This is a genomic window from Sphingopyxis sp. H073 (assembly GCF_001468395.1).
GTDB lineage: Bacteria > Pseudomonadota > Alphaproteobacteria > Sphingomonadales > Sphingomonadaceae > Sphingopyxis.
Map to the genome: position 1 here is coordinate 57539 of NZ_LNSG01000003.1, position 57671 is coordinate 115209.

Below are 57671 nucleotides of genomic sequence, written 5' to 3' on the forward strand. Positions count from 1 at the left end.
TAGGGACCGAAGCGCCCCGCCATCAGCTTCATCTCGCCGCCGCTGGTCGGATGCGGCCCGAAGGTCTTCAGCGGTTCGGCTTTGGCCCGCGCGCCGCGTCCTCCGCCATTCGCCGCGTCAGCGATGCGCGCCACGGCGGCGTTCATGCCGATATCGAAGATCTCGGCGGTGCCCGTCAGCTTCGCATATTTGCCGTCGTGGAGCAGATAGGGGCCATAGCGACCCAGCCCGGCCATAATGACCTTGCCGCTCTCCGGATGCGTCCCGACTTCGCGCGGCAGGCTGAGCAGCCGCAGCGCATAGTCGAGGTCGAAATCCTCGGCCGGAATATCTTTCGGGATCGACGAGCGTTTCGCCTCCTTCCCGTCGCCGAGCTGGATGTACGGGCCGAAGCGCCCGCTGCGCTTCGACACTTCCAGCCCGCTTTCGGGGTCGGTACCCATCACCTCGGGGCCACTGTCGCCAGCATCGGAACCGCCCGGCTGCGCAAATTTCCGCGTGAACTTGCAGTCGGGATAGTTGCTGCACGCGATGAACGGCCCGAACTTGCCGCCGCGCAGCGCGAGCCGCCCTGTGCCGCAATTGGGGCAGAGCCTGGGATCGCTGCCGTCGCCCTTGTCGGGGAACAGGTACGGGCCGAGAAACTCGTCGAGCGCCGCTGTGATCTCCGACGGTTTCTGCTCCATCACCTCGCCGGTGCGCGGCTTGAAATCGCGCCAGAAACGCTCGAGCACCGCTTGCCACTGCGCGCGGCCACCCGATACGTCGTCGAGCTCTTCCTCAAGGCCCGCGGTAAAATCGTATTCAACGTAACGATTGAAGAAGCGTTCGAGGAACGCCGTCAGCAATCGCCCGCTCTCCTCGGGAATGAAGCGGTTCTTCTCGACGCGGACATAAGCGCGGTCCTTCAATACCTGCAGAATCGCGGCATAGGTCGACGGGCGCCCGATGCCGAGCTCTTCCATCTTCTTGACGAGGCTCGCTTCCGAATAGCGCGGCGGCGGCTGGGTCTCGTGCTTCTCGACTTCCACACCGGTCTTCGCAGGCGCATCGCCCTTGCTCATTGCCGGGAGCAGGCGCGCGTCCTCGTCCTCGGCGTCGTCGCGGCCCTCGTCGTATAGCGCGAGGAAGCCAGGGAACTTCACAACCTGCCCCGTCGCGCGCAGCACGGTCTTCCCCGTGCCGTCGGAGAGATCGATGCTGGTGCGTTCGAGCCGCGCCGAGGCCATCTGGCTCGCAAGCGCGCGCTTCCAGATCAGTTCGTAGAGGCGCGCGTGATCGCCGCCGCCGACCTTGTCCTTCGAGAAATCGGTGGGACGGATCGCCTCGTGCGCTTCCTGCGCGTTCTTCGCCTTGGTCTGATATTGCCGCGGCTGGTCGGGAACATAGCCGCCGTCATAGCGATCGGCGATCGCCTTGCGCGCGGCGCTGATCGCGCTGCCGTCCATCTGGACGCCGTCGGTACGCATGTAGGTGATCGCGCCGTCCTCATAGAGATCCTGCGCGACGCGCATGGTATGGCTGGCGGAGAAGCCGAGCTTGCGTGCCGCTTCCTGCTGCAAGGTTGACGTCGTGAAGGGCGGCGGCGGGTTGCGCGTGAGCGGCTTGGTCTCGACCGTGTCGACGGTGAAATGCCCCGCCTTCACATCGGCTTCGGCGGCGCGCGCATCGGCCTCGGTGCCGATCGAAAGCCGCTCGATCTTGTTGCCCCGCCAGCGCGACAGGCGCGCCTTGAACGGCGTGCCCGCCATTTCGAACAGGCCGGTGACCGACCAATATTGCTGCGCAACAAAGGCCTCGATCTCGCGCTCGCGCTCGACGATCATGCGCAGCGTGACCGACTGGACGCGGCCCGCCGATTTTGCACCGGGGAGCTTGCGCCACAGCACCGGCGACAGGGTGAAGCCGACCAGATAGTCGAGGGCGCGGCGCGCGCGATACGCATCGATCAGGTCGGTATCGAGTTCGCGCGGATGCGCCATCGCATCGGTCACCGCCTGCTTGGTGATCGCGTTGAAGGTCACGCGGTCGACCGCCTGCGGCAGCGCCTTTTTCTGGCGCAACAGTTCCTGCACATGCCAGCTGATCGCCTCGCCCTCGCGATCGGGGTCGGTCGCGAGGATCAGGCGGTCGGCGCTCTTCGCGGCGTCCTGGATGTCCTTCATCCGCTTCGCCTTGTCGGGATACATCTGCCACTGCATCGCGAAGCTGTCGTCCGGATCAACCGAGCCGTCTTTGGGCGGCAGGTCGCGGACATGGCCATAGCTGGCCAGAACCTTGAAATCGCGACCGAGATATTTCTCGATCGTCTTCGCCTTGGCGGGCGATTCCACAATCACCAATTGCATTGAAAAACCTGTTCCCCGATTACTCTCACGTACACGCGCGAGGGTGGCGGGCGCTCCGGCCCTCCGTCAAGCGGATTTAGGAAGCGCCCGCGCCGGGGTCAACGGAGAGCGCCCAGCCGTCCGATCAGGAGTTCGCTGGCAAGGCTCGCCGCCTTGGCTGCGCCCTCCTCATAGTTGCCGGGCTTGGCGGTGAACTCGAACTTTCGCGTCTTGCCGAAGCGCAGGCCACCGAAGCCCATCACGGCCGCCACGCCCCCCGCAACGTTGGCGCCCGATTGCAGCGCCTTGTCCGTTCCGCTCGACGCGTCGCTCTTCTCGACGAACTCGCCCTCGACAGCAACCGGCGCCTTGATCGTAATCACCGACTGCTTGCCGTTCGGCGCGATGAGCGTCATGCGCGAATAGTCGGCGCTGACCGACAGCGCGCTGTTCACCTGAATGCCGCCAAAGCTGAACGCGCCGGGGCGCTTCTGCTGCGAAAAGTCGATCAGATAGACGACATCGACGACGCCGACGCCGCTTTCGCGCGCATAATTGTTGAGCGCCATGCTCGCCTGCCCCGCAGACATGTTGATCCCCATGCTGCTCATCCCCGACCCGAGGAAGTCGCCCGGGATCATCAGCAGCGACGGAAAGGCGGTCGGCTTGAAATAGGTCGCCTTGCCCTTGCTGCCCTTTTCGAGGGCGATATTGATATCGAGCGGTACGTCCTGCGACTTGGTCTTGGCGAGCGCGCCGTGCCCGAACAGGTCAGCCGCGGGCTGAACCGTGTAACCGCCCGCAGCAAGCTGCTGCACGAAGTCGGCATAGGCGGCGTCGGTCACCGCTTGCATCATCTCGGGTGTCACGCCGACGAGCGCACTTTTGGCCTTTGTCGTCCCGCCGAACGCTCCCATCAGCCCGCCGCTTGCAGCGGTCTGGTCGATCGATTCAAAGATGAAGCCGACGTTGAAGGCGCCGATGGCGACCGTGGTAACGCCCTTCGCATTGGCCGGTCCCGAAATCTTGACCGGCTCGACATCCTTGGCGTTGGCGATGACAGGCTGAACCAGCAGCGCCGCGATCGCGGCAGCCGACAGCAATTTCCTCATGGGTCATATCCTCCGACCCCTCACTCCGCCAGCCGACCCCACCGACCGAAGAGAAAGGTTAATCGAAGCAACCCACGCCCCCGCATCGGTCAGATGTGGGGGCGTGTCAATGCCGGTATCGGAGCCTGCATCTCGACCGGCGTCGCTGCGTCAGCCGTTCTGCCATTTGAAGTCGGCCGGCAGGATGCATTTGCCAGCGTCATATTTGCCGACGCTGCGGATGATCTCCTTGTCGTCGGGCTCGATCCGGCGACCGCTGATCTGGCTGTCGACGACACGGCGGACCAGCGCATCGAGGCGCGTGACGAGATAGCAATCGATCGCAGGCGGCGCGTGCGGATTGCCCACACCGCTGTCGTCGGTCAGGAACAGATAGCGCGACTGGGTTGCCGCGGCCATCGCGCGCATCGCATATTCGGCCTTGTCGGCGACACCCGACGCCGCGACCGGGGTGATGTGGATCCGTTTGGCGCGCGCGACTTCGGCGGCTTGCCAGGTTCGCCCGAACAGTTCGTCGTGCGGCGGCGCGTCGGCGACGAGCAGCAGCGATTTCACTGCATCGGGGCGCCAGTCCTGCCCGACCGCACGGATCAGCGCCTGGTCCATCGCCTCGGGATAGTCGCCGCCACCGGTCGCATATTGCTGCGCCAGCGAGCCTTGCGCCGCGCCGACGTCGCGAGTGAAAGCGACCGTGCGCGTGACATAATCGTCGCCAAGATCGCGGTAGAAAACGAAACCGATCCGGATGTCGAGGTCGCGGTGCTTCTCCGTGATCGCCGCGATGATCGAGCGCATTTCGGACTGGAGATAGCGGATTTCGTCGCCCATGCTGCCGGTCGTGTCGACGACGAGCATCAGGTCGAGCTTCGTCGCCTTCGTTGCCGCCTGACTCGCGGTCAGTCCCACCGTCTGGCCACCCGGCGCGTTACTCACCAGCACGGCACGCGCGTCGGCAATCGTCCGTCCGGCTTTCCGCGCCGAAACGGTGACCCGTTCGCTGAGCCGGTCGAGGCCGGGGAAAAGGGCCACGCTGCCATCGGCCTGCGTCGCCATCGTGATGCTGTTGCCGTCGCTGCAGGTGACGACAACATCCGCGAACGGGATCGGCTGACCGCTGCGATCGTTGACCTTGACCGTCACGACCCGCGTCGTGTCGACCCGCGGCACCGTCCGGATCTCCTGCCCCAGGTTGCTGCGGTTCACATAAGCGGCGTAGAGTTCGGGATTGAGCAGGTCGTCATGTTCGCCCGCGGTCAAAATCCCCGACTGCGGCTGCGGATAGGGCCGCGGCGGAACCCTCGAAACGTCGCTCCGTGCCTCGAAATCGGCGGCCGATCCCGCGCTGATGCCTTCGGCCGGCGGCGTGGCGCTGACCGGTGCCGACGCCGACCCGACCGCACTGCCGGTCACGACCACCTCGCGCGCCGCACCGTCGGCCATCGGCGATGGCGGCGCCATCAACGGCGGCGGCGGCGGAGGTGGCGGGGGCGGCGGAGGCGGCGGTGCTTCAGGCATCGGCAGCGCTTCGGCCATATCGTCGGCGCGGTCGCGACCGCCGCGCGTCTTATACGGCCCGTCATTCTGCTGCGGTTGCGGCCTCACTTCGGGGTCGAGACGCGGTAGCGGGCCGGCATTGCGGCAGAAGCCCTGCTGCGGATCGACGGTCCGCGCATTGGCGTTCGCGAGAGGCAGCGGAGCAGGCCCCGAAGCCAGCACCGCAAACATCGTGACACCCGTCAGTAATCGACTTCGCATCATCCAACTCCCCGGCATGAGATGCAATATCATGAGCCTGTCGGTCGGCCGCTGAACCGTGGCTGAACCGCGATGAGTTGTTAGAATAGAGCACGTTAGGCCGCTGTGCGGCCGATCACATCAACGAAACCCGTGCGCCGGCGTGGCGCGCGACGCGGCCCGCCAGTTCGAGCTCGAGCAGCACGAGCTGCACCGCGGCGGCCGGTCGCCCCGATTGCCGCACAATCTCGTCCACCGCGACCGGCGTCGGGCCGAGAAGTCCGGCAACAGCATCGCGATCCCCGTCCCCCGTCTCGACCACCTGCGCCATCTCGAACGACGCGCGCCGCGGTTCGCGCGCCATGCGATCGTCGATCGGACCCAGAGCCTCGAGCACATCGTCGACGGTCTGCACCAGCGTTGCGCCCTCGCGGATCAATTGGTTGCACCCTTGCGCGCGCGGATCGAGCGGCGACCCCGGCACAGCCATGACCTCGCGCCCGAAATCGCCCGCGCGCCGCGCCGTGATCAACGACCCCGAACGCGGCGCCGCCTCGATCACCAGGGTTCCGTGCGCAAGGCCTGCGATGATGCGGTTGCGCGCGGGGAAGTGCCGCGCCAATGGTTCGGTGCTCGGCGGCTGCTCGGCGATTAGCAATTGGTCGCTCGCGATCTTTTCCTGCAGCGCGGCATTTTCGGGCGGAAAAGCGATATCGATCCCGCTCGCGATCACCGCCGCGGTCGATCCGCCCAACGCACCGACATGCGCAGCGGTATCGACCCCTCGCGCCAGCCCGCTGACCACGGTCACCCCGCGCGCGGCAAGATCGGCCGCCATCTGCCGCGCAAAGCGGCACGCGACGGCCGAAGCGTTGCGCGCGCCGACGATCGCGACACACGGCTGCTGGAGCATAGCCATGTCGCCGCGCACGATGATCACGGGCGGTGCGCCCTCGGCCTCGCGCAGCAGCGCGGAATAGTCAGCGTCGTCGCTGAACACGTGCCGCGCGCCCAATTTGGCGACGCGCTCGATTTCGCGCTCTGCGAGTTCGGCGGAGGCGATGCGCGGTTTCCCTGCGCCGCCCCGAAGCACAAGGTCCGGCAACGCCTCGAGCGCCGCCTCGCCCGAACCGAAGCGCTGCATCAAGTGGTGCCAGCTCACAGGACCGACATGCGGCGTGCGGATCAAGCGCAGCCGTGCCAGCCGTTCGGCAAGCGTCACGCGGCTGTGTCCTTCTTTGCGCCGATGCGCGGCTCGGTCCCGGCGCGCAGCCGCGAGATATTTTCGCGGTGTCGCCACAGCACAATGACCGCCAGTCCCGCGAGCCCGATCGCATAGACCGGATAGCCGAGCGCCAGCGCGGCGACCGGCGCCGATACTGCCCCAACTATGCCGCCCAGCGAGGATATGCGTGAAAGCAACGCCGCCGCAAGCCAGACGACTGCAAACACAACGCCGATCGGCCACGCGAGCGCGAGCGACAGGCCAAGCAGCGTCGCCACCCCTTTACCGCCGCGAAATTTGAGCCACACCGGATAACAATGGCCGATCATCGCTGCAGCGCCCGCGATCATCGCACCGTCCTGCCCCAACTCGGGTACGAAATGGCGCGCCAGGAACACCGCGACCGCGCCCTTTGCGCCGTCGAGGATCAGCGTTGCCGCCGCCAATTCCTTGCGCCCCGTCCGCAGCACATTGGTCGCGCCGATATTGCCCGACCCGATCTGGCGCAGGTCGCCCGCGCCGAACAGCCGCGTCAGGATAATCCCGAAGGGGATCGACCCCAGCAAATAGCCCATCACGGCCAAGGCGATGATCGTCACGCGGCGCTCCCCAGCTTGCCGGACTCGCCTCCGGCTACGAGCGCCTTTTGGCGGCACCTGGGGCCGTGGGTCAACGCCAAGCTTGCCGTGCGGCGGGCGTTTGGCGTATCGCCGCGTCCGATATGGATCATTCCCCCGACCCGGACTCCCCCCTCCTCTTCTTCGACAGCGGCCTCGGCGGGCTATCCGTGCTCGGCCCGACGCGCGCGCTGCTTCCGACCGCACCCTTCGTCTATGCCGCCGACTATGCGGGCCTGCCCTATGGCAAGAAGACGAACGAGGAACTGGCCGCGCGCGTTCCGGCGCTGCTCGGCCGCCTTGTCGAGCGGTATCAGCCGCGGCTCGCGGTGATCGCGTGCAACACCGCGTCGACGATTGCGCTGCCGCACGTTCGCGCGGCACTCGATCTGCCGATCGTAGGGACGGTCCCCGCAATCAAACCCGCTGCCGAGCTGACCGAAACCGGCGTGATAGGCGTCCTCGGCACCGAGGCGACGGTGCGCCAGCCCTATGTCGACGATCTCAGCGCCAAATTCGCGAGCGACAAGACGGTGTTGCGCCACGGCAGCCCAGGCCTCGTCACGGGGGCCGAAGCGAAGCTGCGGGGCGATCCTGTCGACCCTGCCGTGATCGAGCGAGCTGTGGCCGGTCTGCGCGACCAGCCTGGTGGCGATGCGCTCGACGTCATCGTCCTCGCCTGCACCCATTTCCCGCTGCTCGAACAGGAATTGCGCGCGGCATTCGGGCCCGATGTCGCATTGATCGACGGCGCTGCGGGCATCGCACGGCGCGTCGCCCACCTCACCAAGGGCCAGTCCTGGCCCGCCGCGCCATCGCCGGGTATCGCCGTGTTCACCCGCAGCGAAGACCGCCCACCGCCGCCGCTGGCGGCGCTGGCGCCCTATGGCATCGGGTCGATCGAGACAATTTGACCCAGCTGCTGCGAATCGTTCGCACTGGATTTCGCGCCGTTTCGCGGTTATTGCGGCGCCGAAAACCGTCGCCGGAGGGAGCGGCGCCGAAAGCCGAACTGGCACCTGACTGCGGGGCTGAGACGTGAACTATAACGATATTTTCGCACGCGCGATCGACCGGCTGCACGAAGAGGGACGCTACCGCGTCTTCATCGATATTCTTCGCAACAAGGGCGCGTTCCCGAACGCGCGCTGCTTCGCGGGGCACAACGGGCCAAAGCCGATCACCGTCTGGTGCTCGAACGACTATCTCGCAATGGGCCAGCATCCCAAGGTCATCGAGGCGATGGAAGAGGCGCTGCACGACGTCGGCGCCGGATCGGGCGGCACCCGCAACATCGGCGGCAACACGCACTACCACATCGACCTCGAGCATGAGCTTGCCGACCTGCACGGCAAGGACGGCGCGCTGCTCTTCACTTCGGGCTATATCTCGAACGAGGCGACGCTCGGCACGCTCGGCAAGCTGCTGCCGAACTGCATCATCTATTCGGACGAGCTCAACCACGCCTCGATGATCGCGGGCATCCGCAACTCGGGCTGCGAAAAGCGCGTGTGGCGTCACAACGACCTCGATCATCTCGAGGAACTGCTCGCCGCCGACGATCCCGAGGCGGCCAAGCTGATCGCGTTCGAGAGCGTCTATTCGATGGACGGCGATGTCGCGCCGATCCACGCAATCTGCGACCTCGCCGAGAAATATAATGCGCTCACCTATTGCGACGAAGTCCATGCCGTCGGCATGTACGGCCCGCGCGGCGGCGGCATCACCGACCGCGACGAAGCCGCGCACCGCGTGACGATCATCGAAGGCACGCTGGGCAAGGCATTCGGCGTGATGGGCGGCTATATCGCCGCCGAAAAGAATATCGTCGACGTCATCCGCTCTTACGCGCCGGGCTTCATCTTCACCACCAGCCTGTCGCCGGTGCTGGTGGCGGGAGTCCTCGCCAGCGTCCGTCACCTCAAGGCGTCGAGCGTCGAGCGCGACGCGCAACAGGCAGCCGCGGCCTATCTCAAGCAATGCTTCCGCGACGCAAGCCTGCCGGTGATGGATTCGACGACGCACATCGTGCCGCTGATGGTCGGCGACCCGGTGCGCGCGAAGAAGATCAGCGACATATTGCTCGCCGAATATGGCGTCTATGTGCAGCCGATCAATTTCCCGACCGTCCCGCGTGGCACCGAACGCTTGCGCTTTACGCCCGGCCCGGCGCATGACGAGGCGATGATGCGCGAACTGACCGACGCACTTGTCGAAATCTGGGATCGTCTCGAGCTGCGCAAGGCCGCGTGACGAGCGCCCCCGGTTATGACGCGGTCGTCCGGGGCCGGCGCTCGATCCGCGGCTTCCTCGACAAGCCCGTCCCGAAACAGCTGGTCGCCGAGATACTCGAAGTCGCGATGCGCGCGCCCTCGTCGTACAACAATCAGTGCTGGAATTTCTCGGTCGTAACGGGCGCGCCGCTCGATGCGATCCGGCGCGGCAATACCGAGGGTATCCTGGCTGGCAAGCCCGACAGCCGGGAATTTCGCCGGTTCGACGGCGGAGCGGACATGCACCGCGCGCGTCAGATCGAGGTTGCCAAGCAATTGTTCGGCGCGATGGGCATCGCGCGCGACGACAGGGACGGGCGGCAGGACTGGGTGCTGCGCGGCTTTCGCCAGTTCGACGCGCCGGTCAGCATCGTCGTGACCTATGACCGCGTCCTCCTCGGCAGCGACATCGCGCCCTTCGATTGCGGCGCCGTCACCAATGCGCTGGTCAACGCCGCCTGGTCGCGCGGGCTCGGCTGCGTGATCAACAGCCAGGGCATCATGCAAAGCCCCGTCGTGCGCGAACATGCGCGCATCCCCGACGACCAGGTGATCATGATTTGCGTCGCGATGGGCTGGCCCGACGAGAACTTCCCGGCCAACGCGGTCGTATCGAACCGCAAGAGCGTCGAAGAAGCCGTCCGCTTCGTCGGCTTCGACGACTGAACATCAGGTCGGCTGCCGCATCATGCCCCAGAAATACGGGCCGCCGGGTACGTCCCACTCGGCCTGCGTAACGAAGCCGAGCCGCTCGTAGAGCCCCACATTTTCCGGCGTCGCGGTTTCGAGCCAACAAGGCAGCCCTTCGCGGTCCGTCACCGCCGTCTGCGCGCGGATGATCCGCCCGCCATGGCCTTTGCCCTGATGGTCGGGCCGGACGCCGACATAGTGGAGATACCAGAAGCGCCCCTTGGGCCGGTGCGCGTCGATGCTGCCCTGCACTTTCAGCCCGCGCGGCAAAGCTGTGCCGAAGGTCGCGATCAGCGGAAGGACGCTGCGCAGGAATTCGAGTGTGCCGCTGTGAGCCTGTCCGGGCGCGCGCCAGAGAGCGGCGGCCTCGTCGCCGTCCGACCGCAGCGCCACGCCCGCACGGAAATCGGCAGGCACGAGCACATGGAACAGGCTTCGTAGCGCCCGCGCGCGGTGATCGGGGTCGGGCAATATCCACGACAGCGCCGGGTCGGTCTGGAATGCCTGCGCCAGCGTCTCCATCACAGCGGGAAGCTGCACCCGCTCCGCCTGTCCGATCGTCTCGCCCATTCGCCCCTCCTTTTCGGAGGACGATAGCAGCAAATCAGCCGCGCGCGAGGCCGCCGCGGATCGCATAGCCGCGATAGAGGCTGCGGCAGTGGCCGGCGCTGCCCGTTTCTTTCGCCAGCGCCGCGATGACGCGGCCGAGCTCGGCGCGCGGCGCGACATGGAATTGGGCGAGCCAGCCGAACAGCGCGCGCCGCCAGAGCCCGGGCAACCGGTCCTGCTGGCCGAAGTCGACGACCTCGAGCCGCCCGCCCGGCGCGACGCAGCTTGCGGCCTGTACCAGCGCCGCCTTCCAGTCGGGGATCATCGACAGCGCATAGCTGATGAACACGCGGTCGAAGGTCGCGCGGCCGAACAGCGCCTGCGCGTCGAAATCGCACGCGTCGCCCTGCGCCAGCGTCGCGCTCGCACCGGCCTTGGCGACGGACGCGCGCGCGGTCTCCAGCATCGCTTCCGAAATATCGATCCCGAACAGCTGCGCCTCCGGCCACGCTTTGCCCACCGCGATCAGGTTGCGCCCGGTGCCGCAACCGATTTCGAGCACGCTCCCGCCCGGCGGCGGCGCGAGATCGGCGATCAACCCGTCGCGGCCGAGCAGATAATATTTGCGGGTCAGGTCATAGATATGCCGCTGCGTGCGATAGACGCTGTCCATCAACTCGCCATGCGCCGCCACCCTCAGGCGTCTTTCAACACATAGAGATGAACCCCGCCGTAGATCGCCGAGCGATCGCGGCGCGTGTAATCGAGCGACGCGTCCTCGCGATAGTCCCAGCGGCGCAGCAGATCGTCGGGGAGACGGCCGGGCAGCAGCGTCGGCTCGGCGGCAGTGCGGAAGAGAACCCGCGCACCCGGACGCGCCGTACGCGTGACTTCGGTCCAGAGGGCTGCGAGTTGCGCGTCGCTCATCCAGTCCTGCGCGTCGAGGAAGATATAGCGATCGAAGCTCGCAGCATCGTTCGCGGCGAGCATGTCGGTCATGTTCGCGTGCAGCATCGTCACCCGCTCGGCGCGCGCGCGCACCGCGGCATAATGACCAGTCTGCAGATAGGGCGGCAGCGGCGCTGCCTTCCCCTTGCCATAGGCGCGCCCGAACGCCTGCCAGGCGAAATAATTCTCCTCGAGCGGAAAATCGCAGGCGAGCTTCTCGAGCCGACCGCGCAGCACATCGGCCATCGGCTTGCCGTCGGCAAGTGCATCATATTGGGCTGGCGGGATGCCGAGCCCGAAGAGCGACGAGCGCTGGTCGGTGATCCAGCGGATCAGCTTGCGGTCGAAGAAGGGCGCGAATTTCTCGTCGAAGATCGCGCGCTGCTCCCCGATCGTCTTCGCGTCGAGAAATTGCTTCAGATCGATCCGGTGCATCCGCGCTATCAGATGCGCGAGCCCGATGAAATTGCCGAGTAGTCCGCGCTTGTAGAGGCCACTGGCGAACCCGTTGATCCGGCGGCGCCCGACGAGATCGCGGCCCTCCCAATAGCGGCGGCTCGTCTCGTCGAGATGCGGGCGGATGAAGGTGCGGTAGTCGGCGATATTGGCCACGCTGTCGGCTTCGGCGAAGAAGCGGCGGAAGCTCTCGTAATCGGGCAGCCGCTGCGCCGCGACGCGCTTCAGATTGTTGAGCGCGACATGCGCGGTGTTGAGGTCGACCGCGACGATCTCCGCCGGGTCGGCGGTCAGATAGGACAGCGCATTGCAACCGCCGCTCGCGATCGTCGCGATCCGGTTGCCGGGCTCGATCGCCAGCGCCTCCATGTCGACGACCGGATCTTCCCAGATCTGCGCATAGACCAGCCCCTTGAAAGCGAGCGCAAAAGCGCGGTCGAGCAGGCGCTGCTTCTGTTCGGCATCTTCGCGAACGACGGCGGCGGCGATCTTGCGATTGGGCTGGCTGGCCATAGGTCATGGTCTCCCGGAGAGAGGTGGATCCGGGGCCGCGCATGGCAGCGTTTGTTGCGATTCCCGCGTCGTTTCGATGACAAAACGGCGACAGTGTCAAAAAAGCCCTGTCGCCGTTTCGAAGATCAGTCGCGGCAGTAGCCCTCGCCCTCTTTGACGATCAGGCACTCCTTCTTGCCGGCGAGATATTTGAGGCCGGTTTCGTCACCGCTACCACGGCGGAGAGACAGCTCTTCGCTGCCGCGCTTGAACTTGATGCCATGCTCGCTGTCCTCGCCGTCATAGGTGCCCTTGGTGTCGAGGTCCGACTGCATTTCCAGCTTGTACTTGCCGGGCTCGGTGGGAGTGATCGTCGCGTACATCCCCTCGACGCCGGTCCATTTCCCGGCCCAGTCGGCAAAGCGGTGGGGAGCAGTTGCGGGATCGGTCGCCTCGGCTCCCTCGGCCGGAACGGTTTCGACCGGCACTTCCTCGGTCGTCGTCGGGGTATCGGTCGGCGCCGGCGCTTCGGCCTTCTCACATCCCGTCAACAGGACCAGCGCCATCGCGCTCGTCAGGATCATGCTCTTCTGCATCATACGTCTCCTTCTCCGTCCCAACGCTTGCGCCGCGACAAGTTTCCTATTCGGTAATAATCTCCGCGAATTTCAGCGGATCGACATTGCCGCCCGACAGCGTGACCAGCGTCGCATCGGTCACCGCGACCTTGCCCGCCACCACGGCCGCCAGCGCGGCGGCGCCACCGGGCTCGACGGCGAGATGCAGTTTTTCGAACGCTAGGCGCACGGCGTCGCGAACCTCGCTTCGCGTCACGACCACGCCCCGAACCCCACGCGCCTCAAGCACAGCAAAGTTGATCGGCCAGGTCTGGGGCGTCTGGAGCGCGTCGCATTCGGTCGGATAGGCAAGGTCTTCGACCGACAGGATTTCCCCCGCGGCGAGGCTGCGTGTGACGTCGTCCCAGCCCTCGGGCTCGACCGCCACAATCTCGGCATCGGGCAGCGCCAGCGCCAAACCCGCCGACAGCCCGCCGCCGCCGCAGCAGGCGATCACCTTGTCGGGTCCGTCAATCCCGCGCGCCTGCATCTGTGCTTTCGCTTCGATCCCCACGCTACCCTGCCCCTCGATGATCCACGGATCGCCATAGGCATGGACGAGCGTTCCACCGCGCTCGCGGAGCAACTTGGCGGCGACGACATCGCGCGATTCGGTCACGCGGTCATACAGAACGACCTCGGCCCCGAGTCTGCGCGTCGCTGCAAGTTTCATCGCGGGAGCATTGCTCGGCATGACGATCGTTGCCCGTATCCCCAGCCGCTTGGCCGCCCAGGCAACACCTTGGGCGTGGTTGCCGCTCGATACGCCGACAACGCCGGCCGCCGCCTCCTCAGGCGTGAGATCGCTCATCCGGTGCCACCCCCCGCGAATCTTGAACGAGCCGATCGGCTGCAGGCATTCGGCCTTGCACCACACGGTTTGGCCGTCGACTTCGAGCGGCAGCAGCGGGGTTTGCGGCAGCAAGGCAGCGACTTTCGCCGCCGCGCGTTCGACCCCTGCGAGTGTCGGTGCGCGGTTCGGATCGATCAGGGCTTCGGGGCTTTGCTGTGTCATCGCTTCGTCCTATAGGCCGCGGCATACAACACAAGCCGCATAGCTAGGCGCAGGAGATTTTTCACATGAGCAAGGTTCTGGTGATCGGCGCAGGCGGCGTCGGTTCGGTCGCGGTGCACAAGATGGCGATGAACCCCGACATCTTTCCCGACATCACGCTCGCCAGCCGTCGCAAGTTCAAGTGCGATGCGATCGCCGATTCGGTGAAAAAACGCACCGGCGTCACGATCAAGACCGCCGAGGTCGACGCCGACCATATCGATGCGACCGCGGCGCTGATCCGTCAGGTCGGTGCGACGCATGTCGTCAACCTTGCGCTTCCTTATCAGGACCTCACGATCATGGAAGCGTGCCTGTCGACCGGCGCGCATTATCTCGATACCGCAAACTACGAGCCGCGCGACGAGGCGAAGTTCGAATATCACTGGCAGTGGGCCTACCACGACCGCTTTAAGGATGCGGGGCTGATGGCGCTGCTCGGTTCGGGCTTCGACCCCGGCGTCACCAGCGTTTTTACGACCTGGCTGAGGAAGCATCATTTCGACCGCATCGACACGCTCGACATTCTCGACTGCAACGGCGGCGATCATGGTCAGCATTTCGCGACCAACTTCAACCCCGAGATCAATATTCGCGAAGTGACCGCGGTCGCGCGTCACTGGGAAAATGGCGACTGGGTCGAAACCCCGCCGATGTCGGTCAAGCAGAGCTTCGACTTCGAAGCTGTGGGACCCAAGAATATGTACCTCATGTATCATGAGGAGATCGAAAGCCTGAAGACCCACCTGCCCGAGATCAGGCGTATCCGCTTCTGGATGACCTTCGGCGATGCTTATATCCAGCACCTGACCGTGCTGCAGAATGTCGGCATGACGCGGATCGACCCGGTGATCTACGAAGGTAAGGAAATCATCCCGCTGCAGTTCCTGAAGGCCGTTCTTCCCGAGCCTTCGAGCCTCGGCGAGACGACCAAGGGCAAGACCAACATCGGCGTCATCGCAACCGGCCTCGGCAAGGATGGCAAGGAAAAAACGCTCTACCTCTACAATATCTGCGACCATGAAGACGCCTATGCCGAAACCGGCAATCAGGCGGTCAGCTACACGACCGGCGTCCCCGCGATGATTGGTGCCGCGATGATGGTAACCGGCACATGGTCAGGCCAGGGCGTGTTCAACATGGAGCAGATGGACCCCGATCCCTTCATGGACATGCTGAACAAGCACGGCCTGCCGTGGCAGGTGAAGGAACTGGACGCACCGCTCGATTTCTGATTGCTGCTGCGAGGGCCGGCCAGTGTCGGCGCCCGCGTCTGCAAGGGAATCCCATGACGGCCTATATCCTGCCCATCGGGCTGCTGTTCGTCTCGAACATCTTCATGACCTTTGCCTGGTACGGGCATCTTGGCGACATGTCGCGGCCGGCATGGCTGGCGGTCCTGATCGCGTGGGGCATCGCCTTTTTCGAATATTGCCTTGCCGTCCCGGCGAACCGCGTCGGTCACGCAGTTTATACGACCGCGGAGCTCAAGACGATTCAGGAAGTCATTACCCTGATCGTCTTTGCCGGCTTCGCGACCTTCTGGCTCGGCGAGCGGCTGACGGTGAACCATCTGATCGGCTTCGCGCTGATCTGCGGCGGTGCCTTCTTCATTTTCAAGGGGCCGATTGCAGCCTGACGCCCCGCCCGCTAGCCTCGCCGCGAGGGGGAGGACTGGCGATGACGGATAAGGCGATTTCGAGACGGTTTTTCGGCGCGGCAGCAGCGGGGCTGGCCGCGCTCGGGATTACAGGCGCCGCGGCGAAACCCGCCGCGCCCAAGGCCATTCCGACCGGCAAGCCCTTCATCCTGACGACATGGGATTTCGGCCCTGGCGCCAATGCCGTCGGCTGGCCGATGCTCGCAAGCGGCGCATCGGCAATCGACGCGGTCGAGGCGGCGATCAACCATGTCGAGCTGCTCGGCGACTATTGGGTCGGCGCGGGCGGTGTCCCCAACGAGGTCGGTGAGACGACACTCGACGCGATGATCATGTGGGGACCGACGCATGATCTCGGCGCGGTCGGCTGCCTCAAGCGTGTCAAAAAGGCGATCTCGGTCGCGCGCGCGGTGATGGAGAAAACGCAGCACAGCCTGATCGTCGGCGACGATGCGACCCGCTTCGCCGCGCGCATGGGCTTCACTGAAACCTCGCTGACCAGCGTGGTATCGCAGCAGGCGTGGGACAAGTGGGCCGCGAAGGGCGAAAAGACGGACGCCTTCGATCCCGAACCGATCCGCAAGGGAGACCAACTCGTCGGCCACGACACCGTCGGCAGCATCGCGCTCGACGCCGCTGGCAATCTCTGTGTAGGCTGTTCGACCAACGGGCGCGAGTTCAAGATTCCGGGCCGCGTGGGCGACTCGCCGATCGCGGGAGCCGGCGCCTATGTCGATCAGGCGGTCGGCGGCGCGGTCGCGACCGGCAATGGCGACGTCATGATGCGCTTCCTGCCTACCTATCACGCCGTCGAACTGATGCGCGGCGGAATGGCGCCCCAGGCCGCCGCCGAAGCGGCGATCAAGCGGATCGAGGATGCAGGCTACAGCATCGGGGGCGGCATCGCGGTGATCCGCCGCGATGGCGTGCATGGCGGCGCCAAAACCGGATGGGAGGACACACCTTTCAGCTATTCGGTGCAGACCGCGGCGGGCAACGTGAAAACCCCGGTGTCTTGAAAGCGGCCCGTCGCGCCTTCACCTTGCGCTCCGCGGATCCGATCCGCTTTCATCATCCCGCGAAACACTCTAGAGGCGCGCCATGGAAACCAGAGCCGGCGATCCCGGGGCCTTTGCCCATTTCGACCTGACCCGCGTCCCCTCGCCCGCTTTTGTGGTCGATGCTGCGAAAGTGCGCGCGAACCTTACCGTGCTGCGTCATATCGGCGACCAGTCGGGCGCGCGCGTACTCGCGGCGCTCAAGGCCTTTTCGATGTGGTCGCTGGGATCGACCGTCACCGACTATCTCGACGGCGTCTGTGCGTCAGGGCTCTACGAGGCCAAGCTGGGACGTGAAGCATATGGCGGGGAGGTCGCGACCTATTGCGCCGGCTACAAGGAAGCCGACCTCCCCGAAATCGCCCGCCTGTCGGATCATCTGATCTTCAATTCGCCCGGCCAGATCGCGCGCTTTCGTCCGCTGCTCGACGAGCTGCGCGCGAAAGGCGAGCGCTTCGACATCGGCCTGCGCATCAACCCGATGCACAGCGAGGGAGAGGTCGCGAAATACGACCCGGCCGCGCCGTGCAGCCGCCTCGGCTTCCCGGTCACCCAATTGCTCCCGGAGCATATGGCGGGCGTCGACGGCATCCATATGCACAGCCTCTGCGAACAGGATTTCCCGCCGCTTCAGCGCACTTGGGCGGCGGTGCAGCCAATGCTGCGCCCCTTCTTCGGCCAGCTCAAATGGATCAATTTCGGCGGCGGCCACCATGTTACCCGCGCCGACTACCAGACGGACGAGCTGATTGCATTCCTGAAGCAGGTTCGCGCCGCGACGAATTGCGACGTGATGATCGAACCCGGCGAAGCGGTCGCACTCGACGCGGGCATCCTCGTCGGCGAAGTGCTCGACCTGTTCGATAACGGTATGCCGGTCGGCATTACCGACATCAGCGCGACCTGCCACATGCCCGACGTGATCGAAGCCCCCTATCGCCCCGCGATGCTGGGGGAGAGACCGGATGGAATGCCGACGCGCCTTGGCGGCCCGTCCTGCCTCGCCGGCGACGTCATCGGCGACTATCGTCTGCCCGGCGACGCGCATATCGGCCAGCGCTTCGCCTTCCTCGATCAGGCGCATTATTCGATGGTGAAGACCAACACCTTCAATGGCGTGCCGCTGCCATCGATCTGGCTGTGGGACAGCGAGAGTGACGACCTCAAGCTGGTCCGCGAGTTCGGCTACGAGGATTTCAAGACGCGCCTGAGCTGACGTCGGCAATCACCTCCGCAAGCGCCTGGTGGATATCGCTCACCACGACCGATCCTTCGCCGACCGACGAAGCAACGCGCTTCACCGATCCCTTGCGCACGTCGCCTACCGCATAAATGCGCGGCCAACTCGTCTCGAAGCGGCTCGGCATCCGGTCGAGCGACCAGCCTGCGCGTACGAGTTCGAGCGGAGCGATATCCGTGCCGGTCTTCACGAAGCCCTTTTCGTCGCAGACCATTTCCTTCGGCAACCACCCTGTGTTCGGGTTCGCGCCGAGGAAGAGGAACAGGAATTTGCAGTCGCAAAGATCCTCCGCGCCGGTCTCACGGCAGCGATAGGTCAGCCCGTCGAGCTGCCCCTCGCCGCGCAGTGCCACGACATCGGTCGATCCGATGATCTCGATATTCGGATGTTCCTCTAGTCGCTTGACCAGATATTCGGACATCGTCTCGCGCAGGCTCTTACGCCGGAAGATGACATAGACCTTCTTCGCGACGCCCGCGAGATAGATCGCCCCCTGCCCCGCCGAATTGCCCGACCCGACGACCGTCACTTCGGCGTTGCTGCACAGCTGCGCCTCCATCGGCGTCGCGCCATAATAGATGCCGCGACCCTCATAATTCTCGATCCCCTCGATCGGCAGGCGCTGATATTGCGCCCCGCTCGACACCACGACCGCGCGGCTACGCAGCTTGCGCCCGTCGGCGAGATGCAGGCAATAGGCATCGCCGTCGCGCCCGATCGATGCCGCACGCACCGGCGACACCAGCCGCGCGCCGAACTTCTGCGCCTGCACCGTCGCGCGGCGTGCGAGCTCGTTGCCCGAAATGCCGGTCGGAAAACCGAGATAATTTTCGATCTTCGAGGACGTCCCCGCCTGTCCGCCCGGCGCAAGCGCGTCGATGGCGATCACGGTCAGCCCTTCGGATGCGGCATAGACCGCCGCGGCGAGCCCGCCTGGCCCGCTGCCGACGACAAGCACGTCCGCGGTCGACCCGTCGGGGAGCAGGTCGAGCCCCAGTGCCTGCGCCAACTGTTCGGGCGTCGGCTGGATCAGCACTTCGGCGGCGCCCAGAATCGCCACCGGCAGTTGATCCTCGGTCAGCCCGCGCTCGGCGAGCAGATGCCCGGCGACGGGACCGTCGGCGGGGTCGAACCAGCGATGCGCGACGCCATGCTTCATCAGCAGGTCGCGCATTGCATAGACACTGCGATCCATCGCCGCGCCGATGATGATGGTGACCGCAAAGCCGCGATGCTTGCTGAACTCGCGCCGCGCCGAAAGCACGCGGACAAAAATGTCCGAATAATGCGAATTGCCGGCGATCAGCCGCTGGAAATCGGCGTGCGCGATGCGGATGATCTCGCCATCCGCCCCCATCTCGACACGCGACAAATGGCGCTGTCCGGTCAAGACCGACAGGTCGCCCGCGAACTGCCCGTGCTCCATCCACCCGACGCGCTTGCGCCCCTCGTCGGTAGAGGCAAAGATATCCGTGTGACCCGACAGGGTGATGATGCAATCGGGCGCCATCGCGCCCTCCTCGACCAGCACGTCGCCCGCCGTGTGCGACTCAACCGTCCCGAACGCCTTGAGTTCGTCGAGCTCCGCGTCGGTGAAATTGTGATTGACGTCGGCGCGGGAGGTCATGCGGGTCGGTCCTTTCGGCTATCATTGGCAAACAGGTCTAGCGCACGCACACGCTTTTGTCTTGTTTTCAGCCCTTCGGCGCAGCCCTGCCCCGTTTCAGCGCGAGTGTTACCGTGGCGTTACAAAATTGCGCGATAGGGTCTTTACAGGGGGGACCCCCCTGCATATATCGCGCTCCGCTGCCCCAGGGGGACTTCCAATAACCGCAAGGCAGCCTTGGATGTTTAACGTTATTTTTGGGGGTCCCTTGAGTTGCACCAGCATCATAGCGCCCACGGGCTGATTCAGGCACTTTCGCCGGTCGAACCTGTAACGCTTGTCCGCCCGCATGCCGCGGCGCGCGCAGCGCGTTTCTTCATCGAGCGATTTCCCGGCACGACCATGTACGCGGTCAAGGCGAATCCCTCGCCCGACCTCTTGCGCGTGCTGTGGGATTCGGGCGTCACGCATTATGACGTCGCGTCGATCGCCGAGGTCCGCCTCGTCGCGCGCACGCTGCCGAAGGCAACACTCTGTTTCATGCATCCGGTGAAGGCCGAGGAAGCGATTTCCGAAGCCTATTGGAAGCATGGCGTGCGCACCTTCTCGCTCGACACGATGGACGAGCTCGAAAAGATCGTCCGTGCGACCGAGGGCGCGCAGGATCTGAACCTGCTCGTGCGCCTGCGCGTCTCGTCCGACCATTCGAAGCTCAGCCTCGCCGCAAAGTTCGGCGCCGAGCCCGAGGATGTTGCCGAACTGCTGATGGCGACCCGTCAGGCGGCCGACGCCCTCGGCATCTGCTTCCATGTGGGCAGTCAGGCGATGACGCCGCACGCCTACGCCCAGGCGATGGAGCGCGTCCGCGCCGCGATCGTGGCGGCTGCAGTCACCGTCGACATCGTCGATGTCGGCGGCGGCTTCCCCTCGACCTATCCGGGCATGGAACCGCCGCCGCTCGGCGCCTATTTCGAGACGATCCATCGCAGCTTCGAAAGCCTGCCGATCAGCTATTCGGCCGAACTCTGGTGCGAGCCGGGCCGTGCGCTGTCGGCCGAGTATAGCTCGTTGATCGTCCGCGTCGAAAAGCGGCGCGGTGACGAGCTCTACATCAACGACGGTGCTTACGGGGCGCTGTTCGACGCCGCGCATGTCGGCTGGCGCTTCCCGGTTACGTTGCTGCGCGAGCCCGAGAGCAATGCGGAAATGGCCGCGTTCAGCTTCTACGGTCCGACGTGCGACGACCTCGACCATATGGCGGGGCCCTTCTTCCTGCCGGCGGATGTCAAGGCTGGCGATTTCATCGAGATCGGCATGCTCGGCGCCTATGGCTGCGCGATGCGCACCAGGTTCAACGGCTTCGGCGCGGAGGAAATCCACGTCGTCAGCGACGAGCCGATGGCGAGCCTCTACACCGGCGAAGCCGAACCCGAACGCCGCAGTGCGACGGTGACGAAGCTTTTCTGAACGAAGTAGAATAATCGAGCCAGAGGCCGGTGCAGCGATGCGCCGGCCTTTTTCTTCGCGCGCAATTGCCTTTTCCGTTTTCTTCCGCAACGATTCTATCGTGGCGCAAAAAGGAGAGGTACACCCACCGCATGACCATGCTCGCCGGTATCCGCATCGTCGACCTGACCACGGTCATTTTCGGCCCCTATGCGACGCAGATGCTCGCCGATCTCGGCGCCGAGATCATCAAGGTCGAAGCCCCCGGCATCGGCGACATCTCGCGCTATCTCGGCTCGGGTGTTCCCGATCCGACGATGGGCTCGACGCACCTCACCGTGAACCGCGGCAAACGTTCGATCGCGCTCGATCTCAAAAACCCCGACGATGCCACGGTACTCCGCGACCTGATCGCGACCGCCGACGTCTTCTTCCACAATGTGCGCGGCAAGGCGATCGCGCGGCTCGGCTTCGATTACGAAGGCTGCAAGGCGATCAAGCCTGACATCATCTATGTCCACGGCACCGGCTTCGGACAGGATGGCCCCTACGCCGATCTTCAGGCTTATGACGACGTCATCCAGGCGGCGACGGGTACCACCAGTCTGCTGCCCCGCGTCGACGGCGATCCGCGCCCGCGCTACCTGCCCTCGCTGATCGCAGACAAGATTGCCGGCCAGTTCGGCGCGCAGGCGATCCTCGCCGCGCTCGTGCACAAACTGCGTACCGGCGAGGGGCAAAGCGTCGAAGTGCCGATGTTCGAATGCTTCGCGGCCTTCATGCTCACCGAACATCTGCGCGACGCCACGCTCGACCCGCCAATAGGCCCCGCGGGCTATCCGCGTCAGCTCGATCCGACGCGCCAGCCCTTCCCGACCGCCGACGGCTATATCGCGGTCGTTCCCTACACGCCCGAATCCACGGCGCGGCTGATGCGTCTGCTCGGCAGCGAAACTTTGCTCGGTTCTGCCGAATTCGAGGCAGCGAAGGCCAAGGGCAAGCATATGCAGCTGGTCTATCGCGAGATCGCGCGGAAGACGCCAACGAACACCACCGCCGAATGGCTCGATCTCTTCGCCGCAAACGACATTCCCGCCATGTCGGTCCGCGATCTGCAAGATATCAAGGAGGACCCGCATCTGGTTGCCACCCGCTTCTTCCGCCGCCGCGAGCATCCGCAGGTCGGCGGTTTCTGGGAAATGCAGCCGCCGGTCAGATATAGCGCCGCCCCGCCCCGCGACCTCGCCTTTGCGCCCACGGTCGGCGGCGACGGCGACGCGATCCGGGCGGAGATCGCCGACCGCCGGTAAACTTCGGCCGTTGCATTGTCGGCCGGGCGCCTTAGCATGGCGGCAAATCATAAGGGGGAGCCATATGTCGGATAGTTTGCTCGCACCCGGTGCGGTGCTCGCGCTGTGGACGATCGTCATGCTGACCTGGGCCGGCGTGACGCGCTTTCAGGCCTTTTCCAAGATCGGCATCGACATCAAGGCGGCACCGCCGGGCGGCCGCGGCGTCGATCTGGAGGGCGTGCTGCCGCCGGAAACCAACTGGAAATCGCACAATTACACACATCTTTGCGAACAGCCGACGATCTTTTACGCGGTCCTCGTCTTTCTGCAGCTGTCGGGCGGCAACACCGAGCTGACGCGCGGCCTCGCCTGGGCCTATGTCATACTGCGCATCGTCCACAGCCTGTGGCAGTCGACGGTGAACCGTATTCCGGTGCGCTTCGCCATCTTTTCAGTGGCAACGCTATGCCTGCTGGCGCTGTCGTTGCTCGCGGTGATCGCGACTTTGGGTTGAGGGGGAGACGATAATGGGAACGAATGCAATTTTAGGGCCGGTCGCGACGCTCGCGCTCTGGTCGATGGTCATGTGGATCTGGATGTATGCGACGCGCATCCCCGCTATGCAGCGTGCCAAGATCGATGCCAAGAATCTTGTCGGCACCACCGGCCGCGGCCTCGACGAAGTGCTGCCCGCCGAAGTGCAGTGGAAGGCCCACAATTATAACCATCTGATGGAACAGCCGACGGTCTTCTATGCCGTTGCGCTGGCATTGGCGGTCGGCGGCATGGGCGGCGGGCTCAACGCGCAGCTTGCCTGGGCCTATGTGGGCCTGCGCATCCTGCACAGCCTGATCCAGGCGACGGTCAACCGCGTCATGTGGCGCTTCGGCGTGTTCGCGCTCGCGAGCCTCGCGCTGATCGCGCTATGCGTCCATGCGTTCATGGGCTTCGTGCTCCACTCGGGAATGCTCGCCCACTAGCGTCTGAATCGCGCGGCCAGTTCCACATGGGTCGACCAACGGAACTGGCCGACGGGCTGCGCCCAGTCGAGGCGATAGCCGCCTGCGACGAGCAACCTGGCATCGCGCGCGAAGCTGGCGGGGTTGCAACTGACATAAGCAATGGCCGGCACAGTTGAGGCCGCAATCTGTTTCACCTGTTCCTCGGCGCCCGCGCGTGGCGGATCGAGGATCACCGCGCCGAACCGATTGAGCTCGGCGGGAACGAGCGGGCGGCGGAACAGGTCGCGATGCTCGGTCGCGACCAGCGCCCGCGCGCGGTTCGCAGCGCCGGTCAGCGCCGCGATCGCATCGCGCGCGCCCTCGGCGGCATAGACTTTCCGCCCCGCCTGCACCGACAGTGCGAAGGTTCCGACCCCAGCGAACAGGTCGGCCACCGCCGCCGCATCGCCGATCGCGCGCCGCACTGCGTCGACCAGCGCGGCCTGCCCCGTCGCGGTCGCCTGCAGGAAGGCGAAGGGTGGCACTTCGACCGGTATGTCGCCAAAGCGCACCGTCGGCGGCTCGGGTTGCCAGACCGTCTCCAGCCCGTCGCCCTGATCGATCGCCAGCCGCGCCAGCCGATGCTCTCCGGCGAAATCCTGCAGCGCCATCGCCGCGTCCAGCCCGTCGGCCTTTACGCCCTCGATGATGATTTCAGCGCCTTGGTCGAGCATCTGCAACTTGACCTTCACCGGGCGGCGCTGGGGCGCGATCGCGTCGAGAAGGGTGCGGACCGGCGCGACGAGCGCGAACAACTCGGGCAGCAGCAGCGGGCACATGCGCATGTCGACGATCTGGTTGCTCTGCGCGGCGTTGAAACCGAGCGCGACCTGCTTGCCGATCTTGAGTGCGGTCAGCGCCGCGCGCCGCCGACTCGCAGGCGGCGAGATCAACGCCGGCAGTATGTCGCCCGCCTCGACCTGCTGCCCTTCCAGAGCGCCGACGACGCGGTCACGCACGAAATCGGCGAGCGCCCCCTCGGCGACATGCTGCAACTGGCAGCCGCCGCACTTTCCGAAATGGCGGCACACCGGTTCGGCGCGGTTCGGACCGGGCACCAGCGTCCCGTCGGCAGCAAGCCGGTCGCCCGGCACGCCGCCCGCCATATGGCGCCCGTCGGCAGTCACGCCATCGCCGCGCGCGGCAATGCGCTCGATCAGCCTACTGTCTGTCATTCTATTCCCTAACCAGATCGTCGGCGACAAGGCCGGGGCCTATATGCGCCGCGCGCGCAATATGCCAGCCCACCGCCGCGATGGCCGCGTCGAAGGGGTCGCCGCCGCGCGCCAGCATCGCCCCGCAGGCGCCCGCCAGCACGTCCCCGGTGCCCGCTGTCGCTAGCCACGGACTGCCCGGCCATGCCGCGACAACGCGGCCGTCGGGCGCGGCGATGACGGTATCGGCGCCCTTGTAGATGACGACCGATTCCGTTTCCCTGGCGGCGACCAACGCTCGCTCGATCTTGCTCCCCTCTGCGCCCGGAAACGCGCGCACAAACTCGCCCTCATGCGGCGTCAGAATAGCCGTCACCCCACCCCCGCGCAGGCGCGGCAGCGCGGCATCGATCGCCGCCGCGTCGAGTACCAGCGGCCTGCCGCTGTCGATCGCGGACGCGACATCGCGATCGAGCGCCACGCCCGCCGGATAGCCCGGACCGATGACCACGGCCCCGACGCGTTTGTCGGCCAGCCGCTCTCGATAATCGGCGCCATCCTCGACGATGATCGCGGACAGCGGCGCTGTATCCGCTCCGCTCAACACCGCATAACCCGCCCCGGCGCGCAGGCCTGCAGCGGCAGCGAGCGCAGCGGCGCCCGGCATCGACCCCGCGCGAACGAGCATCATCCCGCGATTGAACTTATGCGACGTAACGCCGGGTGCCGACCCGCGCGGGCGCGGCAGGCTGCGGATCGTCGCGTCGCACGCGATCCCGATCCCGGCGAGCACGACGCGTCCACAATGCTGCGCAGCGGGCAACAGGACGTGCGCGGGCTTCAGCGCACCCAGCGCTACCGTCACATGCGCGGGAAGCGGCGGCACCCAATCATGCTTGCCATCGGCATCGACCCCGCTCGGCACATCGACCGCGATCACGCGGCGAAAAGCCAGCGCCTGAAGCTGCCCGGTCAGGTCGGCCGCCAGCGGCCGCGTCAACCCGACGCCGAACAGGGCATCGACCACCACGGGCACTGCGGCAAGATTCTCGTCGATCGGCTCGACCGCCCCCGCCCACTTTGCCCGCGCCGCCTTCGCGAGATCGGTGGTCGGCGGCGCCAGTGCGGCGACGCGCACATTCGCCCCGCGCTCACTGAGCAATCGCGCCGCGACATAGCCGTCGCCGCCATTGTTGCCGGGGCCGCACAGGATCAGCACCGGCGCCCCCGCCGCCATCCGCCACGCGGTATCGGCCACCGCAGCACCCGCACGGTCCATCAGCTCGGAAAGCGAGGTGCCCGACGCGGCACACGCCGCTTCGGCGTCACGCATCGCTCTGCTGGTCAGGATCGGGGCGTCGGCGGGAACGGACATAGGCCCCGACCCTAGCACGCCCGAACCAAAAGTCGCGTTACTTCGGCCCCTTCGTGTTCGCAGGCAGGCGATAACGGTCGCCGCCGACCGCGACCTCGATGACCCCGTCGCCGATGATCGTGACCTTGGCGGGCTCCGACCCGTCGGCCGCTATCACGCCGCGCCCGTCGGTCGCGATCTGCAGCCGGCGGTATCCCACGTCGGGCTTGCCCATGACCAGGATCGTCGCGTCGGCGCCGCTCATCTCGTCGATGGTACAGGTGCGGTCGAATGCCTTCGCCCCTTCGAGCGCGCATTCGATGCGCCCATCCTTCAGGGCTTCATTCGACCCGTGCGCCTCGGCTTCGGCCAGCGCGCCATTGTCGGGCGCACCGTTGCAGCCCGATGCCAGCAGCAATGCGCAGGCCGGACCGAAGAGTCGCCCGATCATTTGCGCCGAAGCTGCGACAAATCGCGCACCGCGCCGCGCGCCGCACTTGTCGTCATCGCGGCATAAGCCTCCAGCGCGACCGAAATCTTGCGCGGGCGCGGCTTCGCCGGCTGCCAGCCGGCCTCGCCTTTCGCATCCATCACGGCGCGGCGTTCGGCCAGCACGCTGTCGCCTACCATCAGGTTGATCGTGCGCGCGGGAATGTCGATCTCGATCATGTCGCCATTCTCGACCAGCCCGATCGCGCCGCCCTCGGCCGCCTCGGGCGAGACATGGCCGATCGACAGGCCCGACGTGCCGCCCGAGAAGCGCCCGTCGGTGATCAGCGCGCAGGCCGCACCGAGCCCCTTCGATTTGAGGTAGCTCGTCGGATACAGCATTTCCTGCATCCCCGGCCCGCCCTTCGGCCCTTCGTAGCGGATGACGACGACGTCGCCGGCCTCGACCTGTCCGGTCAGGATGCCGGCCACCGCGGCGTCCTGGCTCTCATAGACTTTCGCCGGACCCGAAAATTTCAGGATGCTCTCATCCACGCCTGCGGTCTTCACGATGCAGCCGTCGAGCGCGATATTGCCCGACAGCACCGCAAGCCCGCCATCCTTGCTGAACGCATGATCCGCCGAACGGATCACGCCGCCCTCGCGATCCAGATCGAGCGAGTCCCAGCGCCGGTCCTGGCTGAACGCGGTCTGCGTCGGCACGCCGCCAGGCGCCGCGAGGAAGAATTTCTGCACGTCGGGATCGTTCGTCCGCGCGATATCCCATTTGCTCAGCGCATCGCCTAGCGTCGCGCTGTGCACCGTCGGCAAATGCGCGTGGAGCAACCCCGCGCGATCGAGTTCGCCGAGAATCGCCATAATCCCGCCCGCGCGGTGGACATCCTCCATATGCACGTCGCTTTTCGCGGGCGCGACCTTCGACAGGCACGGTACGCGGCGCGACAGGCGGTCGATATCTTTCATTGTGAAATCGACCCCTGCCTCGTGCGCGGCGGCGAGCAGGTGGAGCACCGTGTTCGTCGAACCGCCCATCGCGATGTCGAGGCTCATCGCATTCTCGAACGCCTCGAAGCTCGCGATCCTGCGCGGCAGGACGGCCTCGTCATCCTCTTCATAATAGCGGCGGCACATTTCGACGACGATCCGCCCCGCGCGCAGGAACAGCTCCTTGCGGTCGGCATGTGTTGCCAGCGTCGAACCATTGCCCGGCAGCGAAAGCCCCAATGCTTCGGTCAGGCAGTTCATCGAGTTCGCGGTGAACATCCCCGAGCAGCTGCCACACGTCGGGCACGCCGAACGCTCGATCGCCTGCACTTCCTCGTCGGTGTATTTTTCATCCGCGGCGGCGACCATTGCGTCGACGAGGTCCAGCGCGACCTCCTTGCCCTTCAGCACCACCTTGCCCGCCTCCATCGGTCCCCCCGAGACGAACACCACCGGGATGTTGATCCTGAGGGCCGCCATCAGCATCCCTGGCGTGATCTTGTCGCAGTTGGAGATGCACACCATCGCGTCGGCGCAATGCGCGTTGACCATATATTCGACGCTATCGGCGATCAGGTCGCGGCTCGGCAGCGAATAGAGCATCCCGTCATGCCCCATGGCGATGCCGTCATCCACCGCGATCGTGTTGAATTCCTTGGCGACACCCCCAGCGGCCTCGATCTCGCGCGCGACCATCTGGCCGAGGTCTTTGAGATGCACATGGCCGGGCACGAACTGGGTAAAGCTGTTCACCACGGCGATGATCGGCTTGCCGAAGTCGCTGTCCTTCATCCCCGTCGCGCGCCAAAGCCCGCGTGCGCCCGCCATGTTGCGGCCGTGGGTGGTGGTTCGCGAACGATAAGAAGGCATCTTGGAACTTTCTGATAATTTTATTTCAAATATTCGTGGAGAAAGGCGCCATTACACGCCTATTTGGCGACATACAATGCCACTTTCTTGCACATGCGTCCCAATCGTTCGGCGAACCGCGCCTGACCCGCCGCATCGCGCACCAGATCCTGTCGCATCTCGATTCCCACATAAGGAATATCGTTTGCCTCGGCGTGCCGGTTCATCGTCGCGTTGAGCAGCTTGCCCGAATAGGGAAGCTGGTCGCCGACAGTCAGCCCCTCCTCGGTCAAGGCGGCGATCGCCGGACCCGCTAGCCGGTCGTCCTGATTGTAGAGAACACCGACGTGCCACGGGCGCGCGTGCGCCGGATCGCTCGCCAGCGCCGGCGTAAAGCTGTGCAGCGACAGGATCATCGCCGGACGATGCGCCGCGATCGTCGCCGCGATATGCGCATGATACGGCCGGAAGAAGCGCGCCAGCCGCGCCTCACGCCCCGCATGGTCGAGCGCATTGCCGGGAATGGCATGGCCATCGCTCGCAATCGGAACGGCGCCGGGTACATCCTCGTCACGATTGCAGTCGACGACCAGCCGCGACACGCCGCCGAGGATCGCCGTATCGACAACGCTCGCCTCGACGAGCAGCGCCGCCACTTCGGCAACGCCGAGATCGATCGCGATATGCTCGCGCAGCAACGCGCGATCGATGCCGAGATCGATATCCGGCGGCACATTCGCCGACGCATGGTCGCCGATCAACAGGATACCGCCGGCACGCGGCGTCCCGAGCTGACGCCACGCCTCGCTCATCGCAGCGTCCCTGCCATCTGCCACCAATGCGGATGGCTCTCCGCGAGCCGCACCGCTGCGGCATCGCGCTCCGCAGGCGCGTCGAACAGCGCAAAACAGGTCGCGCCCGATCCCGACATGCGCGCCAGCCACGGCCTGAGCGCGCCAAGCTCGGTCAGCACATCGATAATCGCCGGGCATTGCGCGATCGCCGCGCGCTGCAAATCATTGCGCGCCGCGAACAGCTGCGCGCGCATGTCGGCGCCGGTGAACAGCGGACCACGATCGACCCCGTCCCATGCCGCGAACACCGGCCCCGTCGATACCGGCTGACGCGGATTGACGAGCAGCACGGGGGTGCCGGTCAGGGCCAGCTCGGGGACCGGGCTCAATTCCTCGCCGACCCCGACGCCAAGGCATGTCGTGCTGGCGATGCAGGCGGCAATATCGGCGCCGAGCGGGCTCACCAGCCGCGCCAGCGTCGCGTCGCCCAGTTCGGGCAGGAAATGTCGCCGCACGAGCCGCGCCATCGCCGCCGCATCCGCCGACCCGCCGCCGATCCCCGCCGCGACGGGGAGCCTTTTGGTCAACGTCAACGCCAGCGGCGGCACGCGATCGCGTCCATAGCGCTCGCGAAGCAGCGCCAGCACGCGCAGCACCAGATTGTCGGGACCATTGCCTAGCCCCTCGGCAAACTCTCCGTCGATCGACAGACTGTCAGAGGAAGCCGGCGCCGCGGCGATCGTGTCGCCATGATCGACAAAGGCGAACAGCGTTTCGATCAGGTGATAGCCGTCGCTCCGCCGCGCGCGCACGTGGAGCGCGAGGTTGATCTTCGCCCAGCCGCTTTCCTGCATGTCGGCCATCATGGCGCCGTGGTGGCGGCGCTCAGCCCGTCGCGCAGCTTCGCCTCGATCCGCGCCGCCATGTCGGCCTCGGCCAACAGCGCGGCTGCGCGCCACGTATAGCGCGCCTGGAACCGACGCCCCGCCTGCCAATAGGCATCGCCCAGATGCTCGACGATCACGGCATTGCCCGGTTCGCCGCGCTGCGCGAGTTCGAGCAAAGGCACCGCATCGTCGATGCGGCCGGTCAGGAAATAGGCCCAGCCGAGCGAGTCGGTGATGCTCGCGCTTTGCGGTTCGGCTTTCCACGCCGCCTCGATCCGCGCGAGCGACTGTTTTACGTTCTTGCGGCGCTCGAGCGCCGAATAGCCCGCGAAATTCAGGATCGTTGCATCGCCGGGGCGCAGGTTGACCGCCTTTTCCATCAGTGGCGCCGCGCCATCCCAATCCCCGGCCTGCAACTTCAACTCGGCGCGAGCGATCAGCAGAGAGCCACGCAGCGGTGCGTCGTCCGCGACATCTCCCAGCGTCGCTTCCAGACCCAAATAGGCGCGTTCCGCGGCAGCGGGATCGTTCGCACGGCGCGCGATGTCGGCAAAGCGGATAAGCAGGCTGCGCGCCGCCGGCTCGGTACGCGCGGCAGCGTCGGCGAGCTTTACCGCGCTCGCCATATCGCCCGCCTCGGCCAGCAGTTCGGCATGACGCATCTGCAGCGCCGCGGGCTGCGCGGTCCGGCTGTCGGCCAGCAGCGCCATCGCATCGCGCTCCTGCCCGTTGCGGTCGAGTGCCTCGACGAGCGCCGAGCGTACCGTCCAATCCTGATCGCCCAGCCAATAAGCGGACCGCGCGAACAACAGCGGCAGTTTCGGACTGCCATTTGGGGTCCGCGCCAGTCCGTCGGCAAGCAGCCCGAGCCAGTGCGCCGCACCGCCGCGCGCCGTCGTCACCGGCTGGCCCGACAGCAGCAGCAACGGGTCTTCGCGCCCGCCCGCCGCCATCGCGGTCCGCCCGCGCAGCGCCTTCGCGGCGTCGGCCTGCCCCGCAGCATCGAGCGTCGCCGCCAGCCGCAGCGCGACGAGTTGGCTCGTGCGATCGCTCAGCACCGTGTCCGCCGCCAGCTTGGCCCCTTCGGTGGGCTGTTTCGCCGCGACCCTGACCAGCGCCGCTTCGAGCGCCAGCGTCGGTTCGAGCCGCCCGCGCGCCAGCGCCGCTATCAGGTGCCGCTCGGGTGCCTTCTCGCGCGCGCCGACGTCGATCCAGCTGTTCAGCGCCGGCGTCACCAGATTGGCGATCGCATCGCCGCCGGTCTTGTCGGGCCGCCCCCCCAGAAAGGCGCGCGCGCGCTTCCAGTCGGCCCGTTTCATCGCGTCGACGACGAGCACAAGCTGCGCGTCGAAGCGGCGCTCGCCGCTTGCCCAGAGCTGCGCAGCGGCGCCGCGCGCCGCGACCAGGTCGCCCGCCTGGATCGCCTGTTCCAAAATCCGCCCGCGAAGCCCCGGTAGATCGGGGGCCGCGCTGGCGGCGCTGGTCAGGGCCGACAGCGCCGCGGCGGGATCGCCCGCATCCTCGGCCAGCCGCGCCCGTACCAGCGCATTGACCGCCGCGCCGCCTTCGCTCGCGGCTTCGGCCGGAACGGCCGCCGCAAGAAAGCCGACCGCCAGGAGCCAGCAAGCGGACTTACATGTTCGGGTAATTGGGGCCTCCGCCGCCTTCGGGAGTGACCCAGTTGATATTCTGGGTCGGATCCTTGATGTCGCACGTCTTGCAATGGACGCAATTCTGCGCGTTGATCACGAACTTCGGATCGCCCTCGTCCTGCCCGACGATCTCGTAAACGCCTGCAGGACAATAGCGCTGCGCCGGCTCGTCATACATCGGCAGATTATATTCGACCGGGATCGACGGATCCTTGAGCTGCAGGTGTACCGGCTGGTCCTCCTCATGATTGGTGTTCGACAGGAACACGGACGAGAGGCGGTCGAAGGTCAGCACGCCGTCGGGCTTCGGATAATCGGGCTTAGGCATCATATCGGCGCGGTAAAGCGTCGTATTGTCGGGATGATGCTTCATCGTGAAGGGGACGCGGATCCCCAGCGTTTCGAGCCACATCGTCATGCCTGACAGGATCGTGCCTGCAAGGTCGCCGAATTTCTCGACCAGCGGCAGCACGTTGCGGACAACGCTCAGTTCCTTCTTCACCCAGCTTTCGTCATAGGCCGCCTGATAGGCGTCGAGCGTGTCGGACCCGCGGCCCGCGCTTACCGCGGCGAATGCCGCTTCGGCCGCCATCATGCCCGACTTCATCGCGGTGTGCGTGCCCTTGATGCGCGGGACGTTGAGGAAGCCCGCGGTGTCGCCGATCAATGCGCCGCCCGGAAATGCCAGCTTCGGCACCGATTGCCAGCCGCCGTCGCTGATGGCGCGCGCGCCATAGGAGACGCGTTTGCCGCCCTTCAGGATCTTTGCGATCTCGGGATGCGTCTTCCACTTCTGCATCTCCTGAAAGGGGGAGATGTGCGGGTTGCGATAGTTGAGCCAGGTCACGAAACCCAGCGCGACCTGCCCGTTTGCCTGGTGATAAAGGAAACCGCCACCGTTGGCATGCGCGTCGAGCGGCCAGCCCTGCGTGTGGATGACGCGGCCCTGCGCATGATTCTCGGGCCTGATGTCCCAGAGTTCCTTGATCCCGATACCATAAACCTGCGGCTCGCACTCGGCGTCGAGCGCGAATTGCGGCTTGAGCATCTTCGTCAGGTGCCCGCGCACGCCCTCGGCAAAGAAAGTATATTTCGCATGGAGTTCGAGACCGGGCGCATAGTCGGGCTTGTGGCTGCCGTCGCGCGCGATCCCCATGTCGCCGGTCGCGACGCCTTTTACCGAGCCGTCCTCGTTATAGAGGATTTCGGCGGCCGCGAAGCCGGGGAAGATTTCGACGCCCAGCCCCTCGGCCTGCTCGGCGAGCCAGCGGCAGAGATTGCCCAGGCTACCCGTATAGGTCCCCTTGTTGTGCATGAATCCAGGGGTGATGAAGTGCGGAACGCCGAACTTCTTGTTCTTCGTGAGCACCCAATGCTGGTTGTCGTTCACCGGAACTTCGGCGAGCGGACATCCCTGCGTCCGCCAGTCGGGGAGCAATTCGTCGAGCGATTTCGGATCGATTACCGCACCCGACAGGATATGCGCACCAACTTCGGAACCTTTTTCGAGGACGCAAACCGACAGCTCGCTGCCCGCCTCGTTCGCCAGCTGCTTCAATCGGATCGCCGCCGAAAGCCCTGCAGGCCCCGCCCCGACGATCACGACGTCATAGGGCATCGATTCCCGTTCGCTCACCGCAATCACCTTTCTGCCGTCCCCGCGCCGATCATTCATCGTGTCCGGCGCTCATTCTGTCACGAAACGCGATGCCCGCCAATTGACGCGCCCGTCAACTGTCTGTTTGAAACAAATTCATGGGTGGGCGAAATTCAGCCTTGCTGGCCGAAAGCTATCATGACTGGTGGTCGCTGGCCGGGGTCGACGCGCTCGTCGGCGAAGTGCCGGCGGGCTGGCTCGACGTGCCTGCCGCGAATGACACCGCGGCAAAGTCCAGAATCGCACCGATTGCGGCGCCCGAGCCCGCCCCCCTCCCCGCTGCGCTCCAGCGTCAGGAGGCGCCCGCAGAGGCCGGAGCAAAGGGTCCGGTTGCGCTTCCCGGCGCGTGGGACGAGTTCCAGAGCTGGCTCGCGTCAAACCCCGATGTTCCTGGCAGCCAGTGGGACGCGCGCCGCGTGCTGCCCGTCGGCAACGCCGGGGCGCCATTGATGCTCCTTACGGCGTGGCCCGAAATCGACGACCAGCGGGACGGAGCGCTCTTCACCGGTCCCGCCGGCCAATTGCTCGATGCCATGCTCGGCGCGGTCGGCGCGACGCGCGGCGACTGCTATCTCGCCAGCCTCGCGATTACCCGGCCACCGGGCGGCCGCATCGACGAGCGCGACGCCGCCGAACTCGACCGGCTGCTGTGGCATCATCTGCGCCTCGCGAGGCCTGGCCGCCTTCTGCTCATCGGCAGCGACATCGTCCGGATGGCGGCGAAACTCCAGCTCGCCGACGCGCGCGGAAAGTTACTCGATATTAACCAAGATGGCGGCAAATTGGAGGTCGTGGCAGTCGCGCATCCCGCGATGCTGCTTGCCCGGCCCGCCCAGAAGGCGGCCGCCTGGGACAGCCTGAAACTGTTCAACCGGGGACGTTGACAGATGAGGAATATGACCGCGAAACTCCTTTGCTGTGCCATTGTCGCGCTTGCGGCCGGCTCGGTGCCCGCTCTTGCCGCTGATGCGAGCCCGTTCGATTTCAGGGCATCCCCGCAAACGGTACCCGAGACGCTCACGGCCAAGCAGAAGCAGCTGTACACGCAGGTTCTCGCCTCGATCCGCGGCCAGCGGTGGGCCGAGGCGAAGGCGCTGATCGGCGACGACAATGGTCCGCTCGCGGACTTTTTGCGCGCCGAACTGCTGACCGCGGCGAACAGCCCGCGCGCCGAGGTCGCGGACATCATGCCGGTGCTTTCGCGTTCGCCCCAATTGCCGCAGGCCGACCAGCTCGGCCGTCTTGCGGCGAAACGCGGCGCGACCGACATTCCGACGCTGCCTTCGCAGGCGCGGCTCGCCTGGGCAGGCAGCGCGCCGCGCCGCGTCGGCGCGGACAGCATCGGCGATCCTTCGGCGTCGGGCCTGGCGCGTTCGATTCCCGACCGGATCAAGAACGACGACCCCGCCGGCGCCGAGGCGCTTTACAGTGCCGCGGCCGACAAGCTGACGCCCGAGGCGCGCGACGAATGGCAACAGAAGATCGCCTGGTCCTATTATATCGAAAATGACGATGCGAACGCGCTTCGCCTCGCGATCGCCTCGGCGCAGGGCCGCAGTGCGTGGGCGACGCAGGCCGCATGGGTGCAAGGTCTCGCCGCGTGGCGCCTCCACGATTATCGCACCTCGCTCGTCGCCTTCGACCGCGTCGCCAAGGAAGCGCCCGATAGCGAGTTGCGCGCCGCGGCCTATTATTGGGCCGCCCGCGCCGCGATCGCCTCGGGCGAACCGGCATCGGTTCAGCCGCGTCTCCGCGCCGCCGCGGCGAACGAGGAAACGCTCTACGGCCTGCTCGCCGCCGAGACCCTGGGGGTCGAAACCGACCGTCAGCGCGAGAATGTCCGCCCCGATCGCAGCGCCTGGCGGGCGCTCGAGGATTTGCCCAACGTCCGCGCCGCGATGGCCTTTGCCGAAATCGGCGAGGATGGATATTCGGACGAACTGCTGCGCCATCAGGCCCGCATCGGCGACCCGCGCCAGCACGAACAACTGATCGGGATGGCGCAGGCGCTCAGCTTGCCCGAAACGCAACTTTACCTGGCGCACAACACGCCGCAGGGCCGCAAGCTTTCGGCCGCGACGCGCTATCCGCAACCCAAGTGGGAGCCCAACGGCGGCTGGCGCGTCGATCCGGCGCTGGTATTCGCCCACACGCTTCAGGAATCGCGGTTCCAGCGCAAGGCGGTCAGCGCCGCGGGCGCGACAGGGCTGATGCAGGTGCGTCCCGGGACCGCATCGGACCTTGCGCGCTGGAACGGCGACGGCCGCGCGCCCGGCGACCTCAAGATTCCCGCCGTGAACATGGACTTCGGCCAGCGCTATCTGCAATATCTCAGCAAGGACAGCTCGACCGGCGGCCAGCTTCCGAAAGTCATCGCCGCGTATAACGCCGGCCCCGCGCCGATCGCACGCTGGCAGACCGAGATCCGCGATGGCGGCGACCCCCTGCTCTACATCGAATCGATCCCCTATTGGGAAACGCGCGGCTATGTCGGCATCGTGCTCCGCAATTACTGGATGTACGAAGCGCAGCAAGGCAAGCCCTCGGTCAGCCGCGCCGCGCTCGCGCAGGGCAAATGGCCGCGCTTTCCCGACAGCAAGGACCGCGTGCGGCTGACCTGGGCCGGTCCCGCTGGCCTCGCCAATGCCGATTGACGAAAGCCTGCCGTTCAGGCCGGTCCGCATCGCCGTCCTGACCGTGTCGGACAGCCGCAGCGCGGCCGACGACAAGTCGGGCGACAAACTCGAAGAACTGCTGACGGCGGCGGGCCATATCCTTGCCGATCGCGCCATCGTCCGCGACGACCGCGACCAGATCGTCTCGCGCCTCCACAACTGGATCGACAATCCCGAGGTCGATGTCGTCCTCACGACCGGCGGCACCGGCGTCACCGGCCGCGACGTCACGCCCGAGGCGCTGCACCGGCTCGACGGCAAGGATATCCCCGGCTTCGGCGAGCTGTTTCGCTGGATCAGCTTTCAGAAGATCGGCACTTCGACGATCCAGTCGCGTGCCTGCGCCATCGTCGCGCGCGGCACTTACATCTTTGCCCTTCCCGGCTCGACCGGCGCCGTCACCGACGCGTGGGAGGGGATCTTGTCGACCCAGCTCGACAGCCGCCACAAGCCTTGCAACTTCGTCGAGCTGATGCCGCGGCTGACCGAATAGATCTGACCTTTATGCCTCGTCCGCGCGACCGCGTCTGGAATGAGGAGCCATACGGATCATTCGGCGATTGCGGAATTGTTCTTTATTTGTTCTATACGTTTCCCTATCCTGCAACGGTGGAACCAACCAAGCCTCTGCCTCCCATTTCGGGCCGCGGCGCGCCGACCAATTTGCGCCCGACCCGCACCGGATCGCTCGCCCGCGAGGCCGATGGCGACTGGCTCGACGCGGCCGAGGACGTCGATGGCGTGCCCCCGCCGCTGCGCACGACGGTCACCGTCGAACGCCCCCGGACGATCATTTCGCGCAACAACTCGCCCGACATTGGCTTCGACCGTTCGATCAACCCCTATCGCGGTTGCGAACATGGCTGCATCTATTGCTTCGCGCGGCCGACGCACGCCTTTCACGATCTGTCGCCCGGTCTCGACTTCGAAAGCCGGCTGTTCGCCAAGCCCGACGCCGCGAAGCTGCTGCGCGCCGAACTCGCCAAACGCAATTACAAGGTCGCGCCGCTCGCGATCGGGACCAACACCGACGGCTATCAACCGATCGAGCGCGAATGGGGAATTACCCGGTCGATCGTCGAGGTGCTTGCCGAAACACGGCACCCGCTGCTGATCACGACCAAGTCCGACCGCGTGCTTCGCGACATCGACCTGCTCGCCGCCATGGCGCGCGACAATCTGGTCGGCGTCGCGATTTCGGTGACGACGCTCGATCCCGGGGTCGCGCGGACGCTCGAGCCGCGCGCGCCCCACCCGCGCCGACGCCTGGCCGCGATCCGCAAGTTGATCGACGCCGGCGTGCCGACGCAGGTCAATATCTCGCCGATTATCCCCGCGATCACCGATCACGAGATCGAGGCGATCATGGCGGCCGCGGCGGAGGCGGGAGCGATCCGCGCCTCCCACATCCTGATGCGCCTGCCGTTCGAGGTCGCGCCGCTATTCCGCGCCTGGCTCGCGGCGCACTATCCAGATCGCGCCGACAAGGTCATGCATATGGTGCAGGACATTCGCGGCGGGCGCGACAACGACCCCGATTTCTTCACGCGGATGAAGGGACAAGGCGTCTGGCCGCAGCTCATCCGCCAGCGCGTCAAGCGTGCCGCGCGCGAACATGGCATGGACAAGAGCTTCCCGCCGCTCCGCAGCGACCTGTTCCGCCCGCCCGAACGAGACGGGCAGATGGAGCTGTTTTGAGAATCTCGCCTTTGCGAGCGAAGCGAAGCAATGACGTGGATGATGATCAGGCGGCAGTCAGCGACTTCAGCTTATAGTCCTTGAAATCGTCGCGGATCTGGCGCTTCAACAGCTTGCCCGTCGCGGTGTGCGGCAGTTCATCGACGAACACGACCTCATCGGGCAGCCACCATTTGGCGACCTTGTCCTTGAGGTAATCGACGACGCTCGCCTCGCTCACCTCGGCGCCGGGCTTCTTCACGATCAGCAGGATCGGCCGCTCGTCCCACTTGGGATGAAATACGCCGACCGCTGCCGCTTCTTGCACCCCCGGCGCGCCGACCGCGGCGTTTTCGAGTTCGATCGACGAAATCCATTCACCGCCCGACTTGATGACATCCTTCGCGCGGTCGGTGATCTGCATCACGCCGTCAGGGTGAATGACCGACACGTCGCCGGTGTCGAACCAGCCGTCGTCGTCGGCGGCATCCTCGCCCGCCTTGAAATAGCGCTGGATGATCCACGGCCCGCGAATCTGTAACCGCCCACTCGTCACTCCGTCGCGCGGAAGTTCCTTGCCCTCATCATCGACGACGCGCAGTTCGACCCCGAATGGAGGACAGCCTTGGCGGCAGACGATATCGACGCGCTCGTCGAACGCCATCTCGTCCCAGTTCCACGGGCGCTTGCCCATCGTACCGATCGGCGAGGTTTCGGTCATTCCCCACGCATGACCGACGTCGACCCCAGCCTTCATGAAGCGTTCGATCATTGCGCGCGGTGCCGCCGATCCGCCGATGATCACGCGATACAACTTTCCATAGTCGATGCCGGTCGCGTCCATATGCGCGAACATGGCCAGCCACACCGTCGGCACGCCCGCGCTGTGCGTCACGCCCTCGGCGTGGATCAGGTCGCAAAGCACCTGCGCCTCGTTGGTCGCCGAAAACACCAGCTTTGCGCCGACCGTCGCCGCGGCGAAGGGAATGCCCCAGCTGTTCGCATGGAACATCGGCACGATCGGCAGGATCACGCTGCGGTTCGACATGTCGAACACGTCGGGCTGGATTTCGGTGATCGCGTGGATGACGTTCGAGCGATGCTCGTAGAGAACGCCTTTGGGGTTGCCCGTCGTGCCGCTGGTGTAGCAAAGCCCGACCGGATCGCGCTCGTCCAGTTCCACCCACTCGAAGCGCCCGTCCTCGGCGCCGATCAGATCGCGATAGGATTTATAGTCGCCCTGCGCAGGCGCATCGAACAGCACGAAATGTTCGACCGTGGGAAGCTGGTCGCGAAGCCGCTCGACGATCGGCAGGAACATCGCGTCAAACAGCAACACGCGGTCCTCCGCATGATTGACGATATAAACGAGCTGCTCGTCGAACAGCCGCGGGTTCACGGTGTGCAATACCCCGCCCATTCCCGCGGTGCCGTACCAGCTGACGAGATGGTGACCATGGTTCATCGCCAGCGTCGCGATGCGATCGCCCTTCTGCATTCCCAGCCTGACCATCGCGGCGGCAAAGCGGCGGGCGTCCGCGCCCACCTCGCCCCATGTCGAGCGCGTGATGCTGCCATCGGCCCAGCGCGAGACGATCTCGCGCCCCGCGTGTTCGCGCGCGGCATGGTCGATCAGGCTAGTGACGAGCAGCGGCTGACCCTGCATTCCCATTTTCGGCATCCTCGATTATCGTTGCCGCCTAGGAATAGGGCGGGAATCGAGCGCTATGCAAGGGTGAAGCGGACTATCGCGCCCTGAAATCGCGCGGCGCGACCAGCGAAAGAGCGGGTTCGGTCACGCCTGCGATCATTTCAAGCCGCGAGACGGTGTCGGGGCCGAGGGCGAAGCTCCGGCCAAGCTCCACCCGGACATCCTCATCGGTCAGCGGATCGCGCGTTGCGATGACCACCTTGCCGCGCGCATCGTCGCGACGCTCCAGCAGTTTCGCGATTTCCGCGACCGCATCGGCCAGTTCGACCCGGCAGGTCAGCTGCAGCGCCGCCGTCGCCGCGATTTCGGCGAGCGACTGCGCCCCGCGCACGGTAATACGCGGCGTCTCCTCGCCTTCGAGCAGGTCGAGCTCGACGGACAGGATCGCGCAGCCGCCGTCCGCCGCCAGCGCCTCGAGCACCTTCCCCGCCTGCTCGTCGAAACAGCTCGACTGGAATTGGCCGCTGCGGTCGGACAGTGTCAAATTGAGGAAGCGGTTGCCACGCTGCGACACGCGCGGGCGCGCGCTTTCGACCATTGCCGCCATCACCATCGGGATGCGCGTTCCCGGCGTCATTTCGACATTCTCGCAAATGTCGCCGTAGGAGCGCGCGCCGCGCGCCGCGACGATCGCCTCATATTGCTCGACCGGGTGGGCCGAGAAGTAAAAGCCGAACGCCTCCTTCTCGCGCGTCATGCGCTCCGCGAGCGTCCAGGGCTCGGCCGCCGACAGCTGAAGCACCGGCGCGATCGCGACATCGCCGCCGAACAGGCCGCCCTGCCCCGTCGAGCGCTCGTGCGCCGAGCTGTTCGCACAGGCAAGCAGCGCCTCGGCGCCGGCGAAGGCGGTGGGCCGGTCGGGCTCGACGCAATCGAACGCGCCGCCGGCGGCCAGCGCCTCGATCTGCCGCCGGTTGAGCAGCTTGGGATCGATGCGCGCCGCGAAATCGTCGAGGCTCGCAAAATCGCCCTTCGCATGGCGCTCGGCGACCAGTGCCTCCATCGCCTTCTCGCCAACGCCTTTCAGCGCGCCGAGTGCGTAGCGCACGGTCAGCCCATCCTCGCCGCGCCCGACCGAGAAATCGGCTTCGCTCTCGTTGATCGAGGGCGGCGACACCTCGACCCCCAGCCGCCGCATATCGTCGATGAAAATCGACAGCTTGTCGGTCTGGTGGCTATCGAACGACATCGACGCCGCAAAAAACTCGTGCGGATAATGGGCTTTCAGCCAAGCCGTCTGATACGACAGCAAGGCGTAGGCCGCCGCGTGGCTCTTGTTGAAACCATAGCCTGCGAACTTGTCGATCAAGTCGAACAGCTCGTTCGCGGCCTTGGCGTCGATGCCGTTGTGCTCGCCGCAGCCCTTGACGAAGGTGTCGCGCTGCGCGTCCATCTCCGCCTGCACCTTTTTGCCCATCGCGCGGCGCAAGAGGTCGGCGCCGCCGAGGCTGTAGCCGGCGAGAATCTGCGCCGCCTGCATCACCTGTTCCTGATAGACGAAGATGCCATAGGTTTCGGCAAGGATGCCTTCGAGCAGCGGGTGCGGATAGGCGATCGGCTCGCGGCCGTTCTTGCGCGCCCCGAACAGCGGGATATTGTCCATCGGACCCGGCCGATAGAGCGCGACGAGCGCGATGATGTCGCCGAAGTTGGTCGGCTTCACCGCCGACAGCGTGCGCCGCATTCCTTCGGATTCCAGCTGAAACACCCCGACGGTCTCGCCACGCTGGAGCAATTCGTAGACCGCCGGATCGTCCCAGCCGAGCGCATCGAGGTCGACATCGACCCCGCGTAGCGCGAGCAGCCGTTTGGCTTCCTTCAGCACCGACAGCGTCTTGAGGCCGAGGAAGTCGAACTTCACCAGCCCCGCGGTCTCGACATATTTCATGTCGAACTGCGTCACCGGCATGTCCGAGCGCGGGTCGCGATAGAGCGGGACGAGCTGGTCGAGCGGCCGGTCACCGATCACCACGCCCGCCGCGTGGGTCGAACTGTGCCGCGGCAAGCCCTCCAGCTGGCGCGCCATGTCGAACAGCCGCCGTACCCCGTCGTCCTGCTTATATTCGGTCATCAGCTCGCTGACGCCATTCAGCGCGCGTTCGAGCGTCCAGGGATCGGTGGGATGGTTCGGCACCAGCTTCGCCAGCCGGTCGACCTGGCCATAGCTCATCTGGAGCACACGCCCGGTGTCCTTGAGCACCGCGCGCGCCTTCAGCTTACCGAAGGTGATGATCTGCGCTACCGTGTCGCGGCCGTATTTTTCCTGCACGTAGCGGATCACTTCGCCGCGCCGCGTTTCGCAGAAGTCGATGTCGAAGTCGGGCATCGACACGCGCTCGGGATTGAGGAAGCGTTCGAACAGCAGGCCGAGCTTCAAGGGATCGAGGTCGGTGATCGTCAACGCCCAGGCGACGACGCTGCCCGCACCCGACCCGCGCCCCGGCCCAACCGGAATATCGTGCGCCTTCGCCCATTTGATGAAGTCGGCAACGATCAGGAAATAGCCGGGAAAACCCATCTGGGTAATGACGTCGACCTCGAAATCGAGGCGCTTGACATAGGCTTCGCGTTCCTCGGCGGAAAGGTCGGGATAATGCGCGAGCCGCGCCTCCAGCCCCGCATGGGCGTCGGCCTTGAGCTGCGCCGCCTCACCCTCGCGGTCGCCTGCAAGACTGGGCAGGATCGGCTTGCGCTTGGGCGCCATGAAGGCGCAGCGCTGCGCGACGACGAGCGTATTGTGCATCGCCTCGGGCAGGTCGCTGAACGCATCCTCCATTGCCTCGGCGGGCTTCAGCCACGCCTCCGGATTCGACACGCGCCGATCCTCGCTCTCGACATAGGCCGATTGCGCGATGCACAGCATCGCGTCGTGCGCAGCGTGGAATTGCGGCTCGACGAAGTTGGCGGGATTGGTCGCGACGATCGGCAGCGCCCGGGCATAGGCCAGATCGATCAGCGCGTTCTCGGCGGCCATTTCGGTCGCGTCGTTTCGCCGCGACAGCTCGATATAAAGCCGCCCCCCGAACAGCGCTTCCAATTGCTCGACATAATCGTCGGCCGCCATTTTCTGCTCGCCCGCAAGCAACCGCGCGAGCGCCCCTTCGCCGCCACCGGTCAGGCAAATGAGGCCGTCGGTCTTTCCTGCCATGTCCGCTAGCGTGACATGCGGATCCTGCTCGACCGGACGGCCGAGATGCGCCGCCGACACCAGCGCGCATAGATTGTTGTAGCCCGTGTCGTCCTGTGCGTAGAGCGCGAGCCAGTCGATCATCGGGGCGCCGTTCGCCAGCCGCTGTCCCGGCCGCGCAACGCTCAGGAAGGCGCCGACGATCGGCTGCACCCCCGCAGCCTTGCACGCCTCGCCGAACGCCATGACGCCGTAGAGCCCGTTGCGATCGGCGACCGCAATCGCCGGAAATCCACGCTCGCGTGCGGCTTTTGCAATCGCCTTGGGCTCGATCGCCCCCTCCAGCATCGTGAAACTGGAAAAGACGCGCAGGGGAACGAAGGGGCTGTAGGCCATCGGATGACGCTACAGTGACAGCGGTGATTCTGCCAACGGTTAACCCAACAATTCCTCAATCTCTTTGCGCAGTTGCTCGGGCTTGGTCGTCGGCGCGTGGCGCGACACCACCTTGCCGTCGCGATCGACGAGGAATTTGGTGAAGTTCCACTTGATGCCGCTACCCAGCAGCCCGGTCTGCTCGTCCTTCAGATGTTTGAAGATCGGATCGGCGTTCGATCCGTTTACGTCGATCTTCGCCATCAGCGGAAAGGTCACATCATAGGTCAATGAACAGAAATTCGCGATCTCCTCTGCATTGCCCGGTTCTTGCGCGCCGAACTGGTTGCACGGAAAGCCCAGCACCTCGAACCCGCGATCCTTGTAATCGCGGTACAGCTCTTCCAGCCCCTCATATTGCGGGGTGAAGCCGCATTTCGACGCGGTGTTGACGATCAGCAGCACCTTGCCCTTGTAATCGGCCAACGGCTGCTCGCCGCCGCCCGGCAGCTTCGCCGAAAGATCATAGAGGCCCATATTATTTCTCCCCCGCCTTGCGCGGTCTGTAAATGAAGTCGAAGCTCGTCGCCCATGTCAGCCCGTGGTCGGTCGATTGCTCGCCATGCTGGCGCACCGATCCGTCGGGCTGTTTCGAATAGGTCATACGAATAAGGCCGTCCTGACCCTTGGCAACGACATTCGCCCAATGGCCGGTGAGCACCATCCTGCCATCGACCGGACCGCCATCGAAATCGACCCGCGCGCCGGTCGCGTCGACCCACGCCTGCCGCCAGTAGCGACGCTCGGCATCATAATGGCTGAACGAGCCGCCGCCTCCGCCTTTCAGCGGTTTCCACGTCTCGCGGATCGCGCAGCCGAGAAACATCGATTCGATGCTACTCGTCGCGACCTGCGTGCTGCTGCCGTTCGGGAACACATCCCATTCGCCGACCCAGAAATCGAAGGCATGATAGTCCGGGCCCGTACACGGAAGCTGGACCAGCGGCGCGGGTTGCGACGGAATAGTCGGCGGCGGTGGCGGAAGCTGGACCGGCGGAGGCGGCGGCGGAGGCGACTGAAATCCGGCGTGCGCCGGGGCGGCCATAACAGCCAGTGCCGCAAATGATAGCGAACGGATCATTCGTCCCCTCCCGCAGAATCGCAACGCTACGCCTCGATATGCCCCTCATGCAAGCGCAACACCCGGTCCATCCGCGCCGCCAGCCGTTCGTTATGCGTCGCGACCAGCGCCGCCGAGCCATGGTCGCGCACCAGCTGCACGAACTGTTCGAACACGCGGTCGGCGGTCGCCTCGTCAAGATTGCCCGTCGGCTCGTCGGCGAGCACGAGCAGAGGCCGGTTCGCGAGCGCGCGCGCCACCGCGACGCGCTGCTGCTCGCCGCCCGACAGCTTGCTCGGCTTGTGATGCAGCCGCTCGGCGAGCCCCAGCCGCCCGAGCAGTTCGGTCGCACGGGCCTCGGCATCGGCCTGGCTGGCGCCGCGGATCAGCTGCGGCAGCACGACATTTTCGATCGCGGTAAAGTCCGGCAGCAGATGGTGGAACTGATAGACGAAGCCGATCTTCTCGCGCCGCGTCCTCGTCCGCTCGCCCTGGTCGATGCGCGTCACATCCTCGCCGTCGATGCGGATCGTGCCGCCGAAGCCGCCTTCGAGCAGGCCGACGGCCTGCAGCATCGTTGACTTGCCCGACCCCGACGGCCCGAGCAGCGCGACGATCTCGCCGCGCTTCAGGTTCGCCTCGACCCCGCGCAGCACCTCGATGGTGACGTCGGCCTGGGTGAAGCTGCGCTTCAGGCCGGCGAGTTCAAGGACCACATCACTCATAGCGCAGCACCTGCACCGGATCGGTATTCGCCGCCTTGTACGCGGGATAGAGCGTGGCGAGGAAACTGAAAACGATCGTCATGACCGCGATCCCCGTGATCTCGAACGGATCGGGCTTCGACGGCAATTCGGTGAGGAAGCGGATCGAGGGATCCCACAGCGATTGCCCTGTCAGGAGCTCGAACCCGCGCAGGACATTCTGGCGGAAGAAAAGCAGCCCGAACCCGATCGCCATACCCGCGACCGTGCCAGCAACGCCGATCGACAGCCCGATCGCGATGAATATCCGCATCACCGAATCGCGCGGGGCGCCCATCGTACGCAAGATCGCCATGTCGCGCGTCTTCGCTCGCACCAGCATGATCAGCGACGAAATGATGTTGAACGCGGCGACAAGGATGATCAGCGACAGGATCACGAACATCGCGACCCGCTCGATCGACAAGGCCTCGAACAGGCTCGCGTTCATCGATCGCCAGTCGGAAATAACCGCTTTCGCCGCGACCTTCTCCGCCAGCGGCTGCAGCGTTTCGCCGACCCGGTCGGGATCGGTCACCTTGACCTCGATCATCCCCACCTGATCGCCGATCAGCAGCAACAGTTGCGCATCCTCCATCGGCATCACGACATAGGCTTTGTCGAAGTCATACACACCGATCTCGAAGATCGCCGACACCCGATAGGCAATCTCGCGCGGCACGGTGCCAAAGGGCGTCGCCCGTCCCTGCGGATTGATGATCGTGACGGTCGATCCGACCGTCGCGCCCAGATTGCGTGCCAACTCGCTGCCGAGCGCAATATTGCCCGAATTGGGGGTCAGCGCGTTCAGGCTGCCTTGCAGCACCTTTCCGCCAAGCACGTCGTTCTTGCGAATGTCCTGCACGGTCATCCCCCGCACCAGCACGCCCTCGACACGCCCGCTGAAGCTCGCCAGCAACGGTTGTTCGATCAGCGGCGTCGCCGACACCACGCCGGGGGTCGCCTTCGCCTGCTTCAGCACATCTTGCCAGTCGTCGAGCCGCCCGCCGAAGCCCTGCACGACGGCATGGCCGTTGAGCCCCACGATCTTGTCGAACAGGTCGGAGCGGACGCCGTTCATCACGCTCATCACAATCACCAGCGCCGCGACGCCGAGCGTCACCGCAATGAAGCTGAAGGCCGCGGCGACGAAGATGAAGCCCTCGCCGCGCTGCGGCAGAAGATAGCGTTTGAAGATGGCGCGTTCGTAAGGACGCAGGATCATCGGGCGGGCGGCCTTGGAAGCGCGATACGCGGTGCGGTCATGCCGTCGCTTTAGGGAGCGCGGGCGATGCTGGCAATGGTCACGAATTCACGCAGCACTTGCGAACGATTCGCACAATATGTTGCCCAACGGCCACAGGGCGGACGCAAAAGAAGGCGTCATCGCGCGCGGAGGGTGACAAAGCGCCGCCTTCGACCTACCCACATGGCTTCTGGTTCAACGCGGCCAAACGGCCCGGCTCCAGGGAGTGCAGATCCTTCGCCGGTCTGCGCACAAGGGGGATGGCGAGTGTTCGTCACAGGCGCCCGGGTCTCGGAAGAGGCCCGGGCGTTGTGATTCCGGCCCCACGACGCATCTCCGTTTAGCACTGGGGCCGGAACGAAGGCGTTTGGGGCAAAATGGCTGGGACGAATAACAAAAGGCGCCCCGGCCAAAAACCGGGGCGCCCTGTCGCGCGCTGAAACGAAACCGGATCAGGCGGCCGCGTAGCTCGTCGTGAAATGCCGCTTGCGACGCATCGCAAAACCGACGGCGCCGAAACCGAGAAGCATCATCGCCCAGGTGGCGGGCTCGGGAACAGCCGAGGTGGTCGGGAAGTTCGCGGTCCAATAGCCGGCCGTCGGGAACCCTGCATAAGGCGATCCCATCTTCAGTGCGTTGAACTGATCGGCAACGCCCGTGAAGCTCGAGTTGGGATTCCCGACCGTGATCGACAGAAAGCTGTCCGAAAACAAACCGCCCTCATATCCGATCACCGCGAGACCCTGATTGACATTGTTAAAGATGAACGCCCCGGTCGCGGGATCCACATAGGATGCGAAATCCAGCCCGGTTGAGCTCGCCGAATAGGCATTGAACGTCAATCCGGGGTAAGCAAACTGAATATTGCTGATATCCGAATAGTTGATCTTTCCTGCAAGCACGGATGACAGCGGCACTTGGAACGTCGCCGATGTCGGCTGCGACACATGCGACCCAAAGCCCGCATTGGTGGTCGTCCAGCTATAGGTCACGAGTTCGGCGGCCGCCGCAGGCGATAGCCCGATCGCGCATGCCGCAACGAGCGACAGCCAGAATCGTCCGAATAGCTTGAAAATCAACATCGCCTTACCCCCAAAATGCAGCAGATATCGTTACTGCCTCCCATGCACGGTTAATTTGGTCAACCAAATGTTAATTGGCCCCATGTGTGTTTTCGATATCGTCTTGATATGGCACAGGCACCGTCGAAGTCATCCTCCTGTAACGAATCATCCGGCTGGCATGACTCATGTTGACGACGTCGGTGGTGGCATAGACACTCGCGAGCGAGGGGCGTTTTGCGGCGCCCCTACCCCTCGCACTCGCTGATATCCTCCAGCATATCCGCATCGAGCACGCGCACGCGGCCCTGCTCCAACGAGATCACACCAGATTCTTCCCAGCTCTTGAGCTGGCGGTTGATATGCTCGCGGCTCATCCCAGCGAAATTGCCGAGTTCGGTCTGACTGAGTTCGACACGGTGCGACTTTTCGGCACTGTCCTTGCGGATCAGGCGCTTGAGGTAACGCGCGAGCCGCGGGCCCGAGGCATAGGCGCGGTCGCTTTCGATCGTCTGGTCGGCGGTGCGCAGCCGCCGCGCGAGCTGCTGCATCAGCGACCAGGTGAATTCGGGATGGCTCGCCGCGAAATCCTTGAGCGCGTTACGGCCGAGCTGGAGCGCACTCCCGGCGCTCGTTGCAGTCACCGAAGCCGTGCGCTCGCCGCCGTCGAGCAGCGCAATCTCGCCCAGCACCGCGCCGGGTTCGGCATAGGCGAGCACGATCTCGCGCCCGCCCGCGGTCAACATCGACACGCGCGCAGTGCCCTCGGTCAGGATCAGCATCATGTCGCCCGGATCGCCCTGGACGAGCAACTCCTTGCCCTTCACGAAGCTGATCTGCACCGACCGGCTGGCGATTTCGGCCCAGTCCTCGACGCTCAGACCGGAAAAGATGCTGTCGGGGCCCTGAAGCTCGGCGAGTCTCGCGTGATCCATGCCCCTGTCGTCCCTTTCCTGTCGTCCGCCCCGCAGACCTCAGACGAGCCGGCTCTGTTTCACCGCCGCTTCGATGAATCCCCGGAACAGGGGATGCGGATCGAAGGGTTTGGATTTCAGTTCGGGGTGGAATTGCACCCCGATGAACCATGGATGGTCCGGCCGCTCGACGATCTCGGGTAACATGCCATCGGGAGACATGCCAGAAAAGACAAGTCCGCCCTTTTCAAGGCTGTCGCGATAGGCGCCGTTCACCTCATAGCGGTGGCGGTGACGCTCGCTGATGTCGTTCGCGCCGTAAATCGCCGCGACATGGCTGTTCGGCGACAGCTTCGCTTCATAGGCGCCAAGCCGCATCGTACCGCCCATGTCGGTGTTCGCGCCGCGCTGCTGCAGCCCCTCGGCGCTCATCCATTCGGTGATCAGGCCGACGACCGGCTCGCTCGTCGGGCCGAATTCGGTGCTCGACGCCTTTTCGATGCCGCTCGTGTTCCGCGCACCCTCGATGCACGCCATCTGCATCCCGAGGCAGATGCCGAAGAAGGGCACATTGCGCTCGCGCGCGAAGCGGACGCTCTCGATCTTGCCCTCGGACCCGCGCTCGCCGAAGCCGCCGGGGACGAGAATGCCGTGCATCGGCTCAAGTTCGTTCGCGAGGTCGTCGCCGCGCTCGAACATTTCGGCGTCGAGCCAGCGGATGTTGACCTTGACCCGGTTCGCCATGCCGCCGTGAACGAGCGCCTCGTTAAGCGACTTGTACGCATCGGGCAGCGAGACATATTTGCCGACGACGCCGATCGTGACCTCGCCCTCGGGGTGCTGCTTGCGGTCCATGATGTCGTACCACGCCGACAGGTCGGGATCGGGCGCGTCATGGATGCCGAAGGCGCGCAGCACTTCGCTGTCGAGCCCCTCGCCATGATATTGCACGGGGACCGAATAGATGGAATCGGCGTCGAGCGCCGGGATCACCGCTTCTTTGCGCACGTTGCAGAACTGCGCGATCTTCGCCCGCTCACCCTCGGGCAGCGGTTTTTCGCAGCGGCAAAGCAGGATATCGGGCTGAACGCCCAGCGACGCGAGTTCGCGCACGCTGTGCTGCGTCGGCTTGGTCTTCAGTTCGCCCGCGGCGGCGATGTACGGCACCAGCGTGACGTGGACGGAGAGCGTATTCTCGCGCCCCTCCTCATTCCTCAGCTGGCGGATCGCTTCGATGAAGGGCAGCGATTCGATGTCGCCGACCGTGCCGCCGATCTCGCACAGCACGAAATCGAGGTCGTCGGTCTCGGCGCGCGCGAACGCCTTGATCGCGTCGGTGACGTGCGGAACGACCTGCACCGTCGCGCCAAGATAATCGCCGCGACGTTCCTTGGTGATGATCTGCTGATAGATGCGGCCCGAGGTGACATTGTCGCTCTGCCGCGCCGCAACGCCGGTAAAGCGCTCGTAATGGCCGAGGTCGAGGTCGGTTTCGGCGCCGTCGTCGGTCACATAGACCTCGCCATGCTGATAGGGCGACATCGTGCCCGGGTCGACATTGAGATAGGGATCAAACTTCCGGATGCGAACACGGTAGCCACGCGCCTGCAACAAGGCCGCGAGGCTAGCCGCCATCAAACCTTTGCCAAGCGAGGAGACCACGCCGCCGGTGATAAAAATGAACCGCGCCATGGGAGGAAAGACTTACTCAACAGGAGGGTGACGGCGCAAGCCGTCGAATCGCTTGCGGCGGAAAAAATTCCGCCGCCGCGCATGCGATGCCGGTGGCCGAAGCCGCCGGTCTATTTCTTGGCAGGGGCCTCGGCGGGTGCCGGAGCGCTCTGGCTGGCCGCTGCAGCGGCCGCTGCCAGCGGATCGTCCGAGGCCGGAGCAGTCTGGGCGGGACCAGTCTGCGCCGGAGCCTGTGCCGGGCCGGTGAGCGACGAGGTCGGCGCGCCGCTGCTCGGCTGCGCCGATTTCGACAGCGACGTATCGATGGCCGAACCGCCAGCGCTACCTACCGACGCGAGCGCCGCGAGCAGGATCGACAGTCCGACGAACAGGCTGGCGAGAACCGTCGTCGCCCGGGTCAGGAAGTCCGCCGCACCGCGCGCCGACAACAGGCCCGCAGGGCTGCCGCCGACGCCAAGGCCACCACCTTCCGACTTCTGCATCAGGATGACGCCGATCATCGCCGCGGCAACGAGCGCCTGGACGACGAGCAGGAAGGTGAAGAGGCTGGACATCGAATTTTCCCGGACTTGCGCGGTCCCACACGGACCACGCCCGCGGCGCACATAGAGATGAAGTGCCGGGGGTTCAAGCCTGCATACCGTCGCCGCGCCCTCGCGGGGGCGACGATCATCAGAGCCCCGAGGCCGCCGCGATGATCGGCACGAACTTGACCGCCGTCAGGCTGGCGCCGCCGACCAGCGCGCCGTCGACATCGCCCGCACCCAGCAACTCGGCGGCATTCTCGGCATTCACCGAACCGCCGTAGAGAATGCCCATCGTGCCCGCCGCACCGCTACCCGCGAGTTCGCCAAGCTTGGCACGGATCGCGCCGTGCATCGCCGCCACATCGTCAACCGTCGGCACCAGCCCGGTCCCGATCGCCCAGATCGGCTCGTAAGCGATGGCAAGCCGCGACGCATCAAAGTCCGCCGGCAGCGATCCCGCGACCTGCGCCAGAACATAGTTGATCGCGCCGCCCGATTCGCGCACCTCGCGCGGCTCACCGACGCACAGGATCACCGACAGACCGGCGGATAGTGCCGCTTCGGCCTTGGCCTTCACATCGGCGTCGCTCTCACCAAAACCTTCGCGGCGCTCGCTATGCCCGACGATGACGAGCGTTGCGCCGATGTCGGCCAGCATCGCCGCCGCGACCGATCCGGTGTAGGCGCCCGATACCGCGCTATGGCAATCCTGTCCGCCGACCGCCGCGCCCGGCGCCGCCGCAAGCATCGGCCCGATCAGCGTAAAGGGCGGACAAAGCGCCACATCGACGGCGGGGTGCGCTTTCGCGGCGTCGAAAATCGCCTGCGCCTCGGCCAGCGCGGCCGTCAGCCCGTTCATCTTCCAGTTGCCGACCACATATTTGCGCCGCGCCATTGACCCGATCCTCCTGCCTGTCGTCGTGATGCCCGCCCCTAGCGCCCGGCGGCATTCCAATGCAAGCGCGCGCCGCTTCGCGCTTTCCCGCCTTGAAGCCTGCCCGCCTCCCGCCTAAAGCAGCGCCCAAACCGCGCCCGAAGGCGCCACGCCGAAAGTATAGTCGTTTCATGATCACGTCTCTCCGCCGTCTGTTCGGATCCACCCTCGGCAAGATTATCGCGCTCGGCTTCATCGCCCTGATCGGCGTGCTGTTCGCGCTCGGCGACGTCACCGGCAACGCCTCGTTCGGCGGCCTCGGCGGCGCCAATGTTGCCAAGGTCGGCAAAAGCCAGCTCGGCGTCGGCGAGCTTCGCGAACGCGTTCGCCTCGCCTACAACCAGGCGCGGCAGCAGCAGCCGGGCCTCACGATGGCGGCCTTCGTCGAATCGGGCGGACTCGACCAGGCGCTCAACCAGATGGTCGACGGCATCGCCTTCGAACAATTCGCGACCGAGCTCGGCTTCAGCGTCAGCAAGCGCCAGATCGATGGTCGTATCGCCGACATTCCCGCCTTTTCGGGGGTGTCGGGCAAGTTCGACCAGAAGACGTTCGAAAATTTCCTGCGCCAGCAGGGGATGACCGAGGCGCAGCTTCGCCGCGACATCAAGCAGCAACTGCTGCTCGAACAGATCGGCGCGCCCATCGGTAACCTGCCGCGTATCGCGACGGGCATTGCCAGCCCCTATACCGCGCTGCTGCTCGAACAGCGCAGCGGCCAGGCAACCTTCATCCCCGCCAGCATCTTCGCGCCGAAGAATGATCCGGGCGACGCCGCGCTGCAAAGCTTCCTTGCCCAAAACAAATCGAAGTTCACGGTCCCCGAACGGCGCGTGCTGCAATATGCGCTCTTCGACCGCAGCGCCGTTGCGGTTCCCGCGGTCAGCGACGCCGAAATCGAAAAGGCATACAAGGCAAACGCCGCCCAATATGCCGCCAGCGAGACGCGCCGCTTTGCCCAGGTGATCGCCCCCGATCAGGCCACCGCCAACAGCATCGCGGCGAAAGCGCGCGCCGGTACGCCGCTCGCTGCCGCCGCGCAGGCTTCGGGGCTTTCTGCGTCGACGACGGGCGAACTCACTCTTTCGGCCTATGCCGCGACGACCAGCGACGCGATGGCCAAAACGGCCTTCGCGGCCAAGCGCGGCGACATTCTCGGCCCGACCCAGACCGGCCTCGGCTGGGCGGTCGCACGTGTCGAGGCGGTGACCGCGAAGCCCGCGCGCAGCCTTGCCGACGCGACCCCCGAAATCCGCGCCGAACTCGCCAAGAACAAGGCGAACGAGGCGATGGTCGACTATTTCAACGCGATCCAGGACGCCGTGAACAGCGGCGCCTCGCTCGAAGAGATCGCGGCCGACCGCAAGCTGAAGGTCGAGGAGACCCCCGCCCTTCTCCCCAGCGGCCGTGCCCCGAAGGTGGCGGGCTTCGCGCTCGCTCCCGAACTCGCCCCGATGGTCAGCGGCGCCTTCCAGGGTAGCGGCGAAGGCGAAAGCCAGATCGCAACGCTGGTCGAGAACGAGAAATTTGCCGTCTATTCGGTGAAATCCATCCTTGCGGCCGCACCGCCGCCTTTTGCCGAAATCCGCCCCGCCCTGCTCGAGGAATGGCGCTTCGCCGAGGGGCAGAAGGTCGCCCGCGACAAGGCGCGCGCGATCGTCAAGGCGGTCGAAGGCGGCAAGAGCCTCGCCGAGGCCGCGCGCGCCGCCGGCCCCAACATCGGCAGCGTCCAGACGATCGGCGGCCGCCGCTCCGAACTCGGCCGCGACGGCAAGGGTGTCCCTCCCGAACTCGCGCTGCTCTTCTCGATGGCGAAGAACAGCGTCAAGACGCTCGAAGTCCCGGGCAACCGCGGCTGGATGGTCATCGCGCTCGAGAAGGTCGATCGCCCCGATCCCAAGTCGATCGAACCCGCGCGCGTCGCCGCGCTCGCGCAACCGCTCGCCTCGGCATTCGGTAACGAGCTGGTCGAACAACTCGCCGCCGAGGCGAAGCGCCGTGTCGGGGTGACGATCAACAAGGACCTGGTCGATCAGCTCCGCAAAGAGCTGACCGGCGCCGCGCCGGCCGGCGAATAAGCGCAGGCGTGGCGATCGAGGGCAGAGCCGCGGCGCTCGAGGCGCTGGCGCAGGGCCGCGGCGCGGTCGTGTGGCAGCGGCTGATCGCCGACGTCGAGACCCCGGTGTCGGCCGCGCTGAAGCTTATCGAGCCCGGACGCGGCGACTGGGTGCTCGAATCGGTCGAAAGCGGCGAGACGCGCGGCCGTTACAGCCTGATCGGGCTCGACCCCGACCTGCTCTTTGAGGTCACCGGCGACTCGGCCCGCATCAACCGCAACTGGCGCCGCGACCGCACCGCGTTCCAGCCGCTCGATACGGGCGCGCTGCAGGCGTTGCGCGACCTCGTCGCCGAATGCCGCTTCGACGTACCGGACGCGCTGCCGAAGGCGCTCGCCACGCTCGTCGGCTTCTTCGCCTACGAAACGATCGGCCTCGTCGAGCGTATTCCGCGCGCGCCGGGCGCGGGCCTCGGCCTGCCCGACATGGTGTTCATGCGGCCGACGGTGATCCTCGTCTTCGACCGCCTCGCCGACGAGCTCTTCCTGATCGCGCCGATTTGGCCCGATCCCGAAGGGGCCATCGACCGGATGATCGAAGCGGCGCAGGACCGGCTCGACGATGTCGCCGCGCGCCTGTCGAGCGCGAGCGCGCACGCCGACCGCGCCACGACCGGTGCCTTGCCCACCGACATTGCCGCGACCCCCGCGACGACGCCCGCGCAGTTCGCGAAGATGGTCGCGGCGGCGAAGGAATATATCGCCGCGGGCGATATCTTTCAGGTCGTCCTCTCGCAGCGTTTCTCGACCCCGTTCGACCTGCCGCCCTTCGACCTCTATCGCGCGCTTAGGCGCATCAACCCATCCCCCTTCCTCTATTTCCTCGATCTGCCCGGCTTTGCGATCATCGGCTCGTCCCCCGAGATTCTCGTCCGCGTCCGCGACGGCGAGATCACGATCAGGCCCATCGCCGGCACCCGCCCGCGCGGTCGCACGAGCGCCGAGGATGCCGAAAATCGCGAAAGCCTGCTCGCGGACCCCAAGGAACGCGCCGAGCATCTGATGCTCCTCGACCTCGGCCGCAACGACGTCGGCCGCGCCGCGACCGGCGGCAGCGTGACCGTCACTGACAGCTACACGGTCGAATTCTACAGCCACGTCATGCATATCGTGTCGAACGTCATCGGCCGCATCGCGCCCGACAAGGACGCGATCGACGCGCTGTTCGCGGGCTTCCCCGCCGGCACGGTCAGCGGTGCGCCCAAGGTGCGCGCCTGCCAGATCATCGCCGAACTCGAAGCCGATGCGCGCGGGCCCTACGCCGGCGGCGTCGGCTATTTCGCGCCCGACGGCAATATGGACAGCTGCATCGTCCTCAGGACCGCGATCGTGAAGGACGGCGAAATGCACGTCCAGGCAGGCGCGGGCATCGTCGCCGACAGCGACCCCGCCTATGAGCAGCGCGAGTGCGAGGCCAAGGCCGGCGCGCTCTTCGCCGCCGCGCGCGAGGCGGTGCGGCTCGCGGGCACGCCGGGTTACGGGCAATAGCCGATCACGCCGGGTGGGTGCGCCCTTGCTATCGTCCTGCCCTACTTCATTCCATTTCTAAAACCCGCTAGCCTTCCCCCCATGCGCAAACTCCTCGCCCCGCTCGCCCTGCTGCTCGCCAGCATCGCCCCCGCTCAGGCCCAGACCGTCGAAGGCGCCGTCGAGGGCGACGCGATCCTCAAGGATTTCACCTTCGGCACCGGCGAAAAGCTGCCCGAAACCAGGATGCACTATACGACGCTCGGTACCCCGCAGCGCGACAAAAAGGGCAATGTCACCAACGCCGTAATGATCCTCCACGGCACCGGCGGCACCGGCAAGCAATTCTTCCAGCCGCAGTTCGCGAACGAACTCTTCGGCCACGGCCAATTGCTCGATACCGGCAAATATTATGTCATCCTGCCCGACAATCTCGGCCACGGCGGCTCGTCGAAGCCCAGCGACGGCCTCCGGATGCGGTTCCCCAAATATGATTACGACGACATGGTCGCCGCGCAATATCGGATGCTGACCGAAAAGCTCGGCGTGCAGAAGCTCAAACTGATCCTCGGCACCTCGATGGGCTGTATGCACGCCTTCGTCTGGGGCGAAACCTACCCCGGATTTGCCGAACGCCTCGCCCCCTTTGCCTGCCTGCCGGTCGAGATCGCGGGGCAGAACCGCATGTGGCGCACGCTTACGATCGACGCGATCAAGGCCGATCCGCTGTGGCAGGACGGCAATTACACCGACCCGCCGCTCGGCGGCCTGCGCACCGCCGCCTCGCTCACGATGATCGCGGGCGCAAACCCCTATGCGCTGCAGGCGCAGTATCCGACCCGCGTCGCGGCGGAAAAATATAAGGACGAGGCCTTCGCGCGCACCTTTGGCCGCAACGATGCGAACGACACGATTTACCAGCTTGATTCGTCGCGCAATTACAACCCGTGGCCGAACCTCGAAAAGATCACCGTGCCGGTGCTCTGGATCAACTCGGCCGACGATTTCATCAACCCGCCGGGCTTCTCCTACCCCGCAGAGGGTGTGAAGCGCATGCCCCGCGCGCGCTACATCCTCATCCCTGCGAGCGCCGAGACCAAGGGCCACAGCACGCACACCTGGGCGAAATTCTGGAAAGACGATCTTGCGAAGCTGATGGCGGAGTGACACGGATGCAGGGCTTTGTTCTTAATCGCTACGGCGGCGCTGAAGCGACCGGGTTGCAGGAAGTCCCGTGCCCCGTTCCCGGTTCCGGCGACGTCCTCGTCCGCGTCCACGCCGCGGGCCTCAACCCGGTCGATTTCAAGACCCGCGACGGCATGCTGAAGGTCGTGCAGGGCTATGATTTCCCGGTCGTCATGGGCAATGAACTCGCCGGCACCGTCGAAGGCATCGGCGAAGGTGTCACCAACTTCAAGCCCGGCGACCGTGTCTTTGCGCGCGTTCCGAAGAGCCGGATGGGTGCCTTTGCCGACTATGCAGCCGCTCCCGCGAGCCACATTGCGCTCCTGCCGGCGTCGATCGATTTCGATACCGCCGCGGGCATTCCGCTCGCCGGCCTCACCGCGCTTCAAGCGCTACGCGACGAATTGCAGCTCAAACCCGGCAGTCGCGTCCTCATCCCCGGCGGCGCGGGCGGCGTCGGCACTTTCGCGATCCAGATCGCCAAATGGCTCGGCGCCGAGGTAACGACCACTGCCTCGCCACACGGCCGCGCGCTCGTCGAACGCCTCGGCGCCGACCATATCATCGACTACACCACGCAGAATTTCGAGGACGAAGTGCGCGACATGGACGGCGCCTTTGACCTGATCGGCGGTGACACACTCGAAAAATGCTTCGGCGTCGTAAAGCCCGGCGGCATGGTCGTTTCGGTCGCGGGAATGCCGGAACCGCTGACCGCACGAAAGGATCTCGGCCGCGGCGCGGGCCTCGCTGCGCTCTTCTGGTTCGCCAGCTTCGGCCTCCGCGCCAAGGCTCGCAGAAAGAGCGTGAGGTACCGCTATCTCTTCATGCATCCCAGCGGCGCCGAACTCGCCGAACTCGCGCAGCTCATCGTCGACGGAAGGCTGGAGCCCGTCATCGACCGCGTATTCGCCTTTGCCGAGATCGGCGATGCGATCGCCTATCTCGAATCCGGACGTGCGAAGGGCAAGGTCGTCGTGCGCATGGTGGCCTAAAAGCCAGCATTGCGGCGCGAAAAGCTTCTATCCCTTCCCCAATTCCCGCAAAGCCGTTAGGGCGCCCCCATGATCCTCGTCATCGACAATTATGACAGCTTCACCTTCAACCTCGTTCACTATCTGATCGAGCTGGGGGCCGAGGTGCGCGTCGAGCGCAACGACGCGCTGACCGCCGCCGAAGCACTCGCGACGGGCGCATCGGCTTTCCTCATCTCGCCCGGTCCCTGCACCCCGAACGAGGCGGGCGTCAGCCTCGATCTCGTTGCCGCCTGCGCTGCAGCGAAGCGGCCGCTGCTTGGCGTCTGCCTCGGCCATCAGGCGATCGGCCAGCATTTCGGCGGGATCGTCCAGCGCGGCCACCTGATGCACGGCAAGACCTCGCCCGTCTGCCACGACGGCACCGGCCTGTTCATCGACCTGCCATCGCCGCTCACCGCGACGCGCTATCACAGCCTCGAGGTCGTCGATATTCCTGCCGAATTGCTGATCAACGCGACCAGCGATGATGGCGCGGTGATGGGCTTGCGCCACGCAGAGCTGCCGATCCACGGGGTGCAATTCCATCCCGAAAGCATCGCGACCGAGCATGGCCACGCGATGCTCGCCAATTTCCTGCACCTCGCGGGACTGCCGGTGGCGGCGCGGCAGGCGGCATGAGCCGCTTCGGTCCGCTTCCCGATCCCGCCGAACTGCTGGATCATGACGAGGCAGCGGCCGCTTTCGCCGCCATTCTCGACAGCACCGCCAGCGACGAGGCGATCACCGAATTCCTGATCGCGCTGGCCGAGCGCGGCGAAACGATGGTCGAAATCGCCGCTGCGGCGCAGGCGATGCGCGACCGGATGATCCCGATCGATGCGCCGGCCGGGGCGATCGACGTCTGCGGCACCGGCGGCGACGGTCACCATACGCTGAATGTCTCGAC

The 57671-nt window shown here is 65.7% G+C and carries 51 protein-coding genes (2 of these 51 running past the window's edge); 21 read left to right on the plus strand and 30 right to left on the minus strand.

The genetic code is table 11. From position 1 onward, the window contains the following. The 5 genes from topA to plsY form a co-directional block, all read right to left on the minus strand. Positions 1-2348, minus strand: partial view of a type I DNA topoisomerase gene (gene topA / locus ATE64_RS05840; RefSeq protein WP_058456437.1) — the 5' portion only. 205 nt of this gene lie to the left of the window's left edge; 2348 of the gene's 2553 nt are visible here — the first part of the coding sequence; the start codon lies at positions 2346-2348; the stop codon falls past the left edge of the window. 98 nt (positions 2349-2446) lie between these two features. Further along, a complete protein-coding gene (locus ATE64_RS05845) occupies positions 2447-3439 on the minus strand; it encodes a hypothetical protein (protein ID WP_058456436.1) in 993 nt (330 codons plus the stop codon). A 150-nt stretch (positions 3440-3589) separates the two neighbouring features. Beyond that, positions 3590-5197: a vWA domain-containing protein gene (locus ATE64_RS05850; RefSeq protein WP_231729093.1), complete on the minus strand. Its 1608-nt coding sequence runs from the start codon at positions 5195-5197 to the stop codon at positions 3590-3592. A 112-nt stretch (positions 5198-5309) separates the two neighbouring features. Continuing rightward, entirely contained in the window at positions 5310-6395 is a 1086-nt protein-coding gene (gene dprA, locus ATE64_RS05855; protein ID WP_058456434.1) for a DNA-processing protein DprA, read from the minus strand. Continuing rightward, on the minus strand, positions 6392-6997 hold the full coding sequence (plsY, locus tag ATE64_RS05860) for a glycerol-3-phosphate 1-O-acyltransferase PlsY (RefSeq protein WP_082657600.1): 606 nt from the start codon (positions 6995-6997) through the stop codon (positions 6392-6394). The genes dprA and plsY overlap by 4 nt, the downstream gene beginning before the upstream one ends. A gap of 122 nt (positions 6998-7119) precedes the next feature. Here plsY and murI point away from each other — a divergent pair, with 122 nt between their 5' ends. The 3 genes from murI to ATE64_RS05875 all read left to right on the plus strand — a co-directional run bounded on the left by murI (position 7120) and on the right by ATE64_RS05875 (position 9954). Then, a complete protein-coding gene (gene murI / locus ATE64_RS05865; protein WP_058456433.1) occupies positions 7120-7929 on the plus strand; it encodes a glutamate racemase in 810 nt (269 codons plus the stop codon). Between the two features lie 124 nt (positions 7930-8053). Next, positions 8054-9268 (plus strand): 5-aminolevulinate synthase, encoded by a 1215-nt coding sequence (gene hemA, locus ATE64_RS05870; RefSeq protein WP_058456432.1) that lies wholly within the window; start codon positions 8054-8056, stop codon positions 9266-9268. Then, positions 9265-9954, plus strand: a complete 690-nt coding sequence (locus ATE64_RS05875) for a nitroreductase (protein ID WP_058456431.1) — start codon at positions 9265-9267, stop codon at positions 9952-9954. The genes hemA and ATE64_RS05875 overlap by 4 nt, the downstream gene beginning before the upstream one ends. Positions 9955-9957: 3 nt before the next feature. Here the strand turns inward: ATE64_RS05875 and ATE64_RS05880 are convergent, their stop codons facing one another. From ATE64_RS05880 to ATE64_RS05900, 5 genes are all read right to left on the minus strand, one after another. Then, on the minus strand, positions 9958-10548 hold the full coding sequence (locus ATE64_RS05880) for a GNAT family N-acetyltransferase (protein WP_058456430.1): 591 nt from the start codon (positions 10546-10548) through the stop codon (positions 9958-9960). A 34-nt stretch (positions 10549-10582) separates the two neighbouring features. After that, entirely contained in the window at positions 10583-11221 is a 639-nt protein-coding gene (locus ATE64_RS05885; protein WP_058456429.1) for a class I SAM-dependent methyltransferase, read from the minus strand. A 2-nt stretch (positions 11222-11223) separates the two neighbouring features. Then, entirely contained in the window at positions 11224-12444 is a 1221-nt protein-coding gene (locus ATE64_RS05890) for a DUF3419 family protein (protein WP_058456428.1), read from the minus strand. Positions 12445-12569: 125 nt separating this feature from the next. After that, a complete protein-coding gene (locus ATE64_RS05895; protein ID WP_231729094.1) occupies positions 12570-13022 on the minus strand; it encodes a hypothetical protein in 453 nt (150 codons plus the stop codon). A 43-nt stretch (positions 13023-13065) separates the two neighbouring features. Beyond that, positions 13066-14055, minus strand: a complete 990-nt coding sequence (locus ATE64_RS05900) for a pyridoxal-phosphate dependent enzyme (RefSeq protein WP_058456427.1) — start codon at positions 14053-14055, stop codon at positions 13066-13068. Positions 14056-14120: 65 nt separating this feature from the next. Here ATE64_RS05900 and ATE64_RS05905 point away from each other — a divergent pair, with 65 nt between their 5' ends. The 4 genes from ATE64_RS05905 (at position 14121) to ATE64_RS05920 (ending at position 18028) form a co-directional block, all read left to right on the plus strand. After that, entirely contained in the window at positions 14121-15329 is a 1209-nt protein-coding gene (locus ATE64_RS05905; RefSeq protein ID WP_058456426.1) for a saccharopine dehydrogenase family protein, read from the plus strand. Positions 15330-15382: 53 nt separating this feature from the next. Further along, positions 15383-15733 (plus strand): DMT family protein, encoded by a 351-nt coding sequence (locus tag ATE64_RS05910; RefSeq protein ID WP_058456425.1) that lies wholly within the window; start codon positions 15383-15385, stop codon positions 15731-15733. 41 nt (positions 15734-15774) lie between these two features. Beyond that, a complete protein-coding gene (locus ATE64_RS05915) occupies positions 15775-16773 on the plus strand; it encodes a N(4)-(beta-N-acetylglucosaminyl)-L-asparaginase (RefSeq protein ID WP_058456424.1) in 999 nt (332 codons plus the stop codon). Between the two features lie 82 nt (positions 16774-16855). Then, positions 16856-18028 carry a carboxynorspermidine decarboxylase gene (locus ATE64_RS05920; RefSeq protein ID WP_058456423.1) on the plus strand — a complete coding sequence of 391 codons (1173 nt, stop codon included), beginning with the start codon at positions 16856-16858 and terminating at the stop codon, positions 18026-18028. Here the strand turns inward: ATE64_RS05920 and ATE64_RS05925 are convergent. Then, on the minus strand, positions 18009-19679 hold the full coding sequence (locus tag ATE64_RS05925) for an FAD-dependent oxidoreductase (RefSeq protein WP_058456422.1): 1671 nt from the start codon (positions 19677-19679) through the stop codon (positions 18009-18011). The two genes, ATE64_RS05920 and ATE64_RS05925, sit on opposite strands and share 20 nt — an antisense overlap. A 252-nt stretch (positions 19680-19931) precedes the next feature. Here ATE64_RS05925 and ATE64_RS05930 point away from each other — a divergent pair, with 252 nt between their 5' ends. From ATE64_RS05930 to ATE64_RS05945, 4 genes are all read left to right on the plus strand, one after another. Next, complete coding sequence (locus ATE64_RS05930; protein WP_058456421.1) at positions 19932-21125, plus strand: type III PLP-dependent enzyme; 1194 nt, start codon at positions 19932-19934, stop codon at positions 21123-21125. A gap of 131 nt (positions 21126-21256) precedes the next feature. Then, the gene (locus tag ATE64_RS05935) at positions 21257-22414 is read left to right on the plus strand and encodes a CoA transferase (RefSeq protein WP_058456420.1); all 1158 of its coding nucleotides are present in this window, start codon (positions 21257-21259) and stop codon (positions 22412-22414) included. Between the two features lie 64 nt (positions 22415-22478). Then, the gene (locus tag ATE64_RS05940; protein ID WP_058456419.1) at positions 22479-22910 is read left to right on the plus strand and encodes an MAPEG family protein; all 432 of its coding nucleotides are present in this window, start codon (positions 22479-22481) and stop codon (positions 22908-22910) included. Between the two features lie 13 nt (positions 22911-22923). After that, positions 22924-23376 carry an MAPEG family protein gene (locus ATE64_RS05945; RefSeq protein WP_058456418.1) on the plus strand — a complete coding sequence of 151 codons (453 nt, stop codon included), beginning with the start codon at positions 22924-22926 and terminating at the stop codon, positions 23374-23376. Here ATE64_RS05945 and ATE64_RS05950 read toward each other — a convergent pair. The 8 genes from ATE64_RS05950 to ATE64_RS05985 all read right to left on the minus strand — a co-directional run bounded on the left by ATE64_RS05950 (position 23373) and on the right by ATE64_RS05985 (position 33157). Next, positions 23373-24572, minus strand: coding sequence for a class I SAM-dependent RNA methyltransferase (locus ATE64_RS05950; protein WP_058456417.1), 1200 nt, complete (start codon positions 24570-24572; stop codon positions 23373-23375). The two genes, ATE64_RS05945 and ATE64_RS05950, sit on opposite strands and share 4 nt — an antisense overlap. 1 nt (position 24573) lies before the next feature. After that, positions 24574-25926, minus strand: coding sequence for an NAD(P)H-hydrate epimerase (locus tag ATE64_RS05955; RefSeq protein ID WP_058456416.1), 1353 nt, complete (start codon positions 25924-25926; stop codon positions 24574-24576). A gap of 37 nt (positions 25927-25963) precedes the next feature. Beyond that, positions 25964-26356, minus strand: a complete 393-nt coding sequence (locus ATE64_RS05960; RefSeq protein ID WP_058456415.1) for a hypothetical protein — start codon at positions 26354-26356, stop codon at positions 25964-25966. Continuing rightward, positions 26353-28209, minus strand: a complete 1857-nt coding sequence (gene ilvD, locus ATE64_RS05965) for a dihydroxy-acid dehydratase (RefSeq protein ID WP_058456414.1) — start codon at positions 28207-28209, stop codon at positions 26353-26355. Before ilvD ends, ATE64_RS05960 begins: the two co-directional genes overlap by 4 nt. Before the next feature lie 59 nt (positions 28210-28268). Further along, positions 28269-29000 carry an N-formylglutamate amidohydrolase gene (locus ATE64_RS05970; RefSeq protein WP_058456413.1) on the minus strand — a complete coding sequence of 244 codons (732 nt, stop codon included), beginning with the start codon at positions 28998-29000 and terminating at the stop codon, positions 28269-28271. Next, on the minus strand, positions 28997-29848 hold the full coding sequence (locus tag ATE64_RS05975; protein WP_058456412.1) for a 4-(cytidine 5'-diphospho)-2-C-methyl-D-erythritol kinase: 852 nt from the start codon (positions 29846-29848) through the stop codon (positions 28997-28999). The genes ATE64_RS05970 and ATE64_RS05975 overlap by 4 nt, the downstream gene beginning before the upstream one ends. Continuing rightward, on the minus strand, positions 29845-31302 hold the full coding sequence (locus tag ATE64_RS05980) for a hypothetical protein (protein ID WP_231729095.1): 1458 nt from the start codon (positions 31300-31302) through the stop codon (positions 29845-29847). The genes ATE64_RS05975 and ATE64_RS05980 overlap by 4 nt, the downstream gene beginning before the upstream one ends. Before the next feature lie 199 nt (positions 31303-31501). Further along, the gene (locus tag ATE64_RS05985) at positions 31502-33157 is read right to left on the minus strand and encodes an electron transfer flavoprotein-ubiquinone oxidoreductase (protein WP_058456485.1); all 1656 of its coding nucleotides are present in this window, start codon (positions 33155-33157) and stop codon (positions 31502-31504) included. Positions 33158-33276: 119 nt separating this feature from the next. Between ATE64_RS05985 and ATE64_RS05990 the strand changes: the two genes are divergently transcribed. The 4 genes from ATE64_RS05990 (at position 33277) to ATE64_RS06005 (ending at position 37551) form a co-directional block, all read left to right on the plus strand. Next, on the plus strand, positions 33277-34062 hold the full coding sequence (locus ATE64_RS05990) for a uracil-DNA glycosylase family protein (RefSeq protein ID WP_058456410.1): 786 nt from the start codon (positions 33277-33279) through the stop codon (positions 34060-34062). 12 nt (positions 34063-34074) lie between these two features. Continuing rightward, on the plus strand, positions 34075-35832 hold the full coding sequence (locus ATE64_RS05995) for a lytic transglycosylase domain-containing protein (protein WP_231729096.1): 1758 nt from the start codon (positions 34075-34077) through the stop codon (positions 35830-35832). Continuing rightward, positions 35822-36346: a molybdenum cofactor biosynthesis protein B gene (gene moaB, locus ATE64_RS06000; protein WP_058456408.1), complete on the plus strand. Its 525-nt coding sequence runs from the start codon at positions 35822-35824 to the stop codon at positions 36344-36346. Before ATE64_RS05995 ends, moaB begins: the two co-directional genes overlap by 11 nt. Positions 36347-36489: 143 nt before the next feature. Beyond that, the gene (locus ATE64_RS06005) at positions 36490-37551 is read left to right on the plus strand and encodes a PA0069 family radical SAM protein (protein ID WP_058456484.1); all 1062 of its coding nucleotides are present in this window, start codon (positions 36490-36492) and stop codon (positions 37549-37551) included. Between the two features lie 46 nt (positions 37552-37597). Here ATE64_RS06005 and ATE64_RS06010 read toward each other — a convergent pair whose 3' ends face one another. The 11 genes from ATE64_RS06010 to tpiA all read right to left on the minus strand — a co-directional run bounded on the left by ATE64_RS06010 (position 37598) and on the right by tpiA (position 50941). Beyond that, on the minus strand, positions 37598-39202 hold the full coding sequence (locus ATE64_RS06010; protein ID WP_156416528.1) for a long-chain fatty acid--CoA ligase: 1605 nt from the start codon (positions 39200-39202) through the stop codon (positions 37598-37600). 73 nt (positions 39203-39275) lie between these two features. After that, the gene (gene dnaE / locus ATE64_RS06015) at positions 39276-42764 is read right to left on the minus strand and encodes a DNA polymerase III subunit alpha (protein ID WP_058456406.1); all 3489 of its coding nucleotides are present in this window, start codon (positions 42762-42764) and stop codon (positions 39276-39278) included. 39 nt (positions 42765-42803) lie between these two features. Continuing rightward, positions 42804-43280, minus strand: a complete 477-nt coding sequence (locus ATE64_RS06020; protein WP_058456405.1) for a glutathione peroxidase — start codon at positions 43278-43280, stop codon at positions 42804-42806. Position 43281: 1 nt separating this feature from the next. Further along, positions 43282-43884, minus strand: a complete 603-nt coding sequence (locus tag ATE64_RS06025; RefSeq protein ID WP_058456404.1) for a hypothetical protein — start codon at positions 43882-43884, stop codon at positions 43282-43284. Between the two features lie 26 nt (positions 43885-43910). Further along, positions 43911-44588 (minus strand): ABC transporter ATP-binding protein, encoded by a 678-nt coding sequence (locus tag ATE64_RS06030; protein WP_058456403.1) that lies wholly within the window; start codon positions 44586-44588, stop codon positions 43911-43913. Then, positions 44581-45831 carry a lipoprotein-releasing ABC transporter permease subunit gene (locus ATE64_RS06035; RefSeq protein WP_058456402.1) on the minus strand — a complete coding sequence of 417 codons (1251 nt, stop codon included), beginning with the start codon at positions 45829-45831 and terminating at the stop codon, positions 44581-44583. Before ATE64_RS06035 ends, ATE64_RS06030 begins: the two co-directional genes overlap by 8 nt. 473 nt (positions 45832-46304) lie before the next feature. Continuing rightward, positions 46305-46934, minus strand: coding sequence for a PEPxxWA-CTERM sorting domain-containing protein (locus tag ATE64_RS06040; protein WP_058456401.1), 630 nt, complete (start codon positions 46932-46934; stop codon positions 46305-46307). Between the two features lie 227 nt (positions 46935-47161). Next, on the minus strand, positions 47162-47848 hold the full coding sequence (locus ATE64_RS06045; protein WP_058456400.1) for a Crp/Fnr family transcriptional regulator: 687 nt from the start codon (positions 47846-47848) through the stop codon (positions 47162-47164). Positions 47849-47887: 39 nt separating this feature from the next. Beyond that, a complete protein-coding gene (locus tag ATE64_RS06050; RefSeq protein WP_058456399.1) occupies positions 47888-49519 on the minus strand; it encodes a CTP synthase in 1632 nt (543 codons plus the stop codon). Between the two features lie 110 nt (positions 49520-49629). Further along, positions 49630-50073 carry a preprotein translocase subunit SecG gene (gene secG, locus ATE64_RS06055; protein WP_058456398.1) on the minus strand — a complete coding sequence of 148 codons (444 nt, stop codon included), beginning with the start codon at positions 50071-50073 and terminating at the stop codon, positions 49630-49632. 118 nt (positions 50074-50191) lie between these two features. After that, positions 50192-50941, minus strand: coding sequence for a triose-phosphate isomerase (gene tpiA / locus ATE64_RS06060; RefSeq protein ID WP_058456397.1), 750 nt, complete (start codon positions 50939-50941; stop codon positions 50192-50194). A 170-nt stretch (positions 50942-51111) separates the two neighbouring features. Here tpiA and ATE64_RS06065 point away from each other — a divergent pair, with 170 nt between their 5' ends. The 6 genes from ATE64_RS06065 to trpD all read left to right on the plus strand — a co-directional run. Continuing rightward, complete coding sequence (locus ATE64_RS06065; RefSeq protein ID WP_058456396.1) at positions 51112-53058, plus strand: peptidylprolyl isomerase; 1947 nt, start codon at positions 51112-51114, stop codon at positions 53056-53058. 8 nt (positions 53059-53066) lie between these two features. Continuing rightward, a complete protein-coding gene (trpE, locus tag ATE64_RS06070) occupies positions 53067-54584 on the plus strand; it encodes an anthranilate synthase component I (RefSeq protein WP_058456395.1) in 1518 nt (505 codons plus the stop codon). 81 nt (positions 54585-54665) lie between these two features. Next, positions 54666-55730, plus strand: coding sequence for an alpha/beta fold hydrolase (locus ATE64_RS06075; protein ID WP_058456394.1), 1065 nt, complete (start codon positions 54666-54668; stop codon positions 55728-55730). 5 nt (positions 55731-55735) lie between these two features. Further along, positions 55736-56743, plus strand: a complete 1008-nt coding sequence (locus tag ATE64_RS06080) for an NADP-dependent oxidoreductase (protein WP_058456393.1) — start codon at positions 55736-55738, stop codon at positions 56741-56743. Positions 56744-56812: 69 nt separating this feature from the next. Continuing rightward, a complete protein-coding gene (locus tag ATE64_RS06085; RefSeq protein WP_058456392.1) occupies positions 56813-57403 on the plus strand; it encodes an aminodeoxychorismate/anthranilate synthase component II in 591 nt (196 codons plus the stop codon). Then, positions 57400-57671, plus strand: the 5' portion of a protein-coding gene (trpD, locus tag ATE64_RS06090; RefSeq protein WP_058456391.1) for an anthranilate phosphoribosyltransferase. 727 nt of this gene lie beyond the right edge of the window; only the first 272 of its 999 coding nucleotides appear in the window; its start codon is at positions 57400-57402; its stop codon lies off the right edge, out of view. Before ATE64_RS06085 ends, trpD begins: the two co-directional genes overlap by 4 nt.

What these genes read in the sequence shown, in the direction of transcription:
- ATE64_RS05845 (WP_058456436.1), bottom strand. Translation starts at nt 3,439, where the DNA reads ATGAGGAAATTGCTGTCGGCTGCCGCGATCGCGGCGCTGCTGGTTCAG.
- ATE64_RS05850 (WP_231729093.1), bottom strand. Translation starts at nt 5,197, where the DNA reads ATGATGCGAAGTCGATTACTGACGGGTGTCACGATGTTTGCGGTGCTG.
- murI (WP_058456433.1), top strand. Translation starts at nt 7,120, where the DNA reads ATGGATCATTCCCCCGACCCGGACTCCCCCCTCCTCTTCTTCGACAGC.
- ATE64_RS05880 (WP_058456430.1), bottom strand. Translation starts at nt 10,548, where the DNA reads ATGGGCGAGACGATCGGACAGGCGGAGCGGGTGCAGCTTCCCGCTGTG.
- ATE64_RS05890 (WP_058456428.1), bottom strand. Translation starts at nt 12,444, where the DNA reads ATGGCCAGCCAGCCCAATCGCAAGATCGCCGCCGCCGTCGTTCGCGAA.
- ATE64_RS05895 (WP_231729094.1), bottom strand. Translation starts at nt 13,022, where the DNA reads ATGATGCAGAAGAGCATGATCCTGACGAGCGCGATGGCGCTGGTCCTG.
- ATE64_RS05900 (WP_058456427.1), bottom strand. Translation starts at nt 14,055, where the DNA reads ATGACACAGCAAAGCCCCGAAGCCCTGATCGATCCGAACCGCGCACCG.
- ATE64_RS05905 (WP_058456426.1), top strand. Translation starts at nt 14,121, where the DNA reads ATGAGCAAGGTTCTGGTGATCGGCGCAGGCGGCGTCGGTTCGGTCGCG.
- ATE64_RS05910 (WP_058456425.1), top strand. Translation starts at nt 15,383, where the DNA reads ATGACGGCCTATATCCTGCCCATCGGGCTGCTGTTCGTCTCGAACATC.
- ATE64_RS05915 (WP_058456424.1), top strand. Translation starts at nt 15,775, where the DNA reads ATGACGGATAAGGCGATTTCGAGACGGTTTTTCGGCGCGGCAGCAGCG.
- ATE64_RS05920 (WP_058456423.1), top strand. Translation starts at nt 16,856, where the DNA reads ATGGAAACCAGAGCCGGCGATCCCGGGGCCTTTGCCCATTTCGACCTG.
- ATE64_RS05925 (WP_058456422.1), bottom strand. Translation starts at nt 19,679, where the DNA reads ATGACCTCCCGCGCCGACGTCAATCACAATTTCACCGACGCGGAGCTC.
- ATE64_RS05935 (WP_058456420.1), top strand. Translation starts at nt 21,257, where the DNA reads ATGACCATGCTCGCCGGTATCCGCATCGTCGACCTGACCACGGTCATT.
- ATE64_RS05940 (WP_058456419.1), top strand. Translation starts at nt 22,479, where the DNA reads ATGTCGGATAGTTTGCTCGCACCCGGTGCGGTGCTCGCGCTGTGGACG.
- ATE64_RS05945 (WP_058456418.1), top strand. Translation starts at nt 22,924, where the DNA reads ATGGGAACGAATGCAATTTTAGGGCCGGTCGCGACGCTCGCGCTCTGG.
- ATE64_RS05950 (WP_058456417.1), bottom strand. Translation starts at nt 24,572, where the DNA reads ATGACAGACAGTAGGCTGATCGAGCGCATTGCCGCGCGCGGCGATGGC.
- ATE64_RS05955 (WP_058456416.1), bottom strand. Translation starts at nt 25,926, where the DNA reads ATGTCCGTTCCCGCCGACGCCCCGATCCTGACCAGCAGAGCGATGCGT.
- ATE64_RS05960 (WP_058456415.1), bottom strand. Translation starts at nt 26,356, where the DNA reads ATGATCGGGCGACTCTTCGGTCCGGCCTGCGCATTGCTGCTGGCATCG.
- ilvD (WP_058456414.1), bottom strand. Translation starts at nt 28,209, where the DNA reads ATGCCTTCTTATCGTTCGCGAACCACCACCCACGGCCGCAACATGGCG.
- ATE64_RS05970 (WP_058456413.1), bottom strand. Translation starts at nt 29,000, where the DNA reads ATGAGCGAGGCGTGGCGTCAGCTCGGGACGCCGCGTGCCGGCGGTATC.
- ATE64_RS05975 (WP_058456412.1), bottom strand. Translation starts at nt 29,848, where the DNA reads ATGATGGCCGACATGCAGGAAAGCGGCTGGGCGAAGATCAACCTCGCG.
- ATE64_RS05990 (WP_058456410.1), top strand. Translation starts at nt 33,277, where the DNA reads ATGGGTGGGCGAAATTCAGCCTTGCTGGCCGAAAGCTATCATGACTGG.
- ATE64_RS05995 (WP_231729096.1), top strand. Translation starts at nt 34,075, where the DNA reads ATGACCGCGAAACTCCTTTGCTGTGCCATTGTCGCGCTTGCGGCCGGC.
- moaB (WP_058456408.1), top strand. Translation starts at nt 35,822, where the DNA reads ATGCCGATTGACGAAAGCCTGCCGTTCAGGCCGGTCCGCATCGCCGTC.
- ATE64_RS06010 (WP_156416528.1), bottom strand. Translation starts at nt 39,202, where the DNA reads ATGGGAATGCAGGGTCAGCCGCTGCTCGTCACTAGCCTGATCGACCAT.
- dnaE (WP_058456406.1), bottom strand. Translation starts at nt 42,764, where the DNA reads ATGGCCTACAGCCCCTTCGTTCCCCTGCGCGTCTTTTCCAGTTTCACG.
- ATE64_RS06020 (WP_058456405.1), bottom strand. Translation starts at nt 43,280, where the DNA reads ATGGGCCTCTATGATCTTTCGGCGAAGCTGCCGGGCGGCGGCGAGCAG.
- ATE64_RS06025 (WP_058456404.1), bottom strand. Translation starts at nt 43,884, where the DNA reads ATGATCCGTTCGCTATCATTTGCGGCACTGGCTGTTATGGCCGCCCCG.
- ATE64_RS06030 (WP_058456403.1), bottom strand. Translation starts at nt 44,588, where the DNA reads ATGAGTGATGTGGTCCTTGAACTCGCCGGCCTGAAGCGCAGCTTCACC.
- ATE64_RS06035 (WP_058456402.1), bottom strand. Translation starts at nt 45,831, where the DNA reads ATGATCCTGCGTCCTTACGAACGCGCCATCTTCAAACGCTATCTTCTG.
- ATE64_RS06040 (WP_058456401.1), bottom strand. Translation starts at nt 46,934, where the DNA reads ATGTTGATTTTCAAGCTATTCGGACGATTCTGGCTGTCGCTCGTTGCG.
- ATE64_RS06045 (WP_058456400.1), bottom strand. Translation starts at nt 47,848, where the DNA reads ATGGATCACGCGAGACTCGCCGAGCTTCAGGGCCCCGACAGCATCTTT.
- ATE64_RS06050 (WP_058456399.1), bottom strand. Translation starts at nt 49,519, where the DNA reads ATGGCGCGGTTCATTTTTATCACCGGCGGCGTGGTCTCCTCGCTTGGC.
- secG (WP_058456398.1), bottom strand. Translation starts at nt 50,073, where the DNA reads ATGTCCAGCCTCTTCACCTTCCTGCTCGTCGTCCAGGCGCTCGTTGCC.
- tpiA (WP_058456397.1), bottom strand. Translation starts at nt 50,941, where the DNA reads ATGGCGCGGCGCAAATATGTGGTCGGCAACTGGAAGATGAACGGGCTG.
- ATE64_RS06065 (WP_058456396.1), top strand. Translation starts at nt 51,112, where the DNA reads ATGATCACGTCTCTCCGCCGTCTGTTCGGATCCACCCTCGGCAAGATT.
- ATE64_RS06075 (WP_058456394.1), top strand. Translation starts at nt 54,666, where the DNA reads ATGCGCAAACTCCTCGCCCCGCTCGCCCTGCTGCTCGCCAGCATCGCC.
- ATE64_RS06080 (WP_058456393.1), top strand. Translation starts at nt 55,736, where the DNA reads ATGCAGGGCTTTGTTCTTAATCGCTACGGCGGCGCTGAAGCGACCGGG.
- ATE64_RS06085 (WP_058456392.1), top strand. Translation starts at nt 56,813, where the DNA reads ATGATCCTCGTCATCGACAATTATGACAGCTTCACCTTCAACCTCGTT.